The 54,399-nt window shown below is 74.5% G+C and carries 60 protein-coding genes (2 of these 60 cut by a window edge); 25 read left to right on the top strand and 35 right to left on the bottom strand.

The genetic code is table 11. The features are described from left to right. Positions 1–133: the 5' end (the start) of a hypothetical protein gene (locus tag NLX85_RS26570; RefSeq protein WP_254339579.1), read on the bottom strand. The gene continues 767 nt to the left of window position 1, outside the view; only the first 133 of its 900 coding nucleotides appear in the window; the start codon lies at positions 131–133; the stop codon falls past the left edge of the window. A gap of 187 nt (positions 134–320) precedes the next feature. Here NLX85_RS26570 and NLX85_RS26575 point away from each other — a divergent pair, with 187 nt between their 5' ends. The 3 genes from NLX85_RS26575 (at position 321) to NLX85_RS26585 (ending at position 2,833) form a co-directional block, all read left to right on the top strand. Beyond that, positions 321–842 carry a pyridoxamine 5'-phosphate oxidase family protein gene (locus NLX85_RS26575; protein ID WP_254339580.1) on the top strand — a complete coding sequence of 174 codons (522 nt, stop codon included), beginning with the start codon at positions 321–323 and terminating at the stop codon, positions 840–842. A gap of 101 nt (positions 843–943) precedes the next feature. Beyond that, positions 944–2,290, top strand: a complete 1,347-nt coding sequence (locus NLX85_RS26580; RefSeq protein ID WP_254339582.1) for a nicotinate phosphoribosyltransferase — start codon at positions 944–946, stop codon at positions 2,288–2,290. A gap of 33 nt (positions 2,291–2,323) precedes the next feature. Next, complete coding sequence (locus NLX85_RS26585) at positions 2,324–2,833, top strand: DinB family protein (protein ID WP_254339590.1); 510 nt, start codon at positions 2,324–2,326, stop codon at positions 2,831–2,833. Between the two features lie 3 nt (positions 2,834–2,836). Here NLX85_RS26585 and NLX85_RS26590 read toward each other — a convergent pair whose 3' ends face one another. After that, on the bottom strand, positions 2,837–4,438 hold the full coding sequence (locus NLX85_RS26590; protein WP_256567608.1) for an AMP-binding protein: 1,602 nt from the start codon (positions 4,436–4,438) through the stop codon (positions 2,837–2,839). Between the two features lie 2 nt (positions 4,439–4,440). Further along, complete coding sequence (locus NLX85_RS26595; RefSeq protein ID WP_254339594.1) at positions 4,441–6,132, bottom strand: AMP-binding protein; 1,692 nt, start codon at positions 6,130–6,132, stop codon at positions 4,441–4,443. Positions 6,133–6,208: 76 nt separating this feature from the next. On the opposite strand from NLX85_RS26595, the gene NLX85_RS26600 reads away from it, so the two are divergent. Continuing rightward, positions 6,209–7,123: a LuxR C-terminal-related transcriptional regulator gene (locus NLX85_RS26600; RefSeq protein WP_254339596.1), complete on the top strand. Its 915-nt coding sequence runs from the start codon at positions 6,209–6,211 to the stop codon at positions 7,121–7,123. A gap of 16 nt (positions 7,124–7,139) precedes the next feature. On the opposite strand, the gene NLX85_RS26605 is transcribed toward NLX85_RS26600, so the two are convergent. After that, the gene (locus NLX85_RS26605) at positions 7,140–7,772 is read right to left on the bottom strand and encodes a TetR/AcrR family transcriptional regulator (RefSeq protein WP_254339598.1); all 633 of its coding nucleotides are present in this window, start codon (positions 7,770–7,772) and stop codon (positions 7,140–7,142) included. A 75-nt stretch (positions 7,773–7,847) separates the two neighbouring features. Between NLX85_RS26605 and NLX85_RS26610 the strand changes: the two genes are divergently transcribed. From NLX85_RS26610 to NLX85_RS33560, 6 genes are all read left to right on the top strand, one after another. After that, on the top strand, positions 7,848–8,123 hold the full coding sequence (locus NLX85_RS26610) for a hypothetical protein (protein ID WP_254339600.1): 276 nt from the start codon (positions 7,848–7,850) through the stop codon (positions 8,121–8,123). Next, entirely contained in the window at positions 8,113–9,123 is a 1,011-nt protein-coding gene (locus NLX85_RS26615; RefSeq protein ID WP_254339602.1) for an ATP-binding cassette domain-containing protein, read from the top strand. Before NLX85_RS26610 ends, NLX85_RS26615 begins: the two co-directional genes overlap by 11 nt. Then, positions 9,120–9,965, top strand: coding sequence for an ABC transporter permease (locus NLX85_RS26620; RefSeq protein WP_254339604.1), 846 nt, complete (start codon positions 9,120–9,122; stop codon positions 9,963–9,965). The genes NLX85_RS26615 and NLX85_RS26620 overlap by 4 nt, the downstream gene beginning before the upstream one ends. A gap of 51 nt (positions 9,966–10,016) precedes the next feature. Further along, on the top strand, positions 10,017–10,463 hold the full coding sequence (locus tag NLX85_RS26625; RefSeq protein ID WP_254339605.1) for a hypothetical protein: 447 nt from the start codon (positions 10,017–10,019) through the stop codon (positions 10,461–10,463). Beyond that, entirely contained in the window at positions 10,448–10,909 is a 462-nt protein-coding gene (locus tag NLX85_RS26630; RefSeq protein WP_254339607.1) for an SAM-dependent methyltransferase, read from the top strand. The genes NLX85_RS26625 and NLX85_RS26630 overlap by 16 nt, the downstream gene beginning before the upstream one ends. A 157-nt stretch (positions 10,910–11,066) precedes the next feature. Beyond that, positions 11,067–11,891 (top strand): metalloregulator ArsR/SmtB family transcription factor, encoded by an 825-nt coding sequence (locus NLX85_RS33560; RefSeq protein ID WP_254339609.1) that lies wholly within the window; start codon positions 11,067–11,069, stop codon positions 11,889–11,891. 75 nt (positions 11,892–11,966) lie between these two features. Here the strand turns inward: NLX85_RS33560 and NLX85_RS26640 are convergent, their stop codons facing one another. Continuing rightward, positions 11,967–12,401, bottom strand: a complete 435-nt coding sequence (locus NLX85_RS26640; protein WP_254339616.1) for a DUF6069 family protein — start codon at positions 12,399–12,401, stop codon at positions 11,967–11,969. Between the two features lie 169 nt (positions 12,402–12,570). On the opposite strand from NLX85_RS26640, the gene NLX85_RS26645 reads away from it, so the two are divergent. Both NLX85_RS26645 and NLX85_RS26650 read left to right on the top strand, forming a co-directional pair. Continuing rightward, a complete protein-coding gene (locus NLX85_RS26645; protein ID WP_254339618.1) occupies positions 12,571–13,674 on the top strand; it encodes a sensor histidine kinase in 1,104 nt (367 codons plus the stop codon). Then, positions 13,671–14,336 (top strand): response regulator transcription factor, encoded by a 666-nt coding sequence (locus NLX85_RS26650; RefSeq protein WP_254339620.1) that lies wholly within the window; start codon positions 13,671–13,673, stop codon positions 14,334–14,336. The genes NLX85_RS26645 and NLX85_RS26650 overlap by 4 nt, the downstream gene beginning before the upstream one ends. Here NLX85_RS26650 and NLX85_RS26655 read toward each other — a convergent pair. After that, complete coding sequence (locus NLX85_RS26655; protein WP_254339622.1) at positions 14,297–14,518, bottom strand: DUF6767 domain-containing protein; 222 nt, start codon at positions 14,516–14,518, stop codon at positions 14,297–14,299. The two genes, NLX85_RS26650 and NLX85_RS26655, sit on opposite strands and share 40 nt — an antisense overlap. A gap of 365 nt (positions 14,519–14,883) precedes the next feature. Between NLX85_RS26655 and NLX85_RS26660 the strand changes: the two genes are divergently transcribed. The 3 genes from NLX85_RS26660 to NLX85_RS26670 all read left to right on the top strand — a co-directional run bounded on the left by NLX85_RS26660 (position 14,884) and on the right by NLX85_RS26670 (position 17,295). Beyond that, positions 14,884–15,372 carry a hypothetical protein gene (locus tag NLX85_RS26660; protein WP_091306622.1) on the top strand — a complete coding sequence of 163 codons (489 nt, stop codon included), beginning with the start codon at positions 14,884–14,886 and terminating at the stop codon, positions 15,370–15,372. 85 nt (positions 15,373–15,457) lie between these two features. Continuing rightward, the gene (locus NLX85_RS26665; RefSeq protein WP_254340297.1) at positions 15,458–16,108 is read left to right on the top strand and encodes a class F sortase; all 651 of its coding nucleotides are present in this window, start codon (positions 15,458–15,460) and stop codon (positions 16,106–16,108) included. A gap of 74 nt (positions 16,109–16,182) precedes the next feature. Continuing rightward, positions 16,183–17,295, top strand: coding sequence for a magnesium and cobalt transport protein CorA (locus NLX85_RS26670; protein WP_254339624.1), 1,113 nt, complete (start codon positions 16,183–16,185; stop codon positions 17,293–17,295). 4 nt (positions 17,296–17,299) lie between these two features. Here NLX85_RS26670 and NLX85_RS26675 read toward each other — a convergent pair whose 3' ends face one another. Further along, positions 17,300–18,298 carry a phosphotransferase family protein gene (locus NLX85_RS26675; RefSeq protein ID WP_254339626.1) on the bottom strand — a complete coding sequence of 333 codons (999 nt, stop codon included), beginning with the start codon at positions 18,296–18,298 and terminating at the stop codon, positions 17,300–17,302. A gap of 78 nt (positions 18,299–18,376) precedes the next feature. On the opposite strand from NLX85_RS26675, the gene NLX85_RS26680 reads away from it, so the two are divergent. Both NLX85_RS26680 and NLX85_RS26685 read left to right on the top strand, forming a co-directional pair. Next, positions 18,377–19,153 carry an SGNH/GDSL hydrolase family protein gene (locus NLX85_RS26680; RefSeq protein ID WP_254339628.1) on the top strand — a complete coding sequence of 259 codons (777 nt, stop codon included), beginning with the start codon at positions 18,377–18,379 and terminating at the stop codon, positions 19,151–19,153. A gap of 144 nt (positions 19,154–19,297) precedes the next feature. Further along, positions 19,298–20,773, top strand: coding sequence for a PhoX family phosphatase (locus tag NLX85_RS26685; protein ID WP_254339630.1), 1,476 nt, complete (start codon positions 19,298–19,300; stop codon positions 20,771–20,773). Between the two features lie 51 nt (positions 20,774–20,824). Here the strand turns inward: NLX85_RS26685 and NLX85_RS26690 are convergent, their stop codons facing one another. After that, entirely contained in the window at positions 20,825–21,445 is a 621-nt protein-coding gene (locus NLX85_RS26690; protein WP_254339631.1) for a DsbA family protein, read from the bottom strand. A 220-nt stretch (positions 21,446–21,665) separates the two neighbouring features. Between NLX85_RS26690 and NLX85_RS26695 the strand changes: the two genes are divergently transcribed. Both NLX85_RS26695 and NLX85_RS26700 read left to right on the top strand, forming a co-directional pair. Next, on the top strand, positions 21,666–22,250 hold the full coding sequence (locus NLX85_RS26695; RefSeq protein WP_254339639.1) for a histone H1: 585 nt from the start codon (positions 21,666–21,668) through the stop codon (positions 22,248–22,250). 21 nt (positions 22,251–22,271) lie between these two features. After that, positions 22,272–22,691 (top strand): YchJ family protein, encoded by a 420-nt coding sequence (locus NLX85_RS26700; protein ID WP_254339647.1) that lies wholly within the window; start codon positions 22,272–22,274, stop codon positions 22,689–22,691. Positions 22,692–22,734: 43 nt separating this feature from the next. On the opposite strand, the gene NLX85_RS26705 is transcribed toward NLX85_RS26700, so the two are convergent. The 8 genes from NLX85_RS26705 to NLX85_RS26740 form a co-directional block, all read right to left on the bottom strand. After that, entirely contained in the window at positions 22,735–23,280 is a 546-nt protein-coding gene (locus NLX85_RS26705; RefSeq protein ID WP_254339648.1) for a gluconokinase, read from the bottom strand. After that, positions 23,270–24,499, bottom strand: coding sequence for a D-mannonate dehydratase ManD (gene manD, locus NLX85_RS26710; protein ID WP_254339649.1), 1,230 nt, complete (start codon positions 24,497–24,499; stop codon positions 23,270–23,272). Before manD ends, NLX85_RS26705 begins: the two co-directional genes overlap by 11 nt. A gap of 23 nt (positions 24,500–24,522) precedes the next feature. Beyond that, positions 24,523–25,476, bottom strand: coding sequence for a sugar kinase (locus tag NLX85_RS26715; RefSeq protein ID WP_254339650.1), 954 nt, complete (start codon positions 25,474–25,476; stop codon positions 24,523–24,525). A 67-nt stretch (positions 25,477–25,543) separates the two neighbouring features. After that, positions 25,544–26,167: a bifunctional 4-hydroxy-2-oxoglutarate aldolase/2-dehydro-3-deoxy-phosphogluconate aldolase gene (locus NLX85_RS26720; RefSeq protein ID WP_254339651.1), complete on the bottom strand. Its 624-nt coding sequence runs from the start codon at positions 26,165–26,167 to the stop codon at positions 25,544–25,546. 2 nt (positions 26,168–26,169) lie between these two features. Beyond that, complete coding sequence (gene dgoD / locus NLX85_RS26725) at positions 26,170–27,318, bottom strand: galactonate dehydratase (RefSeq protein ID WP_254339653.1); 1,149 nt, start codon at positions 27,316–27,318, stop codon at positions 26,170–26,172. A 5-nt stretch (positions 27,319–27,323) separates the two neighbouring features. Further along, positions 27,324–28,139: a carbohydrate ABC transporter permease gene (locus NLX85_RS26730; RefSeq protein WP_254339655.1), complete on the bottom strand. Its 816-nt coding sequence runs from the start codon at positions 28,137–28,139 to the stop codon at positions 27,324–27,326. After that, on the bottom strand, positions 28,136–29,083 hold the full coding sequence (locus NLX85_RS26735) for a carbohydrate ABC transporter permease (protein WP_254339657.1): 948 nt from the start codon (positions 29,081–29,083) through the stop codon (positions 28,136–28,138). The genes NLX85_RS26730 and NLX85_RS26735 overlap by 4 nt, the downstream gene beginning before the upstream one ends. A 74-nt stretch (positions 29,084–29,157) precedes the next feature. Continuing rightward, entirely contained in the window at positions 29,158–30,411 is a 1,254-nt protein-coding gene (locus NLX85_RS26740; RefSeq protein WP_254339659.1) for an extracellular solute-binding protein, read from the bottom strand. 173 nt (positions 30,412–30,584) lie between these two features. Between NLX85_RS26740 and NLX85_RS26745 the strand changes: the two genes are divergently transcribed. The 3 genes from NLX85_RS26745 (at position 30,585) to NLX85_RS26755 (ending at position 32,621) form a co-directional block, all read left to right on the top strand. Next, positions 30,585–31,310 (top strand): FadR/GntR family transcriptional regulator, encoded by a 726-nt coding sequence (locus NLX85_RS26745; RefSeq protein ID WP_254339661.1) that lies wholly within the window; start codon positions 30,585–30,587, stop codon positions 31,308–31,310. Between the two features lie 223 nt (positions 31,311–31,533). Beyond that, positions 31,534–32,235 carry a hypothetical protein gene (locus NLX85_RS26750; RefSeq protein WP_254339663.1) on the top strand — a complete coding sequence of 234 codons (702 nt, stop codon included), beginning with the start codon at positions 31,534–31,536 and terminating at the stop codon, positions 32,233–32,235. Then, positions 32,232–32,621, top strand: a complete 390-nt coding sequence (locus tag NLX85_RS26755; protein WP_254339665.1) for a VOC family protein — start codon at positions 32,232–32,234, stop codon at positions 32,619–32,621. The genes NLX85_RS26750 and NLX85_RS26755 overlap by 4 nt, the downstream gene beginning before the upstream one ends. 44 nt (positions 32,622–32,665) lie before the next feature. Here the strand turns inward: NLX85_RS26755 and NLX85_RS26760 are convergent, their stop codons facing one another. Further along, positions 32,666–33,460 carry a maleylpyruvate isomerase family mycothiol-dependent enzyme gene (locus NLX85_RS26760; protein WP_254339666.1) on the bottom strand — a complete coding sequence of 265 codons (795 nt, stop codon included), beginning with the start codon at positions 33,458–33,460 and terminating at the stop codon, positions 32,666–32,668. Positions 33,461–33,536: 76 nt separating this feature from the next. Next, on the bottom strand, positions 33,537–33,926 hold the full coding sequence (locus NLX85_RS26765) for a DUF2267 domain-containing protein (RefSeq protein ID WP_254339668.1): 390 nt from the start codon (positions 33,924–33,926) through the stop codon (positions 33,537–33,539). 123 nt (positions 33,927–34,049) lie between these two features. On the opposite strand from NLX85_RS26765, the gene ligD reads away from it, so the two are divergent. Further along, positions 34,050–35,015, top strand: a complete 966-nt coding sequence (gene ligD / locus NLX85_RS26770) for a non-homologous end-joining DNA ligase (RefSeq protein WP_374628464.1) — start codon at positions 34,050–34,052, stop codon at positions 35,013–35,015. 42 nt (positions 35,016–35,057) lie between these two features. On the opposite strand, the gene NLX85_RS26775 is transcribed toward ligD, so the two are convergent. The 17 genes from NLX85_RS26775 to NLX85_RS26855 form a co-directional block, all read right to left on the bottom strand. Further along, entirely contained in the window at positions 35,058–36,917 is a 1,860-nt protein-coding gene (locus NLX85_RS26775) for a transketolase (protein ID WP_254340303.1), read from the bottom strand. 60 nt (positions 36,918–36,977) lie between these two features. Further along, positions 36,978–38,333 carry an MFS transporter gene (locus tag NLX85_RS26780; RefSeq protein WP_254339670.1) on the bottom strand — a complete coding sequence of 452 codons (1,356 nt, stop codon included), beginning with the start codon at positions 38,331–38,333 and terminating at the stop codon, positions 36,978–36,980. Positions 38,334–38,531: 198 nt separating this feature from the next. Continuing rightward, the gene (locus tag NLX85_RS26785) at positions 38,532–39,497 is read right to left on the bottom strand and encodes a hypothetical protein (protein WP_254339672.1); all 966 of its coding nucleotides are present in this window, start codon (positions 39,495–39,497) and stop codon (positions 38,532–38,534) included. A 73-nt stretch (positions 39,498–39,570) separates the two neighbouring features. After that, the gene (locus NLX85_RS26790; RefSeq protein WP_254339673.1) at positions 39,571–40,611 is read right to left on the bottom strand and encodes a hypothetical protein; all 1,041 of its coding nucleotides are present in this window, start codon (positions 40,609–40,611) and stop codon (positions 39,571–39,573) included. A 53-nt stretch (positions 40,612–40,664) separates the two neighbouring features. Beyond that, on the bottom strand, positions 40,665–42,308 hold the full coding sequence (locus tag NLX85_RS26795) for a serine/threonine-protein kinase (RefSeq protein ID WP_254339675.1): 1,644 nt from the start codon (positions 42,306–42,308) through the stop codon (positions 40,665–40,667). Then, positions 42,305–42,511: a hypothetical protein gene (locus NLX85_RS26800; RefSeq protein ID WP_254339677.1), complete on the bottom strand. Its 207-nt coding sequence runs from the start codon at positions 42,509–42,511 to the stop codon at positions 42,305–42,307. Before NLX85_RS26800 ends, NLX85_RS26795 begins: the two co-directional genes overlap by 4 nt. 36 nt (positions 42,512–42,547) lie before the next feature. Next, positions 42,548–43,048, bottom strand: a complete 501-nt coding sequence (locus NLX85_RS26805; RefSeq protein ID WP_254339679.1) for a hypothetical protein — start codon at positions 43,046–43,048, stop codon at positions 42,548–42,550. 17 nt (positions 43,049–43,065) lie between these two features. Then, positions 43,066–43,866 carry a hypothetical protein gene (locus NLX85_RS26810; RefSeq protein ID WP_254339682.1) on the bottom strand — a complete coding sequence of 267 codons (801 nt, stop codon included), beginning with the start codon at positions 43,864–43,866 and terminating at the stop codon, positions 43,066–43,068. Beyond that, the gene (locus tag NLX85_RS26815) at positions 43,863–45,095 is read right to left on the bottom strand and encodes an MCE family protein (RefSeq protein WP_254339684.1); all 1,233 of its coding nucleotides are present in this window, start codon (positions 45,093–45,095) and stop codon (positions 43,863–43,865) included. The genes NLX85_RS26810 and NLX85_RS26815 overlap by 4 nt, the downstream gene beginning before the upstream one ends. Next, the gene (locus NLX85_RS26820) at positions 45,092–46,534 is read right to left on the bottom strand and encodes an MCE family protein (RefSeq protein WP_254339686.1); all 1,443 of its coding nucleotides are present in this window, start codon (positions 46,532–46,534) and stop codon (positions 45,092–45,094) included. Before NLX85_RS26820 ends, NLX85_RS26815 begins: the two co-directional genes overlap by 4 nt. Further along, entirely contained in the window at positions 46,531–47,775 is a 1,245-nt protein-coding gene (locus NLX85_RS26825; protein WP_254339689.1) for an MCE family protein, read from the bottom strand. Before NLX85_RS26825 ends, NLX85_RS26820 begins: the two co-directional genes overlap by 4 nt. Then, on the bottom strand, positions 47,775–48,761 hold the full coding sequence (locus tag NLX85_RS26830) for an MCE family protein (RefSeq protein ID WP_254339691.1): 987 nt from the start codon (positions 48,759–48,761) through the stop codon (positions 47,775–47,777). Before NLX85_RS26830 ends, NLX85_RS26825 begins: the two co-directional genes overlap by 1 nt. Then, positions 48,758–49,792: an MCE family protein gene (locus NLX85_RS26835; RefSeq protein WP_254339693.1), complete on the bottom strand. Its 1,035-nt coding sequence runs from the start codon at positions 49,790–49,792 to the stop codon at positions 48,758–48,760. Before NLX85_RS26835 ends, NLX85_RS26830 begins: the two co-directional genes overlap by 4 nt. Next, the gene (locus NLX85_RS26840; protein WP_254339695.1) at positions 49,789–51,078 is read right to left on the bottom strand and encodes an MCE family protein; all 1,290 of its coding nucleotides are present in this window, start codon (positions 51,076–51,078) and stop codon (positions 49,789–49,791) included. The genes NLX85_RS26835 and NLX85_RS26840 overlap by 4 nt, the downstream gene beginning before the upstream one ends. Before the next feature lie 5 nt (positions 51,079–51,083). Continuing rightward, the gene (locus NLX85_RS26845; RefSeq protein ID WP_254339697.1) at positions 51,084–51,887 is read right to left on the bottom strand and encodes an ABC transporter permease; all 804 of its coding nucleotides are present in this window, start codon (positions 51,885–51,887) and stop codon (positions 51,084–51,086) included. A 1-nt stretch (position 51,888) separates the two neighbouring features. Then, positions 51,889–52,659 carry an ABC transporter permease gene (locus tag NLX85_RS26850; protein ID WP_148425646.1) on the bottom strand — a complete coding sequence of 257 codons (771 nt, stop codon included), beginning with the start codon at positions 52,657–52,659 and terminating at the stop codon, positions 51,889–51,891. Next, positions 52,656–53,627: an ABC transporter ATP-binding protein gene (locus NLX85_RS26855; RefSeq protein WP_305885069.1), complete on the bottom strand. Its 972-nt coding sequence runs from the start codon at positions 53,625–53,627 to the stop codon at positions 52,656–52,658. The genes NLX85_RS26850 and NLX85_RS26855 overlap by 4 nt, the downstream gene beginning before the upstream one ends. Positions 53,628–53,793: 166 nt before the next feature. Here NLX85_RS26855 and shbA point away from each other — a divergent pair, with 166 nt between their 5' ends. Both shbA and NLX85_RS26865 read left to right on the top strand, forming a co-directional pair. Continuing rightward, complete coding sequence (gene shbA / locus NLX85_RS26860; RefSeq protein ID WP_254339699.1) at positions 53,794–54,372, top strand: RNA polymerase sigma factor ShbA; 579 nt, start codon at positions 53,794–53,796, stop codon at positions 54,370–54,372. Further along, positions 54,369–54,399: the beginning of an anti-sigma-D factor RsdA gene (locus NLX85_RS26865; protein ID WP_254339701.1), read on the top strand. 809 nt of this gene lie beyond the right edge of the window; the window shows 31 of its 840 coding nt (coding positions 1–31); the start codon lies at positions 54,369–54,371; the stop codon falls past the right edge of the window. Before shbA ends, NLX85_RS26865 begins: the two co-directional genes overlap by 4 nt.

Below are 54,399 nucleotides of genomic sequence, written 5' to 3' on the forward strand. Positions count from 1 at the left end.
CCCGGACGTAGTGGACGCCGTGATGCCAGGGATGTTGTCGCGCCAGCAGGACGACCCGGTCGGCCTGGCGGATCAGGAAGCGCCGGCCACCCGCCACCTCCACCCGCAGACCGGGACGCGCCGGCGTCTCCACCTCCAGGGCCAGTCCGTCCCAACCGCCTCCTGGCGCGGTCGGCAGCGGCGACCGGGCCGGCCGGCAGGTCGTCCGGCTACCGGCGGCCGTTCGGGTTCCGGTGCCGTGGGGGGACATGGGGTCAGGATGACCGCTCGGCGGCCAGACCCGCGACCCCTTATCGGCCGGCCGGATGGGATCATCGCGCATGCCCGTCACCAACCCCTGGCTCGCCGGACCCGCGCCCACCGCCCGCCTCGACCGCGACCGGCTGGAGGAGCGCATCCTCAACCTGCTCTCCACGCAGAACATGTGCGTGCTGGCCACCACCGGCCCGGGCGGCCCGCTCGCCACCCCGGTGCGCTACTTCCACCTGGACTTCACCCTGATGTTCACCGCGGTCGCCGACTCACCGAAGATGCGCAACCTCGCCGCCGACCCCCGCGTCTCGATCGGGATCTTCGCGCCGCTGGTCGGCCAGGCCAGCAGCCGCGGCGCCCAGGTCTTCGGCCGGGCCCGGGTGCTGCGGCCCGACGAGCCGGAGTTCGCGCGGCACTGGCCGGCGTACCGGTGGCAGTCCGACCACGTGGAGCGGTCCCGGTCGCTGGACGAGCCGCCGACCGGGCCGCTCGTGGTGGTTCCCGCGGAGCGGATCGTCTACACCGAACACTGGCTGCGCCGCGAGGGGTACGCGCCGCGCCAGTTCTGGCGGGCCGCCGGCCCCCGCTGAGCCGCGGGACGCCGGCCCGGCGCCGCCCGGGGCGGATCTCCCGTTTCCCGTACGCCTCGCACCCGGACGGATCACAGTGGTGACGTGGCGGAGGTGAGGGCATGACGGGACTGCGTACCGACCTGTACGAGCTGCGGATGGCGGCCAGCTACCTGCGCCGGGACATGACGGAGCACGCCACGTTCAGCCTCTTCGTCCGGCGGCTGCCGCCGCGGCGCGGCTTCCTGGTCGCCGCCGGGCTGGCCGAGGCGCTGGCGTTCCTGGAGAGCTTCGCCTTCGACGCCGCCGAGCTGGGCTACCTGCGCGACGTCGTCGGGTTCGACGAGCCGGCCCTGACGGCGCTGGCCGGGCTGCGGTTCACCGGGGACGTGTGGGCCGTGCCGGAGGGTCGCGTGGTGTTCGCCGACGAGCCGCTGCTGGAGGTCACCGCGCCGATCGCGGAGGCGCAACTGGTGGAGACGGGCGTGCTGAACCTGATCACCTTCCACACCACGGTGGCCACCAAGGCGGCCCGCTGCCGGCTCGCCGCGGGCGGCGCGCAGCTGATCGACTTCGCGTTCCGCCGCACCCACGGCATCGAGGCCGGCGCGGGGGTGGCGCGGGCGTCGGCCATCGCCGGCTTCGCGGCGACAAGCGACGTCGAGGCCGCCATGCGGTACGGGATCTCCCCGTCCGGGACGATGGCCCACTCGTACGTGGAGGCGTTCCCCGACGAACGGGCGGCGTTCCGCGCGTTCGCCGCCGACTTCCCCACGAACCCGATCTTCCTGGTCGACACCTACGACACGCCGGCGGGAGTCCGGGCCGCCGTCGACGTCGTCACCGAACTGGGGTTGACCGGCCCGGTCGGCGTACGGCTCGACTCCGGCGACCTCGGGGCGCTGGCCCGGCAGGCCCGGGCGATCCTGGACGACGCCGGGCTGCCGCAGGCCAGGATCATCGCCAGCGGCAGCCTCGACGAGGACGTCATCGCGGGGCTCGTGGCACAGGGCGCACCGATCGACGGGTACGGCGTGGGCACGAAGATGGGCGTCTCGTACGACGCGCCGTCCCTGGACAGCGCCTACAAGCTGGTCGCCTACGGCGACCGGCCGGTGCTGAAGCTGTCCCCGGGCAAGGCCACGCTGCCCGCCGCCAAGCAGGTCTTCCGTGATCCGACCGGCGCGGCGGGGGACGTGGTGGGGTTGCGCGACGAGCCGCCACCGGGTGGCCGGGAGCCGCTGCTGGTGCCGGTCATGCGCGGTGGCCGCCGCCTCGACCCCGCCGACCCGGCCGAGGCGGTTCGCGCCGCCCGTGGCCGCTTCGACGCCGACCTCGCCTGGCTACCCGAGGCGGCCACCCGGCTGGCCGATCCGGCGCCGCCGGCCGCGGCGGTCAGTCCGGCGCTGGCGGCGCTGCACGAGCGGGTGGCCGCGCGACCCGGGGGCGGCCCGACGGGTCACCGATGAGGCTTGTCGGCGCCGGCGGGCATACTGCCCGGCATGCGCGTGCCGTTCCCCGAGCCCGGCCCGTCGTCGGACGTGCCGGCGCTGTTCCTCACCTACCTCGACTACTACCGGGACACGGTCGCCGACCGCGTCGCCGGGCTGACCGACGCGCAGGCCCGCACCGCCCGGGTGCCGTCCGGCTGGACGCCGGTCGAGCTGGTCAAGCACCTGGCCTTCATGGAGCGGCGCTGGCTGGTCTGGGGGTTCCTCGGCGAGCCGGTGCCGGACCCGTGGGGCGACGAGGTCGCCGACCGCTGGCACGTCGCCGCGGACGAGACCGTCGCCGACCTGGTGGCCGCGCTGCGCCGGGGCGGGCGGCGGACCCGGGAGATCGTCGAGGCGACCCCGCAGGCCACGCCCGCCGCGCTGGGCGGCCGGTTCATCGACCCGGCCCGGCGGCCCACCCTCGCCGCGATCCTCTTCCACGTCCTCCAGGAGTACGCCCGGCACGCCGGCCACCTCGACATCGTCCGCGAGCTGGCCGACGGCCGCACCGGGGAGTGACGGTCAGGCGGGACCGGCGTGGCGCAGCTCGACCTTGCGCACCTTGCCGCTGACCGTCATGGGGAACGCGTCCATCACCCGGACGTGCCGCGGGATCTTGTAGTGCGCCAGCCGGTCCCGGCAGAACTCGGCGACCTCCTCGACGGTGAGCGTGTCGTGCCCGTCGCGCAGGATCACGCAGGCCAGGATCTCCTCGCCGTAGCGCTCGTCGGGGACGCCGACCACCTGCACGTCGGAGATCTTCGGGTGCCGGTAGAGGAACTCCTCGATCTCGCGCGGGTAGACGTTCTCCCCACCCCGGATGATCATGTCCTTGATCCGGCCGACGATGGTCAGGTAGCCGTCCTCGCGCATCACCGCCAGGTCGCCGGTGTGCATCCAGCGCGCCGGGTCGATGGCCTCGGCGGTCTTCTCCGGCTCGTCCCAGTAGCCGAGCATCACCGAGTACCCCCGGGTGCACAGCTCCCCCGGCTCGCCCCGGGGCACCGTCACCCCGGTCGCCGGGTCGACCACCTTCACCTCGACGTGCGGCAGCACCCGCCCCACCGTGGCGGTCCGCCGGTCCAGGTCGTCGTCGTGCCGCGTCTGGGTGGACACCGGCGAGGTCTCCGTCATGCCGTAGCAGATCGCCACCTCGGCCATGTGCATCCCGTCGATGACCCGCTTCATCACCTCCACCGGGCACGGCGAGCCGGCCATGATCCCGGTGCGCAGGCTGGACAGGTCGTGGTCGGCGAAGTCGGGCAGGGCCAGCTCGGCGATGAACATGGTCGGCACCCCGTACAGCGAGGTGGCCCGCTCGGCGGCGACCGCGCGCAGCGTCGCGGCCGGGTCGAACGTCGGCGCCGGGATGATCATGCAGGCGCCGTGGCTGGTGGCCGCCAGGTTGCCCATCACCATGCCGAAGCAGTGGTAGAACGGCACCGGCAGGCAGATCCGGTCCCGCTCGGTGTAGCGGACCAGCTCGCCCACGAAGTAGCCGTTGTTGAGGATGTTGTGGTGCGACAGCGTCGCGCCCTTCGGGAACCCCGTGGTGCCCGAGGTGTACTGGATGTTGATCGGGTCGTCGCAGCTCAGCTCCGCCGCCCGGGCGGCCAGCCGCTCCACCGGCACCGACTCCCCGCCGGCCAGCAGCTCGTCCCAGCTCGACTCGCCGAGCCACACCACCCTGCCCAGCGCCGGGCAGGCGTCGCGGACCTCGGCCACCATGCCCCGGTAGTCGCTGCTCCGGTAGCCGGGCGAGGAGACCAGCAGGCTCACCCCGGACTGGTTCAGCACGTACTCCAGCTCGTGCCGCCGGTAGGCCGGGTTGATGTTCACCATGATCGCGCCGATCGTGGCGGTGGCGTACTGCACGAGGACCCACTCGGCGCAGTTCGGCGCCCAGATGCCGACCCGGTCACCCTTGGCCACCCCCGCCGCCAGCAGGCCGCGCGCCAGGTCACCCACCGCGCTGCCGAATTCGGCGTACGTCCACCGCCGGCCGCTCGGGCAGTCGACCAGGGCCTCCCGGTCCGGGTACGCCTCGACCGCGCGGGCCAGGTTCGCGCCGATGGTGTCGCCGAGCAGGGGCGCCTCGGAGGTCCCGCTGGCGTAGGAGGGCAGGCTCACCGGAAGTCCTCCTCGCGGTACTCGCCGGCCGGCCGCGCCTCGGCGGCGGCGTGCTTGTCCCGCTCGGCGGCGCGCAGCTCGGTCCGGCGGATCTTGCCGGAGATGGTCTTCGGCAGGTCGGCGAACTCCAACCGGCGCACCCGCAGGTACGGGGCCAACCGGTCCCGCGAGTGCGCGAACAGCGCCGCCGCGGTCTCCGGCCCCGGCGCCCAGCCCGGCGCGAGCACCACGTACGCCTTCGGCACGGCCAGCCGCACCGGGTCCGGTGACGGCACCACCGCCGCCTCCGCCACCGCCTCGTGCTCCAGCAGCACGCTCTCCAGCTCGAACGGCGACACCCGGTAGTCCGACGCCTTGAACACGTCGTCGGTGCGGCCCACGTAGGTGAGGTAGCCGTCGGCGTCCCGGGAGGCGATGTCCCCGGTGTGGTACCAGCCGTCCCGCATCGCCGTGGCGGTCAACTCCTCGTCGCCGTGGTAGCCGACCATGAGCGCGGTGGGCCGGTGCGCCAGGTCCAGGCAGACCTCGCCGTCGTCGCCGACCTCCCCGGTGACCGGGTCGACGAGGCGCACCACGTAGCCGGGCAGCGGACGCCCCATCGAGCCGGGCTTCACGGGCGCGCCGGGCGGGTTGCCGATCTGCGCGGTGGTCTCCGTCTGCCCGTACCCGTCCCGGACGGTCACCCCCCAGGCCGCCTCGACCTGCTCGATCACCTCGGGGTTCAGCGGCTCCCCCGCCCCGACCACGCTGCGCGGCGGGCGGGCGAGCTGGGTCAGGTCGGCCTGGATCAGCATCCGCCACACCGTCGGCGGCGCGCAGAAGCTGGTCACCCCGCACCGGTCCATGGCGGCCATCAGACCGGCCGGGTCGAAGCGCGAGTAGTTGTAGACGAACACCTGGGCGCCGGCGTTCCACGGCGCGAACACGTTGCTCCACGCGTGCTTCGCCCAGCCGGGCGAGGAGATGTTGAGGTGCACGTCGCCGGGGCGCAGCCCGATCCAGTACATGGTGGACAGGTGCCCCACCGGGTACGAGGCGTGGGTGTGCTCGACCAGCTTCGGCCGGGCCGTGGTGCCGGAGGTGAAGTAGAGCAGCAGCGGGTCGTCGGCGCGGGTCGGCCCGTCCGGGCTGAACGCCTCGGCCGCGCCGTACGCGCCGGCGTAGTCGTGCCAGCCGTCCACCGGGGCGCCGACCGAGATCCGGGTGTAGTCGCCGGCCACCTCGGCGAACTTGCCGGTGTGCTCCGCGCCGACCACCACGTGCCGGGCCGCGCCGCGCGCCAGCCGGTCGGCCAGGTCCGCGGGGCCGAGCAGCGGCGTGGCCGGGATGATCACCGCGCGGAGCTTGATCGCGGCGAGGATGGTCTCCCAGAGTTCGAGCTGGTTGCCGAGCATGAGGATGAGCCGGTCCCCGGCCCGTACGCCGCGGGCGCGCAGCCAGTTCGCCACCTGGTTCGAGCGGCGGGACAGCTCGGCGTACGACCAGCTCCCCTCGCCCCCGTCCGCCTCGACGATCCGCAGCGCGGTGTCGTCGTTGCCCTCGGCGAGCACGTCGAACCAGTCCAGCGCCCAGTTGAACTCGTCCAGCCGGGGCCAGCGGAACTTCTCGTACGCGGTCTCGTGGTCCGTCCGGTGCGCGAGCAGGAAGTCGCGCGCCTCGCGGAAGGCCTGGGTGCCGGCGGTGGCCATGGGGGTGTCCTTCCTGTGCCGGGGCGCGCGGCCGGGAGGGGACGGCGCCGCGCGCAGTACGCTGATCCTCGATCGGGTGACGCAGATCTCACCACCCCCGGACGGGGGTGGCCGGCGGGGAGGTGGCGAGGTGGAGATGCTCTACCCGCGCGACGACGCCGACGAGGTCCGGCGCGGCCTGCTGACCCTGCGCCGCGGCACCGGCCTGCCGGTCGCCTTCGGCGGGCTGGTCGCGCCGGGCGGCCCGCCCCGGATGACCATCACGGAGCTGGCCGGCACCAGCACGACCGCGCTGCGTGGCCTGGCCATCCACGCCGGCGCCGGCCTCGGCGGCAAGGCGCTGGCCCTCGGGCTGCCGCTGCGGGTCGACGACTACCCCATGGCCCGCTCGATCAGTCACGAGTACGACGCCCCGGTCTCCGCCGAAGGGCTTCGCTCGGTGGTCGCCGTGCCGGTGGTGGTGCGCCGCGAGGTCCGCGCGGTCCTCTACGGCGCGGTACGCCAGCGCCTGCCCCTCGGCGACCGCCTGGTCGCCGCCGCCGTCGACGCCGGCCGGGACCTGGAACGCCGCATCGCGGACCGGGACGCCGCCCGGACGGCGCTGGCCGCCCTGCCGACCGTGCCGTCCCGCCCGGATCCGACCGGGCCGGAGTGGGAGCAGGTCCGGCAGGCGCACGCCGAGCTGCGCGGCCTGCTGACCCGGATCGCCGACCCCGAGCTGCGCGACCGCCTCGACGCCGTGGCCGACCGGCTCGCCGGCGCGGCACGCCGGCCCGGGTCGGCGACGACAGCGGCGGCGGTCCTGTCGCCCCGGGAGACCGACGTGCTGGCCTGCGTGGCCCTGGGCTGCACGAACGCGGACGTGGCCGGGCAGCTCGGGCTGCGCCCCGAGACGGTGAAGAGCTACCTGCGCTCGGCCATGCGCAAGCTCGGCGCGCACACCCGGCTGGAGGTCGTGGTGGCCGCGCGTCGCGCCGGTCTCCTCCCCTAGGTTCGAGACCTTGGGTCTAGCCGGAGCAGACCTGGGGACGCAGGGTGTCGTAGGTCCACTGTTCCCATCGCTCGGGTGACCAGCCGCGGTCGCGCACGAACAGCAGGAACAGTTCGGTGCTCAGGAGGGCGTACAGGAGATCGGCGACGTTCCCGGCCGAGACTCCCGCACGCGCTCCCGGCTTGGCGACCAGGGCTTCCGCGGCGACGGTGTGCACCTCGAACCTGGGGTTCTCGCCGTGTGGCCAGAGCTGCGCGACCTCGGCATCCGTCGCGGCGGCCGTGGCGACCATCTTCGTGATCTCCGCGACCCGCTCCAGGACCTGCCGGGTGCCCCGGACGTGTGCCCTCAGCTGGTCGTCGGCGGTCGCCGCCGCCAGGGCGTCACGGAACCAGGGTCGGCTCATCGTGGCGACCGGCTCGTCGTCGCCGGCGATGGTCACGTCGACGAGTTCCTTCAGCAGCGACCGCTTGTTGCCGAAGACGAAGTAGACCGTCTGCACGGCCACGCCCGCACGTGCGGCCACCTCCTGCATGTTCGTCGCGCCGTATCCCTGTTCGACGAACAGATCGCGGGCTGCCTCCAGGATGCCCCGCCGGGTCTCCGCGGCCTTCTGGGTCCGCTTGTTCACTCGCTTGACATCGGTCACCGCTATAGCGTACCTCTAGAGGCGATCACTAGTGAGCACTTCTAGCGAGAGGTTCCAGGCATGTCCGTTGTCACCATGACCCGGTTCAGAATCGATCCCGCCGACGCGCCGGAGTTGCGGCTCAGGCACGCCGCCCTGGTCGCCGCCGTCAGATCGGCGGTGCCCGGACTCGCCGAGGCACGGCTCGGGAAGCTCGACGACGAGACCTGGATCGGGATCTGGCGGTGGGAGTCCGCCGAAGGGCTCCGGAGGGCCCGCGAGATCGCGCCGACCCGGCCCGAGTCGACCGCCGCGTTCTCGCTGGCCAGGGACGTCACCGTCGAGCAGATGGAGATCGTCGATGAGCGGTGACCTGTCCCCGCCGACCGTCGGTGAAGCGACCGAACCCGCCATCGAGACCACCGGCCTGGTCAAGACCTTCGGCGCCGCCCGCGCCGTGGACGGGGTCGACCTCGTCGTGCCCACCGGCGGCGTGTTCGGCTTCCTCGGCCCGAACGGGGCGGGCAAGACCACGACCATCCGGATCCTGGCCACCCTGCTGCAACCGGACGGCGGGGCCGCACGGGTGCTCGGCCACGACATCGTCCGGGAGGCCGACCGCGTACGCGAACGCATCAGCCTGACCGGTCAGTTCGCCTCGATCGACGAGGAGCTGACGGGATCCGAGACCCTCGTGATCCTCGCCCGGCTGCTCGGCTTCGGCAGGGCGCGGGCCGCGGCCCGCGCTGACGAACTGCTGGACGCCTTCGGCCTGACCGAGGCGGGCGGCCGCACCGTCAAGACGTACTCGGGAGGCATGCGGCGGCGGCTCGACATCGCCGCGAGCACGATCGTCACCCCGGATCTGCTCTTCCTCGACGAACCGACCACGGGCCTGGATCCGCGCAGCCGAAACCAGGTGTGGGACACCGTGCGGGCCCTCACCGGCGAGGGCACCACAGTGCTGCTCACCACGCAGTACCTCGACGAGGCCGACCAGCTCGCCGACCGGCTGGCCGTCATGGACCACGGCCGGATCATCGCCGAGGGCACACCCGCCCAGCTCAAGGCCTCGGTGGGGGCGGGAACCATCCAGGTCCGCGTATCCGACCCGGCCCGCCGGCTCGATGCCGAAAAGCTTCTGGCCGACGCCCTCGGCACGACCGTCCACACCGGAACCGACGACGATGCGCTCTCCGCGCGTGTCGACGACCCCGGCCGCGCCTCGCTCGCCCTGGCCGGCCTGGCCCGCGCCGGCATCGACGTCACCACGTTCGCACTCGGCCACCCCAGCCTCGACGAGGTCTTCCTCGCCCTCACCGGGCAACCCGCGCAGGCCGGCACCGACACTCACCGGGAGCAGGCACCATGACCACGACATCGACCACCCACCATTCGCCGGGCTCACCGGACCCGGCCCTCCGCGACGCCCTGTCGACCCGTCCAGCACCGCCCCGGGCGAGCGCCCTGTCCGCGTCGGTGACGTTCGCCCGCCGGGCCCTGCTGAAGATCAAGCACGTTCCGGAACAGCTCGCGGACGCGATCATGATCCCGGTCCTGTTCACGGTCATGTTCACCTACCTGTTCGGCGGGGCCATGGTCGGCTCGACCCGCGAGTACCTCCAGTTCCTCCTCCCCGGCACCATGGTCTTCGCCGTGCTGCTCATCACCGTGTACGCGGGCGTCAACCTGAAGTCCGACATCACCAGTGGCGTCATCGACCGCTTCCGCTCGATGCCGATCTGGCGCCCGGCCCTCATCGTGGGCGGCCTGATCAGCGACGCCGCCCGCAACCTGCTCGCCGCGGGACTCGTCGTCGCCCTGGGACTGGCCATGGGTTTCCGCCCCGGCGGCGGCGTCACCGGGGTGCTGTCGGCGATCGCCCTCGTCCTCGCGTTCGCCTTCGGCCTGTCCTGGGTCTGGGCGACGCTCGGGCTCCTCCTGCGCACACCGAGCGCCATCAGCGCGGTGAGCTTCCTCGTCCAGTTCCCCCTCACCTTCGCCAGCAACGTCTTCGTCGACCCGCGGACCATGCCCGGCTGGCTGCGGGCGTTCGTCGAGGTCAATCCGGTCAGCCTGCTCGTGGACGCGGTACGCGGCCTCATGCACGGCACGGCACAGCCGGGTCAGGTCGGCGGGGTACTCATCGCCGCCGGCCTGCTCGTGGCGGTCTTCGGGCCGCTGACCATGCGCCTCTACCGCACCCGGACCTGACACACCTCCCCCGCCACCAGTGAGGAGTTCCACATGATCAGGCGGCTTCACGTGATCGCGGCCGCGACAAGCTTCGTGACGGTCCTGGCGTGCTGGCTCTCGACCGTCCTCGCGGTGCTGCTCGGGTCGCACCGACAGATCGCCGACACCAGGCAGGCCGTCGTCTGGGGCCTCTTCGTCCTCGTCCCCGCACTGGGGATCGCCGGGCTGACCGGATCCGCGGCGGCCGGCGGCGCCACCGACCCCCGGATCATCGCCAAGCGGCACCGCATGCTCTTCATCGCGGGCGTCGGGCTGTTGATCCTGGTCCCCGCCGCGCTCCTCCTCGACCGGCTCGCGTCACGCGGTGAGTTCGGCACGCTCTTCCACACGGTGCAGGCGGTCGACTCCGCCGCCGGCGCGATCAGCCTCGCGCTGATGTCACTCAACGTCCGAGACGGTCGGCGGTTGGCGTCGACAACCTCGCCCCCGGAGGACGCACCATGCACTTCGCCATGAACCCCGTCGGCACTGTGCGCAACGACCGCACGGACAGCGCACTGACCGACCACTGGGGAGCGGTGATCAGCACCATCGTCGTCGACGAACGGTTCGGTGACGAATGCCTGCTCGGCCTGGCCGACTTCTCTCACGTCGACGTCTTCTTCGTGTTCGACCGGACGACGGAGCGCCCGGACGGCCGGCCACGGCGACCACGCGGCCGGGCCGACCTGCCGGAGGTAGGGGTGTTCGCGACCCGCGCACCGCGGCGTCCCAACCGCCTCGGCATGACGACCTGCCGGATCACCTCGGTGAAGGGCCGGGAACTCGTGGTGCGCGGACTCGACGCGATCTCGGGCACGCCGGTCATCGACCTCAAACCCGCCATGGTCGAGTTCCAGCCCACCGGTCTTCGGCAGCCGCAGTGGGCCGATCGGCTCATGGCCGACTACTTCCTGCCGTGATCTCGCGCCAGCGCTGGATGCGGACCGGCACACCCTCCAAGGCATCCTAGGAGGCTGACCTCCCGGCCGTGCGGACGGCGGCTGGACAGGCAGCCTCGCGGCTGCCTATTATCGGCACAGGCAGCCGCGAGGCTGCCTGTGCCGATGAGGAGGACGGGTGGACGAGGTGTTCCGGGCGTTGGCCGACGCCAGCCGCCGCCGACTCCTCGACCGCCTGAACGTCCGCAACGGACAGAGCCTGCGCGAGCTGAGCGCCGGGCTCGACATGACCCGACAGTCGGTGAGCAAGCACCTCGCGGTGCTGGAGGCGGCCGGCCTCGTCACCACCACACGGCGCGGGCGGGAGAAGCTGCACCACCTCAACGCCGCCCCGATCAACGCCGTGGCCGACCGGTGGATCGGCCGGTACGACCGGGCCCGGGCGCAGGCCCTCGCCGACCTGCAGGCAGCATTGGAGGGACAGCCCATGGAGGGCCCGACGTTCGTCTACACCACCTACATCCGCACCACCCCGGAACGGCTCTGGACCGCGCTCACCGCGCCCGAGTTCACCCGCCGCTACTGGGGCGGCGTCACCCTGGTCTCCGACTGGCGGCCCGGCTCGCCCCTGCTCTGGCAGGACTCCCCCTACAGCGAGCCGAAGGACCTCGGGCAGCGGGTGCTGGAGGCCGAGCCCCACCGGCGGCTGGCGTACACCTGGCACGGCTTCCAGCCGGAGCACGCCGCGCACTTCGGCTGGTCCGACGAGGAGCTGGCCGCGCGGCTCGGCGAGCGCCGCTCGAAGGTCACGTTCGACCTCACCCCGCACGGCGAGACGGTGCGGCTGACCGTGACCCACGACGACTTCTCCCCGGACAGCGAGATGCACCGGGCGATCAGCGGGCAGCTCGACGGCAGCGGCGGCTGGCCGGAGCTGCTGGCCAGCCTCAAGAGCCTGCTGGAGACGGGCCAGCCGCTGCCGGAGCCGGTCCCCGCCGGCTGAGTCCGCGGCCCGCGCCGTCGCGGGAGACCGGGTCGGGGCCGCCCACCCCCGTGGCGGCGGCCCCGACCCGGCACCTCAACGGCGGGCGGTGCGCCGCAGCAGCGGGACGAGCACAGCGGCGGCCGCCAGGTGCAGGGCGACCAGGGTGAGGGTCGCCGCCGCGCCCACTCCCCCGGTCAGCGGGCCGAGCAGCGACAGCAGCAGCACCAGCCCGGCCGCGCCGGTCCAGACGGCCCGGGCCCGCGCGGTGAACCGCTCCAGCAGGGCCAGCAGCACCCAGCCCGCCAGCCCGGCGAGCAGGGTGCTGACCGCGACCGCGGCGGGGGTCACGGACTGCTCGGTCCCGGCGCCGCCGCGGACGGCCAGGTCCACCCCGGCGGCCGGGACGGCGGCGGCCCAGACCGCCAGGGTGCCGGCGGTGGCGGCGAGCACCGCCAGGGCGCGGTCGCGGCGGCGGGCCGGCCGGGCGGCGGTGCGGGCGGGGACGGTCGGCGTGGTCGTGGTGTCCATCGGTAGGTACCTCCCTGGGATCGGTCACCAGGGACGCTAGGTCCGCGCCGGGGGTCCGCGGATCGCGCCGCGGACGGGTTTCCCGCTCCGTCCCGGGGACCAGGTCCGGCCCGGATATCCGTCTGGCGACCGATGAGCCCGGGCGGGTCGGCGGCCTAGCATCCGGGGCGTGAACTGCCGGTCCCGCTCCCGAATCCTGCTGCTGCTCGACGGCGGCATCGCCGCGGTGCTGTTCGCCGTCGCCCTCACCGTCCTGCTCGCCCCGGGCACCCCTCCGGCCTCGGCCGGCGGGACCGCCGCCGCGGTCGGCCTCGCCGCCGCGCAGGCCAGCTGTCTGCTGTGGATCCGCCGGCGACCGGGGTACGCGCTGGCGGTGGCCGCGCTCGCCGGCGTCGGGCTGGAGGCGCTCTGTCCCCCGCTCGGCTGGCTCGGCCTGGTCACCGTGCCGCTGGCGTACGTGGCCCGGCTCCGCCCGCCCCGCTTCTCGCTCGTCGCGTTGGGGCTGCTGCTCCTCCCGACGCCGTGGGAGCTGGTCACCGGGGGCTGGCGGGACCTGCTGTTCGCGGTGACCGCGCTGGGTCTCGGCTGGGCCCTCGGGGAGCTGCAACGCGGGCACGCCCAGCGCCGCCAGGACCGGCAGCGGCAGGTGCTCGCCCGCGAGCGGGAGCGGATCTCCCGCGAGCTGCACGACGTGGTGGCCCACCACGTGGCGGTCATCGCCGTGCAGGCCGCCGCCGCCGAGGACGTCTTCGACGCGCACCCGGAGCGAGCCCGGGCCGCGCTCGGCGCGATCACCGCGGCGGCCCGCTCGGCGCTCACCGAACTGCGGGCGATGCTGCACGCGCTGGCCACCGACGACGGCACGGACCCGGACGGGCCGCAGCCCGGGCTGGCGCAGCTCGACGCCCTCGCCGACGCCGTCCGGGCGGTCGGGATCGAGGTGACGATGGACCGGGACTCCGGCGCCGAGGACCTTCCCGGCGGGGTGCAGCTGTCGGCGTACCGGATCGTCCAGGAGTCGCTGACCAACGCGTTGCGGCACAGCCACGCCACCCGGGCCGAGGTCAGCGTCCACTACGGCGACGGGGTGCTGCGCCTCGCGGTGGTCGACGACGGCACGGCGGCGCCGCGCCGGCCGGGCGCGGGTGCGGGGCGGGGCATCGTCGGGATGCGCGAGCGGGCCCGACTGCTGGGCGGCACCCTGGAGGCCGGCCCGCTGCCGGCCGGCGGGTTCCGCGTGGAGGCGCGGCTGCCGGTGGGGGTGAGACCATGAGCGTCCGCGTGGTGATCGCCGACGACCAGGACCTGATCCGGGCCGGCCTCGCCATGATCATCGACGCCCGGCCGGACCTGACCGTGGTGGGTGAGGCCGCCGACGGGGTCGAGGCCGTGGCCGTGGCGAACCGGACCCGTCCGGACGTGGTGCTCATGGACGTGCGGATGCCCCGGCAGGACGGCATCGCCGCCACCCGGGAGCTGGTGTCCGGCGGCAACCCGGCCCTTGTGGTCATGCTCACCACCTTCGACCTCGACGAGCACGTGTACGCGGCGCTGCGCGCCGGGGCCAGCGCCTTCCTGCTCAAGGACACCCGCCCGGCCGACCTGGCCGAGGCGGTGCGGGTGGTGGCCCGCGGCGAGGCGCTGCTCGCGCCGACGGTGACCCGCCGGCTGCTCGACCGGTTCGCCGACCGGCTGCCCGGCGGGGCCGCCGACCGGGGGCGACTGGCCGCGCTCACCGCCCGCGAGGTCGAGGTGCTGACGCTCGCCGCGCGGGCACTGTCCAATGCGGAGATCGCCGAGCGGCTGTTCCTGAGCACCGCCACCGTGAAGACGCACGTCTCCGCCGTGCTCACCAAACTCGGCCTGCGCGACCGGATCCAGGCGGTGGTCTTCGCCTACGACGTCGGGCTGGTGCGCCCCGAGCCGCCCCGCTGACCCACCTGCCGGTCGAGCCGGGTGCGGTGCACGCCCTCGCGCAGCTCGTCGTCCCCCATCACGAGCCACACCAGGCCGCAGTCCTGCGGGCCGGTGACGTCGACCTGGCAGAGGGTGCACGGTTCGCCGGGGCGGATCGGGCAGCTCGCCGCCGGCCGGGGCGCACGCGTCGCGGTGCTCACGCCTCCAGCGTGCCGCGCCCGCCGGGGTGCCCGTCAGGGCTGTTGGTCCCCTCCCGGGACCCTCGAGCCGACCCGGACGGGACGGCCTCCGCCGGGCCGAACCGGACAGACAGGCCGGGGACCGTCCGGACGGGACGTCCCGCGCGCGGCGGGATGTCGCGTCCAGCCCCGCCGTCCGGGCTGGGCGGGCATGTCCGTCGCACCCGGGAGCGACCGGGAACACGTGACGGCAACGAAGATTTCTCAATTACGCCTAGTGACCGTCGCAACCCTCCTAGTGTTGGCCACACCGGTGCTAGTCACGGAGTTGGCCACCCGAACGACGTCCCACGCAGACAGCGGACGAAAAGTGAGGGAAGACGCGGATGAAGGCAAAGACAGTTCTCGGATCGGCGGCGGTCGGCGTGGGCCTCGGCACACTGCTGCTCCCGGCCGCCGCCCTCGCGGACACCACCGTCTCGCCGGCCACCACCCCGGTCGGCGGGACCGTCGTGCTCACCACGACGTCGTGCAACCCGAAGGCGGGTGACGCGCTCTTCCGCGTCACCGGTCCCAACCGGGACCAGAACGTCAGATCCACCACCGCCGCGGCGGGCGGCGGCCTGAGTGCCGAACTCTTCACCGCCGGGTTCACCCTCGGCACGTACACGGTCACCGCCACCTGCGGCGACGGCACCAACGGCGGCACGGCCAGCTTCACGGTCACCCCGATCGGCGGCGCGCAGGCCGGCGCCGGCGGCCGGGACGGCGACACCGGCGTGCTGGTCGCGGGCGGCGCGCTGGCCGCCGCGGCGGTCGCCGGCGGGACCTACGTGCTGGTGCGCCGCCGCCGGCGCGCGACCGCCGTCGCCTGACGGCCCGCCACACCATCCCTGAGCGGGTGCCCGCGCCGGTCGGACCGGCGCGGGCACCGCGTCCACGACGGACGGAGGTGGAACCCTGTCGTCGCAGCGCCACCCCGCGGGCGGGCCGTCGCGAGCCCGCACGGCCGCACTCGTCGCCGCGCTCACCCTGGCCGGCGCCACCGGCGCCGGGCTGCTCGCCGCCGGCCTCGGCACCACCGCCCACCCACCGCCCCAGCCGGGCGCCTCGGCCGCGCCGACCGCCGAGCGCTCCGGCTCGCCCGGCCCGGTGCTCCCCCGCTCGGAGCCGGTCCGCGTCACCATCCCCCGCATCCGCGTCGACGCCGACGTCGTCCCTGTCGCCACGGACACCAGCGGCGCGCTGGAGGTGCCGCCGCTGGACCATCCGGAGATCGCCGGCTGGTACCGCCGCGGCCCCACCCCCGGCGAGTCCGGCAACGCCGTGCTGGTGGGACACGTCGACTCGCTGCGCGGCCCGGCGGTCTTCTTCGACCTCGGCCGGCTGCGCCCCGGGGACACCGTCGAGGTCACCCGGGCCGACGGCCGGGTCGCGGTGTTCACCGTGGACGGCGTCGGGGCGTACCCGAAGGAGCGCTTCCCCACCGAGCGGGTGTACGGCGGCGGCGCCGAGGCCCGGCTCCGGCTGATCACCTGCGGCGGCCGGTTCGACCCGCGCAGCGGCAGCTACCCGGACAACATCGTGGTCTTCGCCACCGCCGCCCGCTGACTCGGGGCGGACACCGCCGGAGCGCCGGCAGGCCGTACGGTGGGCCGTCAGTTCCTGGGCGGTGGAGGTGCGCGGTGGACCGGTCGGCGGTACGGACCCGGCGGCGCGGGCGGCTGTTGCCCGGTCTCGTCGCCCGCCTGCTCGGGCGCACCGACGCGGCGACCGGGCCCACGCCGCGCCGGGCAAACCCGGACGCCGTGGTCGACTGCGCGGTCTACGTGGCCGGCCGCCGGGAGCCGGGCCGGCCGCACTACGCCGACGCGTACGACCGGGCCCGCCGCACCCGGCGGGCCTTCGTCTGGCTCGGCCTGCACGAGCCGGGCCCCGCCGTGATGGCCGCGGTCGGGCGGACGTTCGGGCTGGACGAGCTGGCCGTGGCGCAGGCCCTCGCCGACGGGCACCGGCCCACCGTGCAGCGGCACGGCGAGGTGACGCTGCTGGTGCTGCGCACGGCCGGCTACGTGGAGCACACCGAGCTGACCGCCACCTCCGAGGTGATCGACACCGGGGACGTGATGGTGTTCCTCGGCGACCGGTTCGCGCTCACCGTCCGGCACGGCGCGACGGGCGCGCTGACCCCGGTGCGCGAGGGCGTGGAACGCCGGCCGGGCGTGCTGGCCGAGGGGCCGTGGGCGGTGGCGTACGCGGTCTGCGCCCGGATGGTCGATCTCTACCTGGAGGTCGCCGGCCATCTGGAACGGGACCTGGAACGGGTCGAGGAGAGCGTCTTCGCCCGTGACCGGGACGCCGACATCCAGCACATCTACCAGCTCAAGCGGGAGGTGGTGGAGTTCAAGCGGGCGGTGCTGCCGTTGCAGGCGCCGCTGCGCGCGCTGCTGGAGCAACGGGGCGAGGGCCCGCCGCCGGCGCTGCACCGCTGGTTCGCCGACGTGGACAGCCGGCTCACCCGGGCCGTGGACCGGATCGGCGCGTACGACGAGCTGCTCAACTCGATCCTCCAGTCCCGGCTGGCGCAGCTCGCCGTGGAGCAGAACAACGACATGCGCAAGATCGCGGCCTGGGCGGCCATCGCCGCCACGCAGACGGCGGTGGCCGGGGTCTACGGAATGAACTTCGCGCACATGCCGGAGCTGGGCTGGCGGTACGGCTACGCGGGCGCCCTGCTGCTCATGGCGACGGCCGCGGTCACCCTGCACCGGCTGTTCCGGCGCTCCGGCTGGCTGTGAGGGGTCACGGACCGGCCAGGTCGGACAGTTCGGCGTCGAGCAGCTCGGCGAGTCGGTCGACCCGCCCCGGGTCGGACTCGGCCGTGATGCCCCGGCTGGGCATCTCCACGGTCATGAGCAGGTAGAGGTGCAGCCGGTAGAGCCCGAGCCGGCGGCGCGCCCCGGCGTCCAGCGGGAACGGCGCGACCGCCCGGTAGGCCCGGACCAGGGGGTCGTCCGGCTCGTCCTCGGCGCGCCGGAACAGCAGCGGCGACACGAGGTCCAGCAGCGGGTCGCCCCAGAGGTGGCGTTCGCCGTCGACCAGCCCGCTGAGCCGGGGCGTCCCGCCGGGGCCGTCGACCGCCAGGACGTTGCCGGCCCAGCCGTCGAAGTGCAGCAGCGCCGGGCGGCGTACCGCGTCGAGGACGTGGGCGTGCCTGTCGACCAGCTCGCGGATCCGGGCCGCCGGCACGGGCAGCGGCACCGCCCAGTCCGCCGCGTCGGCGAGCAGGTCGTCCAGCATGGCCGTGAACGCGCCCCGCCACGTGGGCGCGCCGGTCCGGTCGCCGTCGTAGCCGTGGCGGTCGCCGGTGACGCCGTGCAGCGTGGCGAGCGCGCGGCCGAGCTCGGCCCGGACCGGGCCCACCTCGGCGCCGGCCCGGGTCAGGTCCCACAGGGTGCGGCCGGGCAGCAGGCCGGTGAGCAGCCAGTCGCCGAGCACCGGGTCGCGGCCGTGGTGCAGCAGCGGCGGCACCGGCACGGCGGGCGCCCGCGCGGCGACCAGCCGCAGGTAGCGGGCCTCCGCCCCGATCATGTCGCGCTCGTAGCGCAGCAGCGGCACCTGCGGCGGCGGCCCCACCTTGAGCACCACGGCCCGCCCGCCGTCGAGGGTGACCCACCAGACGGCGGCGAACCCACCACCGGCCAGCGGCCCGCAGTCGGCCACCACGGGGGTGGGGCCGAGCGACGCGGCCAGGTAACGCTGGACCTGGTCGGGATCGAGGCGGCGTTGCGTCGGGCTCATGTTCCGCACCACGCTAGCGGCCGAGCCGTGCGGGCGCTGTCCCGGAACGGCCGGGCCGGGTTCCGTAGGCTGGCCCGCATGATGTGGCGGCGGTACGTGGCGATCGGCGACAGCACCACGGAGGGGCTGGACGACCCGGACGAGGCGGGCGGCTACCGGGGCTGGGCCGACCGGTTCGCCCTCGCGGTGGCCCGCGCCCAGGGCGGCCTGGAGTACGCCAACCTCGCCATCCGCGGCCGCACCACCGCGCGGATCCGCGCCGAGCAGCTGCCGGTGGCGCTGGAGCTGGCCCCCGACCTGGCGACCGTGGTGGCCGGCATGAACGACGTGCTGCGGCCGTCCTTCGACGCCGACCGGGTGGTCGAGGACGTACGCGCCATGCAGCGGGCGCTGGTCGGCCAGGGCGCCACCGTGCTCACCTTCACCCTGCCCGACCCGGCGCCGGTCATGCCGCTGGCCCGCCCACTGCGGGGCCGGGTGCTGGCGCTGAACGAGGCGGTCCGCGCGGCCACCGCCGAGACCGGGGCCACCCTGCTCGACCTGGGCGCGCATCCGGTGGCCTCCGACCCGCGCCTGTGGAGCGACGACCGGCTGCACGCCAACTCGGCCGGCCACGAGCGGATCGCCGCGGCGCTCGCCCACACCGCCGGCCTGCCCGGGTACGACGACTCGTGGTCGCACCCCCTGCCGCCGGCCGCCCGGCGCCCCCGCCACGAGGCGGTCCGCGCCGAGCTGGCCTGGACCCGGCGGCACCTGCTGCCCTGGCTCGGCCGGCACCTGCGCGGGCGTTCCTCCGGCGACGACCGGGTGGCGAAGCGGCCGGTGCCACTGCCGGTGGACCTGCCGGCGGCCTGAACAGTCCGACCACGCCGGCCTGAGGTACCGAACCCGGCTGCGACCCTGCTCAGAGGTTGCCATGCGGTGAACAGGTGACGAGGATCACTCGAAGGATCGGTCCCCGGCCTCGATGGACGGAGACCTGGCGACAAAGGAGTCCCGATGCCTGATCTCCACCGGCGCACCCTGCTGCGCGGCGCCGCCGTCGCGGCCGGCGGCGCCGTCCTCGGCGGCCCGTTCATCGGGTTCGTGGCGCGTGGCGAGGCCGGCGCGGTCGGCCGGCGTCCGGCGCCCGACCCGACCCTGGGGCCCGTGCCGGACCTGCGCGACGGCACGGTCCGCCTGCACCTGCCCGACGGCTTCCAGTACCGCTCGTTCCACGACACCGAGTTCCCCGTGACGCTGGACGACGGCACGCGGCTGCCCGGCCGGCACGACGGGATGGGCGCCTTCCGCGGGCCGGACGGCACCGTCCGGCTGGTACGCAACCACGAGGTGAACAACCCCGGCCCCGCCTTCGGCGACGCCGCCGCGGCGTACGACCCGATGGCCCAGGGCGGCACCACCACGGTCGAGGTCACCCGCCACGGCGAGGTCCGGCGCTCGTGGACCAGCCTGAACGGCACCATGATGAACTGCTCGGGCGGTCGGATGCCCTGGGGCAGCTGGATCACCTGCGAGGAGACGGTCAACGGGCCGGACGTCGGCCCGGACTTCACCGGGACCTCCAACGTGCCGCTCACCCAGCCGCACGGCTTCGTCTACGAGGTGCCCGCGGACGGGCAGTCGGACCGGGCGCCGATCACCGCCGCCGGCCGCTTCGCGCACGAGTCGGTGGCCTACGACCCGCGCGGCGGGCACCTGTACCTGACCGAGGACAACTTCGGCTACCCGTCCGGCTTCTACCGGTACACGCCGCCGGTGGACCCGATGCGGTCCGGCCGGCTGGCCGACGGTGGCCGGCTGCAGATGCTCGCGGTGCGCGGTCGCCGCAACCTGAACCTGGCCGCGGCGCAGCGGCGGCACGCGACGTACCCCGTGCAGTGGGTGGACATCGACGACCCGGCGCCGCGGTTCCCGTACACCCCGGGCCAGGCCGCGCCGACGACGAACGACCAGGCGCTGACGTACGTCTCGCGGCAGGGCTGGGACCGGGGCGCCGCCTACTTCTCCCGCCTGGAGGGGTCGGCGTACGACGACGGCGTCGTCTACTTCACGGCCACCCAGGGCGGCGGCCCGGCCGAGACGTCGACCGGCCCCGTCGCCGACGGATTCGGCAACGGGCACGGCCAGGTGTGGGGCTACGACTGCCGGGCGCAGGTGCTGCGGTTGGTGTACGAGTCGCCCGGGCCCGATGTGCTGGACTTCCCGGACAACGTGACCACCAGCCCGCGCGGCACGCTTGTGGTCTGCGAGGACAACGTGAACGACAACTACGTGCGCGGGCTCACCCCGCGCGGCGACTTGTTCGACATCGCGTTGAACCGGTTGGTCAGCAGCACCGGAGCGGACCGGTCCAACGACGAGTTCGCCGGCTCCACCTTCAGCCCGGACGGGCACACCCTGTTCGTCAACATCCAGGCGAGCCGGGGGATGACGTTCGCGATCTGGGGTGACTGGTCCCGGATCGGGGTCTGAGACGCCGGCCGCGGCGGGTGGGGCGGCCCACCCGCCGCGGCCCGGTCGGGCTCAGGTGTGCTCGACCGGCCGGCGGGTACGCGCCCGCTTCAGTTCGAAGAACCCGTCGGTGCCGGCGACCAGCAGCACCCCGTCCCAGAGCCGGCCGGCGTCCTCGCCGCGCGGGATCGGCGCGACGACCGGCCCGAAGAAGGCATGCATCCGCCCGTCGGCGCCGGTGACGTGGATGGTCGGCGTCCCAAGGTCCTCGCCGACCGGCGCCAAGCCGGCCCGGTGGCTGGTCAGCAGGGCCTCGTCGTGGTCGGTGGTGTCGGCGGCGTCGGCCAGGTCGACGGAGAGGCCGACCTCGCTCAGCGCCGCCGTGTACAGCTCCCGGCCGATGGGGGCGCGCTCGTGGTGGATCCGCTCGCCGAGCGCGGTGTAGAGGTCGCCCAGCACCTCCGGGCCGTACTTCTGTGCGGCGGCCACGCAGACCCGGACCGGGCCGAGGCCGGGCTTCAGCCATTCCCGGTACCACTCCTCCAGGTCCTCGCGGCCCTCGTTGAGCAGCGACAGGCTCATCACGTGGAAACGGATCGGCACGTCGCGGACCCGCGCCACCTCCAGCAGCCAGCGGGAGGCGTTCCAGGCCCACGGGCAGCGCGGGTCGAACCACATGTCGGCGGTCGTCATGGTCGTCCAGGTCCTCTCGTCCGGCGATGTCGATCCGACGCTAGAGGGGCGATCGGCCCATCGGCAGGGCCGATCCGCGTGCGTTCTGCTGGGCCAATCCACCGACGGGTTTGACCACCGGCGCGCCGGGAAGACACGCGCGCCGCGCGGGCCGGCCGGCCCGACGTCGCCGGACGGCGCCCACACCCGTCCGGGCCGCGGCGGACCGCGAGGAGGCACGATGGCCCAGGCGGCCACCAGACCGAGCAGCGCCAGGAAAGCCACCGGGGCCCGCAAGGCCCCGATGCCGAACAAGGCGGCGGCGAAGAAGGCCGCGACCGCCACCAGGCGGGCGACCGGGGCGACCGCCGCCAAGACCCCCGGCGGGAAGCCGACCCCGACCACCGCGCGGGTGGCGCGGAAGAAGACCACCTCCGCCACCACCGCCACGCCCACCCGGAAGCCCACCGCCAAGGCGGTCGCCGCGAAGAAGACCACCACGGCGGCGAAGAAGGCCCCCGCCACCAAGGCCGCCGCCAAGAAGGCGCCCGCCAGGAAGGCCGTGGCGAAGAAGGCGCCCGCCAAGAAGACCGTGGCCAAGAAGGCGCCCGGCACCAGGAGAACGGTGAAGAAGGCGCCGGCCACGCGGACCACGGCGAAGAGGTCGCCGGCCGCCAAGGGCACGGCCCACGCGACCACCGTCAAGAAGGCCGCCGACCGCGCCGCCGAGGCCCGCCGGGTCGCCGGGACGCGGACGCCGGCGAGGAAGGCCACCACCATGGAGTCGTTCGGCAACCGGCGAACGGCCCGGACGAGCGCCCGGTGAGCCGTCGGCGAGAATGACCGGATGGCGAAACGCGGTGCCCGCCGGAGCGCGGCCGACCCGACCGACGGGCCCTGTCCGTGCGGCTCCGGCCTGCCGTACGCGGACTGCTGCGGGCCCATCCACCGGGGCGTCGCGGCGGCGGCCACCGCCGAGGCGCTGATGCGCTCGCGGTACAGCGCCTTCGCCGTGGGTGACGCCGACCACCTGCTGCGCAGCTGGCACTCCACCACCCGGCCGCCCCGGCTGGGGCTGGACCCGGGCACCCGGTGGACCCGGCTGGAGGTGCTGGAGACGGACCGGGGCGGGTTGTTCGACACCGAGGGCACCGTCGCGTTCCGCGCGCACTACCGCGAGGCCGGCCGGCCCGGCACGGTGGCCGAGCACAGCCGGTTCGTCCGGGAGGACGGCCGCTGGGTCTACCTGGACGCCCTACCCGGGTGACCGCCGGCCGGCGGTGATCCGCCCACCGGCCGGCGGACGCCCGTCAGGGTCCGGCGACCGCGGCCCGCGTCGGCAGGCCGAGCAGGTCCACCGCCCTCCGGACCAGTTCCTCCGGCGGCGCCGCCACCTCCAGCACCACGCCGGACTCGTCCGGCCCCAGGTGCTCCAGGATCGCCCGCTGGGAGTCGAACAGGCTGGCCGGCATGTAGTGGCCGACCCGCCGGTCCAACCGGTCGCGGATCAGCTGGGCGGCCCCGTCGAGGTGCAGGAACTCCACGTTCGCCGGCCCCTGCCGCAGCACGTCCCGGTACGCGCGCTTCAGCGCCGAGCAGGTCAGCACGGTGGACACCCCCTCGGCGTGCCGGTCGGCCATCCAGCCGGCCAGGGCGCGCAGCCAGGGCCACCGGTCCGCGTCGGTCAGCGGGACGCCGGCCCGCATCTGGGCCACGTGCGCCTCGGTGTGGAACTCGTCGGCCTCGGCGAACCGCAGTCCGGTCAGCTCGCTGATCCCCCGGGCCACCGTCGTCTTGCCCGCCCCGGACACGCCCATCACCACGATGTGCCGGGTGGGCGGCCGCTCACCAGTCATGGACGGTGCCGTCCTTGAGCCGGTTGAACGGCAGGTACGCCGGCTGGTACGGGAACCGGGCCGCCGCCTCGTCGTCGAGTTCCACGCCGAGGCCGGGCTGCTCGCCCGGGTGCAGGTAGCCGTCGGTGAAGGTGAACGACTGCCGGAACACCTCGTTGGTGAGCGGGCCGTGCTGCATGTACTCCTGGATGCCGAAGTTGTGGATGGCCAGGTCCAGGTGGAGCGCGGCGGCCATGCCGACCGGCGAGATGTCGGTCGGGCCGTGGATGCCGGACTTGATCTGGTACTGGGCCGCGTAGTCCAGAAGCTTGCGCATGGCGGTGATGCCGCCGGTGTGGGTGACGGCGGACCGGACGTAGTCGATGAGCTGTTCCCGGATCAGCGTCTGGTAGTCCCACACCGTGTTGAAGACCTCGCCGATGGCCAGCGGCGTGGTCGTGTGCTGGCGGACCAGCCGCAGCGCCTCCTGGTTCTCCGCCGGGGTGCAGTCCTCCAGCCAGAACAGGTCGTACGGTTCGAGCGCCTTGCCCAGCTTCGCGGCCTGGATGGGGGTCATCCGGTGGTGGCCGTCGTGCAGCAGCGGCAGCTCGGGGCCGAACTCGTTGCGGACCGCCTCGAACACCGCGGGCAGGTGGCGCAGGTAGGCGCGGGTGTCCCAGTCCTCCTCGGCGGGCAGCGGGATGCGCTGGGCGGGCTCGTAGTCGTAGCGCTTGCCGTCGACGCTGGGCTGGGCGGCGACGCCGTACACGGCGTTGATGCCGGGCACCGCGGTCTGGACCCGGATCGACCGGAAGCCCAGCTCCAGGTGCGCGCGGATGGAGTCGAACAGCTCGGGCAGGTCCCGGCCGGAGGCGTGCCCGTACGCCATGATCCCGGTGCGGGACGCGCCGCCGAGGAGCTGGTAGAGCGGCATCCCGGCGGCCTTGGCCTTGATGTCCCAGAGGGCGACGTCGACGGCGGCGATGGCGGCCATGGTGACCGGCCCGCGCCGCCAGTAGGCCGACCGGTACAGGAACTGCCAGGTGTCCTCGATGCGGTGCGGGTCGCGCCCGATGAGCAGGGGGACGACGTGGTCGGCCAGATAGGACGCGACGGCCAGCTCACGGCCGTTGAGGGTGCCGTCGCCCAGCCCGGTGACGCCCTCGTCGGTGGTGATCCGGAGGGTGACGAAGTTGCGGTCGGGGCTGGAGACGATCACGTCCGCTGCGACGATCTTCACGCGGGTGCCTTTCTCGGGGTGGGTCAGCGAAGGGTGTCGCCGGGTTGCCGGGAGTCCAGGAGGGACAGCTCGTCCCGGCGCGGCAGCGTCTCCCAGTCGCCGTGTCCGGCGACGGCGAAGGCGCCGAGGGTGACCGCGCGGCGCAGCCGCCCGGCCAGGTCGAGCCCGTCGAGGTGACCGGAGAGGTAGCCGGCCGTGAAGGCATCCCCCGCGCCGACGGTGTCGACCGCCGTCACGGGCAGCGCCGCCGCGTGCCGGCTGCCGTCCCGGGTGTACGCGCGGGCGCCGTCGCCGCCGAGCTTCACCAGCACGGTCGACACGCCCCGGTCCAGCAGCCCGGCGGCCAGCGTCTCCTCGTCGGCGCCCGGCGCGCCGACCAGGTCCAGCTCGTCGGCCGAGGCGACCACCACCGAGGCGTGCCCGGCGAGCGGGGTGAGCACGGCCCGCGCGTCGTCCCGGGACCACAGCTTGGCGCGGTGGTTGACGTCGAGGCAGACCAGCGTCCCGGCCCGGACGGCCGTCTCGGCGGCCCAGGCGGTGGCCTCCCGGGCGCGGTCCGAGAGGGCCGGGGTGATCCCGGTCAGGTGCAGCACCCGGGCGCCGGCCGCCAGGGCGGGCCGCAGGTCGTCGACGCCGAGCGCCGACCCGGCCGAGCCGGCCCGCTGGTAGAGCACCCGGGTCAGGTCGGCGGTGCGCCGCTCCAGGAACATGAGCCCGGCGGGGCGCTCCCGGTCGCGGACCACGTGCGTCACGTCGACGCCCTCGGCACGCAACTGGCGCAGCAGGAATCCGCCCAGCTCGTCGGCGCTGACCCGGCCGGCGAAGGCCGCCCGGTGGCCGAGCCGGGCCAGCCCGATGGCCACGTTGGCCTCGGCCCCGGCCAGGTGCGGGGTGAGCGGGCCACCGGTCGTCAGCGGCCCGGTCGACCGCAGCGAGACCAGCGCCTCGCCGAAGGTGAGCAGGTCCACGCCGGTCATGCGGCGGCGGCGAGGTCGGCCGTGCCCCGGCGGGCGGGGTGGGTCCGGGCGCGGAGGTCGGCGGCGCTCATGCGACGGCGGCCAGGTAGGCGCGGGCCCGGGCGCGGAGGGCGTCGAGGTCGCCGCCGGAGGCGGCGTCGCCGACCAGCGGGCCGCCGACGCCGACGGCGATCGCCCCGGCCGCGAGGTAGCCGGGCAGCTCGGCCAGCCCCACCCCGCCGACCGCGACGAACGGGATGTCCGGGAACGGGTCGCGCAGCGCCTTCAGGTACGCCGGGCCGCCCAGCGAGGCCGGGAAGAGCTTCACGGCGGCGGCTCCCGCCCGGACGGCGGCGTACGCCTCCGTCGGAGTGAGCGCGCCGGCGGCCACCGGCAGCCCGCGGCGGGCCGCCTCGCCGATGGAGTCGACGACGGCCGGGGTGACGACGAACTGCGCGCCGGCCGCGGCCACGTCGGCGACGGCGGCGGGGGTGAGCACGGTGCCCGCGCCGACCAGCGAGCCGGGCGGGGCGGCGGCCCGGATCGCGGCGATGGCGTCCAGCGCGCCGGGCGTCGTCAGGGCCACCTCGACCACGCGGACACCCTCGGCGAGCAGGGCGGTGCCGGTGGCGATGGCGGCGGCCGGGTCGGTGCCGCGGATGACCGCCAGCAGGCGGGTGGCGGCGAGTTCGGCGGTGAGGTCGAGGGTCATGGTCACCATTCCGCGTAGGAGCCGTCCCGGTGCCGCCACATGGGGCTGCGCCAGGCGTGGCCGCGCTGGTCGGCGGCGCGCACCGCCGCCTCGTCGATCTCGATGCCCAGCCCGGGCGCCGTGAGCCGCTCGACGTAGCCGTCCACGAAGGTCAGGGGCGTCTTGTCCAGGCAGTAGTCGAGCACCTCGGCGCCGAGGTTGTAGTGGATGCCGATGCTCTGTTCCTGGATCAGGTAGTTCGGCGTGGCGAAGCCGACCTGGAGGCAGGCCGCCAGGGCGATCGGGCCGAGCGGGCAGTGCGGGGCCAGCTGGACGTCGTACACCTCGGCCAGCGCGGCGATCTTGCGGACCTCGGTGATGCCGCCGGCGTGCGAGAGGTCCGGCTGGGCGACCGCGATGCCGGCCTGGAGCACGGGCAGGAACTCCTGCCGGCTGTAGAGCCGCTCCCCCGTGGACACCGGGGTCGTGGTGGAGCGGACGAACTCGCCGATCAGGTGCGAGTTCTCCGGCACCACCGGCTCCTCCAGGAAGAACGGCCGGTAGGGCTCCAGCAGCGGGGCGACCCGGCGGGCGCTGGCCAGGCTGAACCGGCCGTGGAAGTCGACCGCGACGTCCCGGTGGTCACCGAGCACCTCGCGGGCGGCGGCCACCCGCTGGACGACGCCGTCGAGTTCGGCCACCGAGGCCACCGCGCTCATCCGGCCGGAGGCGTTCATCTTGACCGCGGTCAGGCCGGTTTCGAGGGCGGCGCTGATCTGGTCGCGCACCTCGCCGGGCTCGTCGCCGCCGACCCAGCCGTACACCCGGATCCGGTCCCGGACCGGGCCGCCGAGCAACTGGTGCACGGGCGCGCCCCAGTGCTTGCCGGCGATGTCCCAGAGCGCCTGGTCGAGACCGGCCACGGCGCTGGCCAGGATCGGCCCGCCCCGGTAGAACGACCCCTTGGTGAGCACCTGCCAGTGGTCCTCGATGCGCAGGGCGTCCCGGCCGACCAGCAGTTCGGCGAGCTGGTCGACGGCGGCGCGGACGGTCTCGGAGCGGCCCTCGCAGGTGGCCTCGCCCCAGCCGACGATCCCGGACTCGGTCTCCACCCGGACGAAGAGCCAGCGGGGCGCGACCAGGAAGGTCTCGATGCGCGCGATGGTGGTCACGGTGCTCAGCCCTTCGTCGCGCCGGCGGTCAGGCCGGAGACCACGTACTTCTGCACGAACAGGGCGATCACCATGATCGGCAGGGTGACCACGGTGGCCGCCGCCATGAGGCCGCCCCAGTCGATGCTGGCGTACCCGACGAAGTCGAAGATCGCCACCGGGAGGGTCTTGGTGTCCGCGCCGGAGAGGACCAGGGCGAACATGAAGTTGTTCCAGGAGAAGATGAAGGACAGGATGCCGGCCGTGGCGATGCCGGGCACGGACAGCGGCAGGGTGATCCGGCGGAACGCGCCGATGTGGGTGAGCCCGTCGACGAGCGCCGCCTCCTCCAGTTCCTCCGGCAGGCCGTCGAAGAAGCCCATCATGATGTAGACGATCAACGGCAGCGAGACGAACATGTGGCTGAGGATCAGCACGGTGAAGCCGCCGACCAGCTGCAGGTTCGAGAAGACGTAGTACCAGGGCACCAGCAGCGAGACGCCGGGGATGACCCGGGCCATCAGCACGACGAGGGCCGACTTCTTCATGTTGAACCGGCTCATCGAGTACGCGGCCGGCACCCCGAGCAGCAGCGACAGCACGGTGGCGGCGAACGCCACCCACAGGCTGTTGCCGATGAACTGGACGTAGTGCGACTGCTTGAGCACCGTCGCGTAGTTGTCCAGGGTGGGCGAGAAGACCAGCGCCTTGCCGGTGTCGTAGATGTCGACGTTGGTCTTGAACGACGCGGCGATCATCCAGAGCAGCGGCGTGACCAGCGACAGCACCACGACGACGAGCGCCACCACCCGGAACACCCGGTACGCGGGACCGGCCTTCATCGCTTGGCCTCCTTGCGCCGGGCGGTCAGGGCCCACATCGACCCGATGATGATCAGGAAGAAGAGGATGAGGACGGTGGACGAGACGCCGTACTCGTTGTAGTCGAAGCTCAGCCCGTAGGCGTACACGTTGAGGGTCTCCACCTCGTGGAAGGAGCCGCCGCCGCGGCCCTTGGTGGCGTAGAGGATGTCGAAGGTCTTCAGGGCGTCGATGCCGCGCAGCAGGATCGCGACGATCACCGTGGGCATGAGCAGCGGCAGGGTGACGTGCCGGAACCGCTGCCAGCTGCTGGCGCCGTCGATCCGCGCCGCCTCCTGGGGTTCCTCGGACAGCGAGCTCAGTCCCGCGAGCAGGATCAGCACCACCATGGGCGTCCACTGCCACACGTCGATGAAGATCGTGGTGGGCAGGGCGGAGTGCTGGCCGGCGAGCCACGGCTGCGGGCCGATGCCGACCCAGCCGAGCACCTGGTTGGCCAGGCCGATGTTCGGGTCGAAGATGAGCCGCCACATCATGCCGACCGCGACCGGGGTGGCGACCAGCGGCATGAGGATGGCGACCCGGACCCACTTCTGGCCCTTGAAGGGCCGCCACAGCAGCAACGCGATGGCCATGCCGAGGACCACCTCGAACAGCAGCGCGACGACCGTGAAGCCGGCGGTCCGGCCGACCGCCGGCCAGAACCGGTCGGTGTCGGACAGCACGTCGAGGTAGTTCTGGAAGCCCACGAACTCGCTCTCGGCGCGGACGGACCCCTCGGCGTCGGTGAGGCTGAGCCAGGCGGTCCAGCCCAGCGGGATCACGATCAGGGCGGCGACGAAGGCCATCGCGGGCGCGGCGAAGAGCCACTTGCGGTGGTCGTTGGCCCAGCGCACCCAGCCGGGCGTGTCGGGCATGACGCCGGCGCCGCCGGGCGCGCGGCGGGGGGTGGTGACGGTTGCCATGGGATCTCCGGGGTGGGCGGACCGACAGGGGTACGCGGGTGGCGGGGCGGGCCGCCCCACCACCCGCGCGCGTCTTACTTGGCCTCGTCGTCCAGGAACTTCTGGAAGGCCTCGTTGGCGGTGTCGGCCGCGGCCGCCGGGTCCTTGCCGGTGATCGCGTCGACGATCGGCTGACCGACCAGCTCGCGGGCCTGGCCGACCTTCACGACCACGGGCCGGTCGTGGGCGACGCCGCCCTGCGTGCTGGCGTTGATGGCCTCGACCAGGTCCTTCGGGTAGCTCGCGGTGCCCTCCGGGTTGGCCCAGACCGAGGTGCGCGCGCTCGGCACGCCGGCCTTCTGCTGGGCGAGGGTCTGCGCCTTGCCGGTCGCCCACTCGACGAACTTCCAGGCGTTGCTCTTGTTCTTCGAGGCGTCGTTGACGCCCAGCGCCCACGACGGGATGTTGTACGGCTTGGAGCCGGCCGGGCCGGCCGGGAACGGCGCGAAGCCGACGGTGTCGGACACCTTGGACTTGGCCGGGTCGGTGGCGTTCTTGTAGAGCGAGTTGGCCTCGGTGTAGAAGGCGGCCTTGCCCTGGGTGAAGATGGCCATCGCCTCGGGCCAGCTCATGTCGGTGCTGACGTTGGCCGGGCCGGAGTCCTTGATGAGCCCGCCGTAGAAGGCGTACGCCTGCTTGGCGGCGTCGCTGTTGACGGTCGCCTTGCCGCTGCCGTCGACGAAGTCACCGCCGAAGCTGTAGAGGAAGCTGGAGAACTGGGTGACCGCCGGCGACTTGCCGGTCCGGGCCACGAAGCCCGCGGTGCCCGGGACGCTGGCCTTGACCTTCGCGGCGGCGGTCTTCAGCTCGTCGAGGGTCTTCGGCGGGGCGCTCAGGCCGGCCTTGGCCAGCAGGTCCTTGCGGTAGTACAGGACCTCCTGCTCGGTGATGATCGGGACACCGACCGGCTTGCCCTCGTACGTGGTGGCCTCGACCGGGCCGGACTGGAAGTCGGAGTAGTCCCAGTCCTTGTTGGACTTGACGTGGTCGGAGAGGTCGGCCAGGTACTTGTTCTTGGCGAAGAGCTTCCCCTCCTGGAGGGGCCGGTACATCATCACGTCGAGGTCGGACGAGCCGGCGTTGAGCTTGACGTTGTACTGGTCGGAGAGCTGGTCCTCGCCGAGCTGGGTGATCTCGACCTTGAGCCCGGTCTGCTTCTCGAACTCGGGCAGGGCCGCCTTGATGTTCTCGGTCCAGACGTGGTTCGCCAGGGTCACGCGAACCGTCTTGGACGCGCCGCTGTCGTCGCCACCGCCGCCGCAGGCGGCCAGGCCCATGGCTGCGACCACGGCCAGAGACGTACCGAATATCGATCGACGTCGCACGTCATCTCTCCTTTTCTCGTGGTCGCCGCCCCGGGGGAAGAGCGCCACAACGCTGTAACGTCCGCTTAACCACGGGATGCTAGGCCGAAAAAGCTGATTTATTCAAGGGTCGATTGCTAACTGATATGCTCCGACCCGTGGATCACTCCTCCTCCGGGGGCGAGACCGGGCTGCACGCCCGCGTACTCGACGAACTCGGCACGGCCGTCTGTGGCGGCGAACTGGCCGCCGGCTCCGTGCTCAACATCGACGAGCTGGTCGACCGCCACGCGGTCTCCCGGTCGGTGATCCGCGAGGTCCTCCGGGTGCTCGCGTCCATGGGTCTCATCGAGACGCGCCGCCGGGTCGGTGTGCTGATCCGACCCGCCGAGGCGTGGAACGTCTTCGATCCGCAGGTGATCCGCTGGCGGCTCGCCTCCGCCGGCCGGATGGCGCAGCTCCGCTCGATCACCGAGCTGCGGACCGCGGTCGAGCCGCACGCCGCCTGGCTGGCCGCCGGACGGATCTCCCCCGACGACGCCAGCGACCTGGTCGGGGTCGCGGCGAAGATGTGGGCCGCCGGGCAGGCCGGGGACGAGGACCGGTTCCTGCGCCTGGACATCGAGTTCCACCGGCGGGTCCTGGCCGCCTCCGGCAACGAGATGTTCGGCAAGCTCCGGGAACTCGTCGCCGAGGTGCTCACCGGCCGGCACCACTACCACCTCATGCCGCACCACCCCGACCAGCAGGCGTTGCAGCTGCACGCCGACGTGGCCTCGGCGCTCCAGCGCCGCGACGGCGAAGCGGCCCGCCGCGCCATGGTGCAGATCATGGAGCAGGCGTTCGACGAGATGAAGTCGATGTGGGAGCAGACCACCGGCTGAGCCGGCGTTCCCACCGGGGACCGGATCGGGGCGTAGACTGGGCCTGGCGCAGTCCTGCGCCCCACCTCCATCCCGGTGCTCACGCCACCGGTCCCACGGAGGCAAAGGGGGCCCCGAGCCCTCGGGACGCGGTGCCGACAGGCACACCGACACGCCACATGCCCTGGGCGGGGTCGACGGAAGCGTGAGTCCTGCGACCACGCCCGTGGACAGGGAGCATGTGATGACGAGTCACAGGTCGTTCAAGGTCCGGGTACGAACCCGGATGGCGCGCACCGGCGAGAGCTACACGACCGCCCGCCGGCAGCTGCTGGCCCGGTCCGGAGCCGCCGTCGCGGCCCCGGAGCCCTCCTCCCCGGCCCGGACGCAGATGGACCGGGTCTCCGCCGCGTTGCTGCGCGAGCGCACCGGCCACGACTGGGACGAGTGGTTCGGCCGGCTCGACGCCTGGGGCGCGATCGACCGGACCCATACCGAGACGGCGCGCTGGCTGGTCACCGCGCACGAGGTGCCGGGCTGGTGGGCGCAGACCATCACCGTCGGGTACGAGCAGGCGCGCGGACTGCGCACCCCCGGCCAACGGCGCGGTGGCGGCTTCGAGGCCACCGGCACCCGCACGGTGGCGGTGCCGGTGGCGGTGCTGTTCGAGGCGTTCGCCGACGAGGCGGTACGCCGGCGCTGGTTGCCCGACGTGGCCGTCCGGGTCCGCACGGCCACCGCACCGAAGAGCTTCCGGGCGGACTGGGCCGGCGGGCCGAGCCGGATCGCCGTCGGCTTCACCCCGGTGAGCGGGACGAAGGCCCGGGTGGCCGTGCAGCACGAGAAGCTCACCGACGCCGCGGAGGCCGAGCGGCTCAAGGCGTACTGGCGGGACCGCCTCGCCGCCCTGAAGCAACTGCTGGAGCAGCCGGAGGTGACCCGATGAGCGGCGCGACGTTCGTCAACCTGCCGGTGGCCGATCTCGACCGGGCGGTGGAGTTCTTCACCGCCCTGGGCTTCACGGCCCGGCCCCGGCAGCCCGACGGGGACAGCGCGCAACTCGCCCTCGGCGAGACCACCCACCTGATCCTGCACACCCCGGCGGCCTTCGCCGCGTTCGCCGGTGCCGGGGTGTGCGACACCGCCACCAGCCGGGAGGTGATCGTCGGCCTCACCGTCGACCGGCGGGAGCGGGTGGACGAGCTTGTCGACGTGGCGGTCCTCGCGGGTGGCACGTCGCTCGGCCCCGGTCAGGACCTCGGGTTCATGTACATGCGCGGGTTCCGGGACCTCGACGGCCACCAGTGGTCGTTCCTGCACCTGCCCGACTGAGCCGGTGGTGGGGCCGGCGGCCGCCCGGCCGCCGGCCCCCACCGTCAGCCGAACGCGACCGCCGCCAGCCAGCGGTCCAGCAGCTTCGCGTCGCCGAGCACCTCGACCACCGCGGTGTCGACCGGGCGTCGCCGGTAGACCATCAGCAGCAGCTCGGCCACCGGGCCGCGAACCGCCACGGTGGCCTTCTCGTGCGCCCGCCGCCAGGCGAGCGTGTCCCCGGTGAGGTCCACGAGCCACTCCGCGCCCAGCTCGGCTGGCACGTCGGTGGCGTGGAGGTGCAGGGTGCGGTCGGGGCCGAGCAGGTCGCGCCGGTGCGGGAAGATGTCCAGCATCTGCGGCAGGGAGCCCAGCTCCAGCCACTCGTCCAGCGCGTCGACCGCCACCGCCGGGTCGACGGCGAAGTCCACGCCCAGGGCGAGGGCGGCGTCCGCCCGGTGCAGCAGTGTCTCGTGGGCGAACCGGCGCGCCCAGAACACCCCGGCGGCCGGCACCGGCATCGGCGTCCAGGTCGCCACGTCGGGGCCGGCCTCGCCGAGCGCGCCCGCCAGCGCGGCGGCGCTCTCCGCCAGCCAGGGGCCGACCACCGCCGGCTCCTCGCGGGCGTACGGGGACAGGTCGCGGAAGTGGGTGTCCGACGGCGGCCGCTCGGCCCGGGTGCGGACCACCTCGGCCGCCCAGCGCTGGCCGCCGCCGAGGTGGCGGGCCAGCTGGCCGACGTTCCACCCCGGGCAGGAGGCGACGGGCGTGGTCAGGTCGGCGCCGTCGAGGTGGGTGCGGAGCAGGTCGCTCTGGGCGACGATCTCGGCGCGGTGGCGGTCGAAGCTCAGGGCGGTCATCAGCCCAACCTAGTGGCCGCCCGGCCACCGCGGCGGGAGCCGTCGGCGGGTGTCTCGTCCGGGCCGGCGCCGCCGGTCAGGGGGTGCGGGGCACGGGCTGGGCCAGCGCGCCGATCTCCCGTGGCAGCTCCGACATGGCCTGCTCGAACTCGACGTGCCCGACCACCCGGTGCAGGGTCTGCAGCACCGCCCGCGCGCCCTTCTCGGCGATGTCCGGCGCCGTGCCGGCGCGGTCGGCGATGCGGCGCAGGAACTCGTCGTACCCGAACGCCTCCGGCTCCTCCGTGCGGGCCCGGGCCAGCAGCGGGCGCAGCTCGTCCGCCAGGTGGTCGGCCAGGTCGGCCGCCTCGCCGCCGCTGATTCGCTCGCCGAGGGTGCGCAGGGTGGCCTCGGTCAGGGATCGCGCCGTCTTCGCCGGGAGGCCCGCCCGGTCGGCCACCTTCGCCACGAACTCCAGCTCCGCCATTGCTCGGTCCTTCCGTCCCGGAGACCGCGTGGCTACCCGCAGGCGACCACCACAAACGACCGCCGGTCGGGCGAAAGCCGGGAAAACGGCGTCACCCCGTGCCACGGCGGCCAGGATCGGGACGTGGCTGCCAGGATGCCGACGCTCGTGCCGCCGATGCTCGCCGGGGCCGGCGCGCTGCCCACCGAGCCCGGCTGGGGGTACGAGTTCAAGTGGGACGGCGTGCGCGCGGTGGCGTACGTCGACGGCGGCCTGCGGCTGCTCAGCCGCAACGACCGCGACGTCACCCGGGCGTACCCGGAGCTGGGCGAGCTGGCCGACCTGCTGGCCGGGCGGCGGGCGGTGCTCGACGGCGAGATCGTGGCGCTCGACGGCGACGGCCGGCCCAGCTTCTCGGCGCTCCAGCGGCGGATGCACGTCCGCGCGCCGGCCGCCGCGCTGGTCGCCTCCACCCCGGTCCGGTACTACCTGTTCGACCTGCTGCACCTCGACGGGCGGGACACCACGGCACTGCCGTACACGGAACGCCGCGCCGCGCTGGAGGAGTTGGGGCTCATCGGCGGGAGTGTCGAGACACCGCCCTACTGGACCGGCCAGGCCGGCCGGGACCTGGCCACCGCGGCGGCCGAACTCGGCCTGGAGGGCGTGGTCGCCAAGCGGCTCGGATCGGCGTACGAGCCGGGCCGCCGGGGCTCGGCGTGGGTGAAGGTGCCGCTGAACGAGACCGTCGAGGTGATCGTGGGCGGCTGGAAGCCGGGCGCCGGCCGCCGCGCGGGCGCCATCGGGTCCCTGCTGCTCGGCATGTACGACGAACACGACCGGCTGCAGTACATCGGGCACGTCGGCACCGGCTTCACCCAGACCGTGCTGCGCGACCTGGCCGCCCGCCTGGAGCCGCTGGCCCGGCCGAACCCGCCGTTCGCCGATCCGGTCCCCCGCGACCAGGCCCGCCACGCCGTCTGGGTCGACCCCGTGCTGGTCGGCGACGTCACCTTCCGATCCTGGACGCCGGACCGCCGGCTGCGCCACCCGTCCTGGAAGGGGCTGCGCAGCGACCGGGACCCGGCGGAGATCCGGTTGCGGAGGTGACCCGGACCCCGGCCGGCCGCACGTGGCCGCACCGGCGGGCCGTCAGGCCAGGGCGCGGGCCGCGCTGACGATCGCGTGGGCGCCGATGCCCGCCCGGTCCATCTGCTGGGCCGGGGTACCGGAGCCGGGCAGCCCGCGTACCGCCAGGTGGCTCACCCGCACCGGCTCGGCCAGGTCGGCCAGCGACTCCAGCACGGCGGAGCCCAGCCCGCCCTGCGGGTAGTGGTCCTCGACCACCACCAACCGGCCGCCGGTGTCCCGGACGGCGTCGAGCAGCCGCTGCCGGTCGACCGGCTTGACCGAGTAGAGGTCGACGACCCGTGCGTCGATCCCCTCGCGGGCCAGCTCGTCGGCGGCCGCGAGGCAGTTGTGCACGGTCACCCCGGCGCCCATGAGCGCGACGTCGCTCCCCTCGCGGACCACCTTGCTGCCGCCGATCGGGAAGTCGTCCCCGTTGTCGTACAGCACCGGGTACTTGCCGCGGGTGGTGCGCAGGTAGCTGACGCCCTCGCAGTCGACCATGGCGGCGACCAGGGCCGCGCAGGAGACGGCGTCGCTCGGGTAGAGCACGGTCGACCCGTGCACGGCGCGCAGGGCGGCGAGGTCCTCCAGACCCATCTGGGAGGGGCCGTCCGGGCCGATCTCCACCCCCGCGTGCGAGCCGGCGAGGGCGATGTCGGCCCGGGAGATGCCGGCCATCCGGATGAAGTCGTAGGCGCGGGAGAGGAACGCGGCGAAGGTGGCCGCGAAGGGCCGGTAGCCGCGGACCCGCAGCCCCACCGCGGCGGCGACCAGTTGCTGCTCGGCGATGAACATCTCGAAGAACCGGTCCGGGTACGCCTCGCCGAACTTGTCGGCCCGGGTGGAGTCGCTGACCTCGCCGTCGAGGGCCACCACGTCCGGCCGGGCGGCGCCCAGCGCGCGCAGCGCGTCCCCGTACGCGTTGCGGGTGGCCACCTTCGCCCCCTTCTCGTACCGGGGCAGTTCCGGAGCCTTGCCGGCGGCGGGCGCGGGCGCCGGCGGCGCGGCGGCGGGCCGGGGGCCGGCGACCCGGATCTGCCGCACGCCGCCGAGGGCCTGGACGGCCCGCTCGGCCCGGTCCGGTTCGAGGGCCTTGCCGTGCCAGTCCGGCCGGTTCTCGATCTCCGGCACGCCCTTGCCCTTGACCGTCCGGGCGAGCACGACGGTGGGGCCGGTCGCCTGCCGGGCCCGCACGAACACCTCGTCGATGGCCGCCAGGTCGTGCCCGTCGACGACGAGCGGGTGACAGCCGAACGCCTCGACCCGCCGGCGGTAGGTGTCCAGATCCCACTCCAGCTCGGTCGGCCCCCGCTGGCCGAACCGGTTCACGTCCACGATCGCGGTGAGGTTGCGCAGCCCGTAGTGGCCGGCCTTGTCGAGGGCCTCCCAGATGGAGCCCTCGGCCGTCTCGCTGTCGCCGCAGAGCACCCAGACGTGGTACGGCAGCTTGTCCAGGTACTGCCCGGCCAGGGCGATGCCGACGCCGACCGGCAGCCCCTGCCCGAGCGAGCCGGTGGCGGTGTCCACCCAGGGCAGGACGGGGGTGGGGTGGCCCTGGAGGCGGGAGTTCGACTGGCGGTAGGTCTCCAGCAGCTCCTGCTCGCTGATCGCGCCGGTCGCCCGGAAGACCGCGTACAGCAGCGGCGACGCGTGCCCCTTGGAGAGGATCAGGTGGTCGTTGGCGCGGTTGCCCGGGTACGACCAGTCGTAGCGCAGGTGGCGGGAGACCAGCACCGCGAGCAGGTCGGCGGCGGACAGGCTGGACGTGGGATGGCCGGAGCCGGCCTGGGTGCTGCACCGGATCGAGTCGACCCGGAGCTGGGCGGCGAGTTCCGCCAGCCCGGTCAGTTCCTCCTCGCGCAGGGTGCGCTCTGCTTCCATCGTCACGCCGCGTCGCCTCCGTCCGGGCCGGGCCCAGGGCCGCTTCCGCCCATACGGTAATCATGAAACACCGGAATTGTCGGGCAACGACCTATTCGATGGAACCCGACGGGCGGGACGGCGGGTGGCCAGCCGGGCCGCCAGCAGCAGGTACGGCAGCACGGCCACCGCGAAGGCGACCGCGTTGCCGGCCGCGCCCGCCACGAGGCCGTACCCGGCGTAGACCGCGATGATGGCCAGGTCGGTGGCCATCCCCGCCACCGAGGTGACGGTCGCCCGGTCCGGCCCGCTGATCCGGGCCTGGAGCCGGACGTCGGCCAGCACGGTGGCGAGCTGGAACGCGGCGAACGAGACGCCGACCAGGACGAACCCGGCCGGGTGGCGGAGCAGGGCCCCCACGGCCAGGGCCAGCGCCGCGCCGGCCAGCAGGGCGGCGAAGCCGCGGTCGGTCAACCGCTCCCCCGCCGGGACCAGCAGCCCACCCAGCGTCGTGCCGGCCCAGACCAGCAGGAGCAGCAACGGCACGCCGGCCGCCGGAACCCCGGTGTCCCGGGCCAGCAGCGGCGTGTACTCGTCGAGGCCGCCCCAGACCGCGGCGACCGCCGGCACCAGCAGCAACGCCGCCCGCACCGACCGGTCGGCGCGGGCCTCGGCCAGCCCGCCGCGCAGGCTGGTCCACCAGCCCGGCTCGTCGGCATCGGGCTGGGCGGCGCGGGGCCGGGTCTCGCCGACCGGGCCGGGCTGGATCGCGCCGGCCGCGGCAGGTTGGATCGCTCCGGGCCGGGGCGCGCCGAGCGGGACCGCGTCGGCCCGGTCGTGGCCGGCCGGCTCCGGCGCGCGGTGCTCGGGGAACCGGGTGGCGACCGCCGCGGCGGCCAGGCACGCCGCCACGCTGGCCGCGCCGACCGCCGGATAGCCGCCGAGGGCCAGCACCGGGGCGGCCAGCCCCATGGCGGCGACCACCCCGAGCAGCTCGGCGGTCTTCGACCGGCCGGTCAGCCGGGCGTACCGGCCGGCGGCGCCGAGCCGGTCGAGTTCCGTCCAGACCAGCGCCTCCAGGGCGCCGGAGCGCAGCGCGCCGCCCGCGCCCCAGAGCAGGAAGCCGGCGGCGAACGCCGGGTAGGACGGGACGAGCACCCAGAGCGCGAAGCCGGCGGCGGCGAGCAGCGGGGCCAGGCAGAGCAGCAGCCGCCGGGAGACGGCGTCGGCCCAGGCGCCCGAGGGCACCTCCAGCAGGATGCCGGCGGCCGACCACAGCACGAAGAGCGAGGAGATCTGCCCGACCGACAGCCCGGTGTCGGCGAAGAGCAGCGCGTACACCGGATAGAGCAGGACCAGGTCGGTGAGGAACGCGTAGGCGTAGAGGGTGGCGGCGAGCCGGCGCTCGGCGGGCACGCGCGCGGAGACGATGAGCATGGGGCCTTCCCACGGGGACGTGACGGACACCGGAACGTGCGGTGTCCGCGGTGGCCCGCGGGCTCGACCCTCAGCAGGGCATCAATGTCGCCAGTGCATGCGGCGATGGTAGCCGCCCGTCCGGCGCCCGCGCCGCCCCGCGCGCACGGAACCGGGGTGGGACCCCGCAGGGCCCCACCCCGGTCGGTGGTCGGTCGGTCAGCGGCGGGACCGGTCCACGTCCGCCTGCGGGATGACCATGGTGGCCTCGCTGTCCGCGGCCTGCTCGGCCGTGGGCTGCCGCGGCATGGTGGGCTGGGTGCGGTCCGGGTCGCCGTACGGCGGCACCGGCTGGGTCGGCTCCGCGGCGCCGTACGGGGCGACCGGCTGGGTCCGGTCCGCCTCGGTCTCGCCGGCCAGCGGCCGGGTCAGCTCGGCCTCGGCGTACGGGCTGGTCGGCCCGGCGAACCGCGCCTCGACGTCCCGCCGCCCGGCCTGGTACGCCCGGGCGTGGGTGGCGATGGTGCGCGACTCCTCCTCGGCGCGGGCCAGCCAGTTCTCCCAGCGGCTCTGCATCGGGCGGACCAGGCCGCCGCCGACCCCGACGACGAGGATGCCGCCGACGGTGGCGAGCACGGCGATCAGCACCGGGGTGGTCACCGTGGTGGCGACGCCGATCTGGTTGAGCGCGGCGATGATGCCGAGGCCGAGGATGAACACCGAGGCGATGTTGGCGAGCACCCGGCCGTAGGAGAGGCCGCCGAGGGCGCTGGAGATGATGTCCTTGACCGCCTTGGCGATGGCCGCGGCGACCACCACGATGACGATGGCCACGAACGCCCGGGGCAGCCAGGCCACCACGCCGTGGATCAGGTCCGAGATCGGGTTCGGGCCCCAGATGCCGAAGGCGAGCTGGAGGGTGACCAGCAGCACCGCGTAGTAGGCCAGCTTCGCGACGATGTCGCTGGCGTCGTACTTCGAGCGGGCGAGGGCGGTCTTGATGCCGCCGCGCTCGACGGCCCGGTCGAAGTGGACCCGCTCCAGGACCTTGTCCACGATCTTCAGCACGGCCTTGGCGATCAGCCAACCGGCCACCAGGATGGCGATGAAGGCCACCGCCTTGGGCAGGAACAGCATCACCGAGCGGAACGCGTCACCCACCGCGTCCCCGAAGTTGTCTTTCATCGAAGGGCCTCCACGCAGATGGTCAGGGGTCGTCCGCCTGGAGCTACCCTGACCAGCCGTTCGGGAAACGCGGTCAGCCCCCGGGGCAGCGGTACCTGACCTGCGTGCCGGCCTGCACCGGCGACGGCTCGATGATGTTGACGGTGGCTGTCCCGGTGGTCGCGCCGACCCCGCTGAACGTCCACTTGAGGGTGAGGGTGGCGGTTCGCTGGCCGCGGCCCACCCGCTCGGTGAGCAGGCTGCCCGGCGGCGCGTCCGAGCGGAACCACTGGTAACGGATCACGCCGCCGCGCCCGTTGGTGCGCACGGTGGCCACCACGTCCACGGTGACGCCGCACGCCACGCCGGGAGGCCGGGGCACCGCCACGGTGACCCCCTCGACCTCCAGCGGGCGCAGCTGCTGCCAGAGGTAGAGCCCGACCACCACCAGCAGCGCCGCGGTGAGCAGGGTGGACAGCACCGAGACGACCCGGCGCCAGACCGGGCGGGGACGCCGCGCCGGGGGCCCCGAGGGCCAGGCCGGGGCGGGTGGCGGGGTGGCCGGCACGCCGGGCCCGAAGCGCAGCTCCCCGCCGGGCGCCGGCGCCGTGCCGCCGCTCACCGCCCGCGCGTCCGCCGTCGCCTCGCGGTACGCGCCCTCGGTCGGCCCGCCCGGGTGTGGCGCGGTGCGGTGCCCGGCCGGCCCGGCGGCGCGCGGAGCGCCGACGGTCGGTGTGTCGAACCGCGCGGCCGGCCCGGGCGCCGCGCCGAAGTGCACGGTCGGCTCGCCGCCCGGCAGCCCGATCCGTGCCGTCGGCTCCGGCGACGCGCCGAAGTGCACGGTCGGCCCGGCGGCGCCCGGCCCGCCCACGGTCGGTGCCTCGAACCGTGCGGTCGGCTCCGACGCGCCGAGGTGCGCCGTCCGGTCGTCGCCGGGCCATGGGGACGGCGCGCCGAGGTGCACGGTCGCGTCGGGGTTCAGGGGCGGGGCGGGCCGCGCCGGCGGGCCGAGGTGGAAGGTGGCGTCGGCGTGGTGCGCCGGGTCGCCGCCGCGACCCAGGTCGACGGTCGCACCGGGGTCGGTGGGCAGCGCCCGGGTGGGCAGCGCCTCGGTCGGCTCCTCGGGCCGGGTCACGCCGGCCGTCCCCGGGACACGGTGCAGGTCTGGGCAGCGGGCACGGTCGACTCCTAGCCGGGGGTGCAGTAGTTGTAGAGCGTCACGTACACCGGCGACGCCGAGGTGGTGGCGTTGCCGGCGGCGTCGACGGCGGTGACCTGGATGGGAATCCGGGTGCTCTGCTTCGGCGCGGACAACGGGCCGAGCGTGCCCCGGAACACGCCGCGTCCGGCGGCGGCCATCGACCCCGTGCCGGTGGCGCCCTCCAGGGTGTAGCGGAAGGTGACCTTGAGAGCGGTCGGGCCGCTGCGGTCGTCGGTGACCGTCGCGGTGACCGTGGCGGTCTTGTAGCCGTACGGGCAGCCGTTCGGTTCGAGCTGCCCGGGGTCGGCGGCGACACCACCGACGGTGGGGGCGGTGACGTCCGGTGGCGGGGGCGGCGAGGTGCTTGTCGACGGGGTCGGGGCGGGGGCGCTGGTGCGTACCGGCGAGCGGGTGGGCGTCGCGGAGCGGGAGCCGCTCGGGGTCGCGCTCGGGGTGGCCGACGGGGTGGCCGGCGCGGACGGGGTGGCCGTCACGGTCGGCGCCGGCGTGCCGGTCGGGGTGGCGGGGTCCGGACCGGTGGTGGTGGGGTCGGCGACGGCGGGGCCGGTCGGGCCGCCGGCGGTCACCGGGTCGTCGTGCGCGGCGTAGCTGTAGCCGGCGCCGCCGGCAAGCAGGGCGGCGGCGAGGGTCCCGGCGGCCAGCGCGGTCCGGGCGCGGCCGCGGCGGAACCGGCCGCCGCGGCCCGCCGTCGCGCCGAGCGTGGTGCTGGCGAGACTGGTGGCGCCGCCCGCGCCGTCGGGGAACGGCCAGAGCGCGGCGAGCAGGGCGGCCCTGCGGGCCAGCTCGCGCACGCCGCGCTCCTCCCACTCCCCGCCGTAGCCGGCGCCGGCCACCCGGTCGAGGACCTCCAGGAACACCTGGGCGGGCTGCGGCCGCTCGTCGGGGCGCTTGGCCATGCCGTGCCGGAGCAGCTCGTGCACCGGCGCGGGGGCCGGGTCGGTCGGGATGGGCGCGGAGGCGTGCTGCTCGCGCAGGCTGAACAGGTCCGGTCCCGGGTACGGGGGCCGGCCGGTGAGGCACTCGAAGAAGGTGGCGGTGGCCGCGTAGATGTCGCAGGCCGGGCTGGCCGGCGCGCCGGTCCACTGCTCGGGGGCCATGTAGCGCGGCGTGCCGGAGACGGTGGTGTCGGAGCCCTGCCCGACCGGCATGGCGATGCCGAAGTCGGCGAGCTTGCTCAGCCCTTCGCCGGTGACCAGCACGTTCTCCGGCTTGTAGTCGCGGTGCACCACGCCGTGGGCGTGCGCGGCGGCGAGCCCGGCGAGCGACCCCTTCAGCACGCAGAGCGCCGCCTCGGGGGTGGTCGGGCCGTGCGCGCGCAGCATCTGGCGCAGCGACACCCCGTTGACCAGCTCCATCACGATGGCCGCGCCGTGCGGCGACTCGACGTACTCGTAGAGGCGGCTGACGTGCCGGTCGTCGATCTCGCCGAGGAGCCGGGCCTCCTCCCGGAAGGCGGTCCGGAAGGAGGAGTCCGCGCCGATGTCGCGTACCAGGTACTTGATGGCGACCGGGGTGCCGGTGACGTCGTGGGTGGCGAGCACGACGCTGCCCGACGCACCGGCGCCGAGCCGACGGACCGGCGTGTAGCCGGACAGCTGCCAGCCGCTCATGCGACGAACTCCACGGCGTTCCAGGGGCGGGTGTCGGCCTCCGCCTCGCTGGTCATTCTGGTCGCGCCGGAGCCGCCGTCCATCGGCGCAACGGGTGCTTCCGCGCGCCGGACGGCGACCCCGGACCCGGGGTGCCGGCCGGGTCCGGGGTCGGTCGCGGACGGGCCGGCCAGGTCGGCGGGCGGCTGGTCGGTTTCGGACACACCGCCACAGCTAGCAGACGCCGGCAAGCCCGCCGGTCAGATGGCGGTGGCCTGGACGACCTTCCACTCGCCGTGCACCGGCACCAGGGTGAGCACCACCCGGTTCTGGTCCACCTTCTCCCCCGCCGTGGTCACGTTGCGCCGGTACTGGTTGAGGTAGAGCAGCAGCTCCACCCGGTCCGGCTCGGCGCTGACCACGCCGGTGGCGGAGACCTCGGCGAGCACCACGGCCTGCTGTTTCGTGGCCGTCGCCTTGAGCGCGGTGGTGGTCTGCGCGTACTCGTCGGCGAAGCCGCCGGTGGCGAAGGTGCGGCCGTTGGCGACGCTGTCGTCGAACGTGCGGTAGTCGTACGAGAAGAGGGCCTTGGCGGCGGCCGGGGCGGTGGCCAGGGCCTGCCGGACGGCCTGGTCGCGCTGGCCGGCGCGGCGGTCGGCGGTCCACCCGGCCACCGCCACGGCGGCGGCCAGCAGCAGCGCGACGACCAGCAGCGGCACGGGCCGCAGCGGGGGTCGACGCCTGACGGTCGGTACGCGCATCGGTCTCCTCCTGTCGGTCATCCGACGAACTGGAGCCTGGTCACGAGCCAGTCCCCCGAGTCCCGGTCCCGGACCAGGTCCAGCTGGATCCGGTAGTGCGACGGCCGCCCGTCGGGCGCCTTGACGTTGCGGACGGTGGCGTCGACCGCGACCAGCACCACGGCGCGCCGCCGGTCGCCGGAGACGATCCCGGCGCGCAGCACAGTGCCCTGCGACTGGACCTTGTTCTCCACCACGGCGGCGCGGACCTGGGCCTGGCCGCGGGTGAACTCGTCCTTGAAGTCGCCGGTGGCGCCGGCGGTGATCCGGCTCAGGTCCCGGTCGACGCTGGCCGCGCTGACCGAGACGAAGTTGACCGCGGCCTGCCGGGCGGCGGCGACGGCCGCCCGGCGGGCCTGGTCGGTGGCCCGATCGACGTACCAACGGTGGCCCTGCACGCCGGCGCCGGCCAGGGCGGCGGCGAGCAGCACCACGAGCAACGCGGTGAGCGCCCTCGCGCGGCGGCGCGGGCCGGCGGCGTCCGGCTCTCCGGCGGCGTCCGGCTCGTCCGGCTCGGCCGGCTCCGCATGGGGATCCGGCAGGTCCTCGACCTCGGCGGGATCGCCCACGACGGTCAGGTCGCCGGCCTCGGCGGGGTCCTCGACGGGTTCCCGGTCGAGCCGTTCCAGCACCCGTTCGATCGGCTCGGCGGGTGCGGGCACCCGGGTGACCAGGCGGCGGCGCGGCGGGGTCGGGCCGCCGGCCTTCGCGCCCTTGATGACCTTCAACGTGGTGTTCCTACGGCTGGGCACCGCCACCTCCTCGGGTACGCCGGTCACGGGGTCACCCCGGCGAGCAAGAGCTGTTTCCAGGACTGGGCGCCGGCGGTGCGGTACTGGCCGCCGGTGCCGCCGAACTGCAGGGGGCGGCCGTCGGCGCCGAGCACCAGGCCGGTCGCCGGGTCGTACCCGCTGTCGCCGCCCCGGTCGGGCGGGGGCGCGGGGTCGGCGCCGCCCGGCCGGGGGGCGTTCCCGGCGCCGCGCACGCTCGCCCCGGCGGAGCGCTCGCCGGCGTCGCACCGGGTGCCGCCGCCGGAGTAGACACAGGACGGCGGGTTGCCGGCGTTCACCACGAGACCGAGGTGCGCGGTGCCGTCGCCGGGGGTGACCGTGAACCCGCCGGCCACCGCGATCGGGTACACCACCAGCAGCTGCTCGATGCCGGGCAGCCGCCGCGCGGCGATCCCGTTGACGGTGACCAGGTTGCCGAGCAGCACCCCCACGTCGGGTTCCAGGCCGCGCAGCAGCGCCCGCAGCTCGACGCCGGCCGGCGGTCCGCCGGCCAGCAGCCGGCGCAGGTCCGGGTCCGCGGCGCGCAGCGTGGCGGCGAGCTGCGCCAGCCCGGCCGACCAGCGGCGCAGCGCCTCGGCGGACTCGGCCTGGGTGGTCAGTACGGTCCGCGCGTCGCGGATCAGCGCGAGGGTCTCGGGCAGCCGCCGGTCCGCCTCGGCCAGCAGGGCGTCCCCGGCGTCGAGGAGGCGGGCCAGGGCCCGCTCGTTGCCCTCGAACGCGGTGCCCAGCTCGGTGATGAGCACGGTCAGGTCGTCCGGGTCGACCGAGCGGACCAGCGCGTCCAGGTTGGTCAGCAGCGTCTCCGGGGCCAGCGGGAGGCCGGTCCGGGCGGTCGGGATCACGGCCCCGTCGGCCAGGTAGGGCCCGCCGTCGCGGTCGGGGCGCAGGTCGAGGTACTGCTCCCCGACGGCGGACCGCTGGGCGACCACGGCGCGCAGCGCGTCGGGCACCCGGACGCCCCGGTCGATGCGCAGGTCGGCGCGGACCCCGTCGCCGTGCAGGGCGACCGCGGTGACCCGGCCGACGGGCACGCCGCGGTAGGTCACCGGGGCGTTGGCGAACAGCCCGCCGGCGCGGGCCAGGTCGACGTGGACGACGTAGCCGGCGTGGAACAGCCGGTCGCCGAGGCCGACGTAGCGGATGCCGACGTAGCCGACGCCGAGGATGCTCACCAGCACGAAGGCGATCACCTGGAGCTTCACGGTGCGTCCGATCACGGGATCAGGCCTCCCCCGAGCACGTCGGTCAGGTCGCCGATCTGGCCGGTGACGGCGCCGGTCACCGGGAGCACGCAGTCGGCGGTGAGCACGGTGCCGTCGGGCAGTTCGGTGCCGGCGGGGAGCGCGGTGCCCGGCGGCACCAGGCCCTTGGGCAGCAGCAGCCCGCCGAGCGGCACGGTGGAGCCGGGTTTGAGCAGCTTGCAGCCCTCCGGCAGCCCGCACTCCTTCGGCGGGGTGAAGATGGCCGGGAAGTCCTTGAGGTCCGGCAGGCACCGGACCAGCGGAAGGTCAGGGAGGATGCCGCCGCCGGGCCTGGCGCCGGGCCGCGCCGGGCCGCCGGTCGCGGGCGGTCGGGGCGCCGCCGGAGTCGCCGGCCGGGTGGTCCGCGGCGCCGGGGCGGGCGCGGCCGCCACGAGGTTGGCCAGGATGCTGGCGGCGTCCAGGTCGGCCGTGATGGACAGGTTCACGAAGTCGCCGACGATCGCGCCTGTGACGTTCGGCGGGAACGGGTACGACAGCATGAAGTCCAGCGACTTCGGCAGGTCGTCGCCGGCCCGGGCGAGCTGTTCGAGGATCGGTTGCAGGGACGTCACCGCGGCCACCGTGTCGGCCCGGCTGCGCTCCACCACCCGGGTGCCCACGGTGCCGAGCCGGCCGAGCGCGGTGAGCGCCGTGGTGAGCTGGGCCCGCTGCCGGGCCAGCACGGTCAGGCCCGGGGCCAGGGCGTCCAGCGCGTCGCCGACGACCTGCCGCTGCCGGGCCAACCGGCCGCTGAGCCGGTCGAGCGCGTCGATGGCGTGGACGATGTCGGCCTTCTGCCGGTCGAGCCCGCCGAGGAAGGTGTCGAGCTGGGTGAGGGTGTCCCGCAGCGCCGGCTCGCGGCCGGCCAGGGCCCGGTTCAGCTCGGCGTTGATGGTCCGCAGCTGGGCCAGGCCACCGCCGTTGAGCAGCAGGCCCAGGGCGGCCAGGACCTCCTCCACCTCGGCGCCGCGGCTGGTGCGGGACAGCGGGATGAGGTCGCCGTCGGCGAGGTCGCCGCGGGCCGGCTCGGCCGGGGGCGGGGCCACCGCCACGTACTTCTCGCCGAGCAGGCTGCTCTGGCGGACGGCGGCCGTGGCGTTGGCCGGCAGCCGGACCGCCCGGTCGATGCGCAGCCGGACCCGGGCGTGCCAGCCGTCCAGGGAGATCTTCTCGACGCTGCCCACGGTGACGTCGTCGACCTTCACGGCGGCCCGGGGCACCAGGTCCAACACGTCGGTGAACTCCGCGGTCACCGTGTAGCCGGGGCCGGCCGGCCGGCCGCCGGGCAGCGGCAGGTCGGCGACCTCGGGCAGGCCGCAGCCGGCGGGCAGCAGGGCCACGGCCAGCGCGCCGGCAAGCAGCCGGAGCGGCCGGGCGCGGGTGCCGGCGGGCGCGCCGGACGGCCGGGCGGTCACGCCGGGCCCCGCAGGATGCCACCGAGCGTGGGGTCGCTCGGGATGGTGGAGCCGCCCGGCGCCTGGTCGGCGGTCGGCGCACCGGGGGAGCTGATGGATCCCGGTGAGGACCCGCTTCCCGCCGGGGCGCCGGGCGGCAGCTTGAGCAGCTTGCGCAGCTGGTCGGTGAGGGGCAGCCCGCGCTGCCGCAGGGTCTGCGCGAGCTTGGTGCAGATCGCCGGCACCTCCGCGGCGGGAAGCTGGGCGACCATGAGGGAACAGGCGAAGGTGGCCGGGTCGTACGGGCCGAGCGGGTTGTCCCGGGTGTCCAGGGTGCCCGAGCGGGGGTTGTAGGCGAGGTTGAGGTTGCCGATCGCCAGCGGGGCCACGTCGAGGATCTGGATGACCGCCTGCTGCTGGCGGACCAGGACCCTGGTGATGTCGGCCAGCGCGGTCACGTTCGAGGTCAGCGCCGTGCGGTTCTGCCGGACGAAGGTGGTCACGTCGCCGAGCGCGGCGGCCAGGTTGCGCAGCGCGCGGGCCAGCTCCTCCTTCTCGCCGGCGAGCTGCTCGGCGACGTCGGCGAGCTGCTGCTGGAAGCGGCGTACCTCCTGGTCGCTGCGGGCCAGCGTGGTGGTGAAGCGTTGCAGGTTGACCACCGTGCCGAACAGGTCGCCGCGCCCGCTCGACAGGGTGGTCAGCGCGCGGGAGACCCCGTCGAGCGTGTCGTGCAGGTCGGCGCCGTTGCCGTCCAGGTTGGCCCGGCCGGTGGCGACCAGGTCGGACAGGGCGCCGTCGGCGTTGGCGCCGCGCGGTCCGAGCGCCCGGTTGAACTCGTCGAGCGCGGCGTAGATGTCGTCGATCTCCATGGGCGCGGCGGTGCGGTCGACCGGGATCCGCGCGCCGTCGTCGAGCGCGGCCCCCCCGGTGTACGCCGGGGTGAGCTGCACGTACCGGTCGCTGACCACGCTGGGCGGGACGATCAGCGCCTGTGCGCCGGCCGGCACCCGCAGCTGCGGGTCGTAGCGCATCTCCACCCGGACGACCCGCCCCTGCGGCACGACCTTCTCGACCTCGCCGACGCGCACGCCGAGGATCCGCACGTCGGAGCCGGCGTAGACGCCGACCGCACGGGTGAAGTAGGCGATGACCCGCCGGTCGGGCGGTTCCTGGCGCCACACGGCCGCCCCGGCGGCGACGGCGATGACGAGCACGGTGGCCGCGGCGAGCGGACGCCGCCAGCGCTGGATCCGACCGGGCATCAGCGACCTCCGGTGGCGGCGGGCAGGTAGGGCTGGAGCAGTCCGTCCACGTACGAGTCGAACCAGCGGCCGTTGCCGACCACGTTGGCGAACGCGGTGACGAACGGGCCCATCCGGCGGATCGTCTGCTCCAGGTCGTCGCGGTTGCGTTGCAGGACGGCCACCACGTCGCGCAACTTGCGCAGCGCCGGCTGGAGTTGGGTGCGGTTGTCGGCGACCAGCCCGGAGAGCTGGGTGGCGAGCTGGTCGGTGCCGACCAGGAGCTGGTGGATGGCGTCCCGCCGCCGGGTGACCTCGGTGAGCAGCTTCTCCCCGTCGGTGACCAGCTTGCGGAACTCCTCGTCCCGCTCGGCGAGCACGCCGGTGACGCCCCGGGCCCGGGACAGCAGGGTGCGCAGCTCCGCGTCGCGGGAGGACACCGTGCGGGACAGCCGGGACAGCCCGGTCAGCGAGGTGCTCACGCTGGGCGGGGTGTCGGCGAACGTCTCCGACAGGGTCGTGAACGCGCGGGCGAGCTGGTCGGTGTCGACCTTGTCGAGGGTGTCGGCGAGGCCGGTGACGGCCTGCACCACGTCGAACGGGGCGGCGGTGCGGTCCAGCGGGATCTGCCCGCGCTCGGGCAGCTTCCCCGCGCCGGCCGGGGCGAGTGCCAGGTACTTCTGCCCGAGCACCGTCTTGATCCGGATGGTCGCGCCGGTCTCCCGGCCGAGGCGTACGCCGTCGTCGTCGACCCGGAACCGGACCCGCACGTACGGCTGCGGCGCGCGGGCGAGTTCCACGGCGGTGACCTGCCCGACGCGCACCCCGGCCACCCGCACCTCGTTGCCGGTGGCCAGGCCGCTGGCGTCGTGGAACGCGGCGGCGTACGCGCGGCCGGTGAGCGCGGCGATCCGGTCGAGCTGGAACGCGCCGAGCAGGACGGCGACCAGCACGGTGAGCCCGACCGCGCCGACGATCACCGGGTTGCGTTCGCGGAACGGTCTCACCGGGCACCTCCCGTGGCGCAGCGGGCGGCGGTGGCGTCGACGCCGGGCACGGTGAGCGGCGCATGGCCGTCGACGGCGAGCCGGCCGTCGAAGTCGCAGAGGTAGAAGTTGAACCAGGAGCCGTAGGAGGCGACCCGGGTCAGCGACTCGTAGCGCTGCGGCAGCCGGCCCAGGGTGGTGTCGATGACGGCGGAGTTGCGGTTCAGCGTGCCGGCCAGCTCGTCGAGGGCGCGGACGTCGGCGGCGAGCGGCGGCCGGGTCTGGCGCAGCAGCCCGGCGGTGGTGTCGGTCAGCTCGCCGAGGCTGACCAGCGCCTCGCCGATGGCGGTGCGGTCGGCGGAGAGCCCGGAGACGAACTGCTGGAGCTGGCTGATGCTCTGGTCGAGTTCCCGGTCGTGCGCGGACAGGGTGCCCAGCACCTCGTTGAGGTTGGTGACCACCCGGCCGATCACCGCGTCCCGGTCGGCCAGGGTGCTGGTCAGCGAGGCGGTGCGCCGCAGCAGGCTGGCGACCGTGCCGCCCTCGCCCTGGAGCACCTGGACGATCTCGTACGCCAGCTTGTTGACCTCGGCGGGGTCGAGGGCGGTGAACAGCGGCCGGAAGCCGTTGAACAGCACGGTCAGGTCCAGCGCCGGCCTGGTCTGGGTGAGCGGGATGAGGCCGTCGGGACGCAGCGGGCGGGGGTCGCCGGGGCCCTCGGTCAGCGCCAGGTAGCGCTGGCCGACCAGGTTGCGGTAGCGGACGGCGGCGCGCACGCCGACGGCCAGCGGCACGTCCCGGTCGACGGTGAAGGCCACCTCGGCGGTGGTGTCGTCAACCACCCGGATGTCGGCCACCTTGCCCACCCGCACCCCGGCGATCCGCACGTCGTCGCCGGCGAGCAGGCCGGTCACGTCGGTGAACCGGGCCCGGTAGGTGGCGCCGTCGGGCGGGAACGCGCCGAGGGTCTGCGCGAGCAGCGCGGTGGCCAGCAGCGTGACGGCCGCGAACACCACAAGCTTGACCAGCGCGGGGGTCGTCTTCCCGGTCATCGTGCGGTCACCACCGCTCCGCGCAGCAGCGGGCCCCACAGCAGCACCGCGAAGTCGGGCACCTCGGCGGGCGGCGTCCCGGTGAGCCCGCCGACCAGCGGTGCCACCAGGGCCCGCTCCTCGGCGGTGCCGGCCCGGCCCATCGCCGGGGACGCCGGCGCCGCCGGGGCGCCGCCGGCCGGCACGCCGACGGGCAGGGGCGCCGGGGTACGGGCGCCGCGGTAGTCGTAGCCGTCGGCGACCGGCACCTCCGGTGCGGGCACCCGCGGGTGCGGCATGCCCCGGCAGTCCGGGCCGTCGTGTGCGCCGTAGACGGGCTCGTCGCGGCCCCGCTCGTACGGGCCGCCGTCGCGGGTCACCTCCAGGGTGATGTGCATCCGGCCACCGGCGAAGACCTCCTCGACCCGCGGTTGCAGGGCGACCAGCCCGTGCACCAGGCACGGGTACTCGGGCGCGTAGGCGGCCAGCAGTTCCAGCACGGGGCGGCTCACCTGGCCGAGCCGGATGAGCTGGTCGCCGTGCCGGTCCAGGAAGCCGCGCGCCGTGTCGGCCGTGTCGGTGGTGTCGGCGAGGAACGCGGCGATCTGGTCGCGCTGGTCGCCGATGGTGCCGGCGGTGACGGTCACGTCGCGCAGCAGGGCCAGCAGGTCGGGCAGCGCCGCGTCGTAGCTGTCCAGCACGGCGGCGAGCTGGCGGAGGTCCGCGGCGATCGTCGGCAGCTGCGGGTTGAGCTGCCGCAGGTACGCGCCGAGCCGGGCGAGGTTGGCGCCGAGCCGCTCGCCGCGCCCCTCCAGGGCGGTGGCGATGGCGCCGAGGGTGGTGGCGAGCTGGTCGGGGTGGATGGACTGGAGCAGCGGCAGCGCCTCGTCGAGCACCCGTTCCAGCTCGACGGCGGTGCGGCTGCGGTCCTGGGTGATCTCGGCGCCGTCGCGGATCGGCCCGGCGGCGCTGCCGGGGGGCGGGACGAGTTCGACGTACCGCTCGCCGAACAGGGTCTTGGGCAGCAGCCGGGCGGTCACGTCGGCGGGGATCCGGGCGGTGGCGGCGGGGTCGAGGGCCAGCCCGATCACCGCGCCGCGGCCGTCGCTGCGCACCGAGCGCACGTCGCCGACCACCACTCCGCGTACCTTCACGTCGGCGCCTTCGAGCAGGTGCAGGCCAGCGCGGTCGGCGCGGAGGGTGACCCGGTCGACCGGGGTGAACGCCCCGCGGTACTGGAGCACGGCGGCGGTCAGCGCCGCGGTGAGCAGGGCGATGAAGACGAGGCCGAGGACACGGTGTCGCATGGTCGTCACCCCGCGATCCGGACGGTGGTGGTGGCGCCCCAGATGGCCAGGGACAGGAAGAAGTCCACGACGTTGACCGCGACGATCGCGGTCCGCACGGCGCGCCCCACGGCGATGCCGACCGCGGCCGGCCCGCCCTGGGCGTGGTAGCCGTACCAGCAGTGCACCAGCACCACGATCACGCTGAACACCAGCACCTTGCCGAAGGACCAGAGCACGTCCGCGGGCGGCAGGAACAGGTGGAAGTAGTAGTCGTAGGTGCCGGCGGACTGCCCGTAGTAGCCGACCGCGATGGTGCGGGTCGCCAGGTAGCTGGCGAGCAGGCCGAGGACGTACAGCGGGATGACCGCGATGAAGCCGGCGATCATCCGGGTGGTGACCAGGAACGGCAGCGAGGGCACCCCCATCACCTCCAGCGCGTCGACCTCCTCGGAGATCCGCATGGCGCCGAGCTGGGCGGTGAACCCGCAGCCGACGGTGGCCGACAGCGCCAGCGCGGCGACCAGCGGCGAGATCTCCCGCGTGTTGAAGTACGCCGAGACGAAGCCGGTGAACGCGCTGCTGCCGAGCTGGTCGAGCGCCTGGTAGCCCTGGAGCCCGACCTCGGTGCCGGTGAAGAAGGTGAGGAAGCAGATCACCCCGACGGTGCCGCCGAACACGGCGAGCGCCCCGGTGCCGAAGCTCACCTCGGCCAGCAGCCGGATGACCTCGCGCCGGTAGCGGCGCAGGGTGCGCGGCGCCCAGGCCAGGGCGCGCAGGTGGAAGGCGAGCTGGCCGCCCAGGTCGTCGAGATACCGCAGGACCGCCATGTCAGCTCCCCTTCTGCGGGACGACCTGGAAGTACACGGCCGTGACCACGAAGTTCAGCGCGAACAGCAGCATGAAGGTGATGACCACGCTGCGGTTGACCGCGTCGCCGACGCCCTTCGGGCCGCCCTTCGCGGTCATCCCCTGGTGGCTCGCGACGAGGGCGGCGGCGGCCCCGAACAGCAGCGCCTTCACCTCGCCGACGAGCAGGTCGGGCAGCTGGCCGAGGGCCTGGAAGCTGGCCAGGTACGCCCCGGGCGTGCCGCCCTGGAGCACCACGTTGAACGCGTAGCCGCCGGTCACGCCGACCACGCTGACCAGGCCGTTGAGCAGCACCGCGACCAGCATCGAGGCGAGCACCCGGGGCACCACGAGGCGGTGGATCGGGTCGATGCCGAGCACCTGCATGGCGTCCAGCTCCTCGCGGATCTTCCGCGCGCCGAGGTCGGCGCAGATGGCCGAGCCGCCGGCGCCGGCGATGATCAGCGCGGTGACGATCGGGCCGGCCTCGCGGACCACGGCGAGCACGGAGGCCGCGCCGGTGAACGACTGCGCGCCGAGCTGGCGGACCAGCGAGCCGAGCTGGAGCGCGATGACCGCGCCGAACGGGATGGAGACCAGCGCGGCGGGCAGGATGGACACCGAGCTGATGAACCACGCCTGCTGGACGAACTCGCGGACCTGCACCGGCCGGCGACCCAGCCCGCGCAGGGTGTCCAGGCAGAACGCGAAGAACTCGCCGGTGTGCCGGACGGCGGCGACCGGAGCGCTCACACCGCCACCTCCTCGCTCGGCTCGGCGTTCCAACGGCCCTCGAACGAGCCGGGCGGCGGGGTGACGCCGTGCTCGCGGCACCACTGGCCGGGCGGGCGTTCGGCGCGGCGCGGCCGCCCGTCCGACGGGGGCAGTTGCAGCGGGATGGGCGGCAGCGGCGGGAGTTCCACGCCGGCCTGCGCCTCGGCCGCCAGTTCCTCGGCGTCCTTCTCCTCGGCCATCCCGATGGGACCGATCCGCTGCGCGTTGAGGAACTGCCGGACCACCGGTTCGGTGCTGGACAGCAGCATCTCCCGCGGCCCGAACATGGCCAGGTGCCCGTGGTAGATCAGGCCGATGTTGTCCGGCACGGTCCGGGCCGTGTTGATGTCGTGGGTGACGATCAGGAAGGTCGCCCCGGTGCGCTGGTTGAGGTCGACGATGAGCTGGTTGAGGTACGCGGTGCGCACCGGGTCCAGCCCGGAGTCCGGCTCGTCGAAGAGGATGATCTGCGGGTCGAGGACGAGCGCGCGGGCCAGCCCGGCCCGCTTGCGCATCCCGCCGGAGATCTCGCCGGGCAGCTTGTGCTCGGCCCCGACCAGGCCGACCATCTCCAGCTTCTCGGTGACCACGGCCCGGATCTCCGACTCGGAGCGGCGGGTGTGCTCGCGCAGCGGGAACGCCACGTTGTCGTAGATGGTCATCGAGCCGAACAGCGCGCCGTCCTGGAACAGCACGCCGAACAGCTTGCGCACCTCGTACAGCTCGCGTTCGGAGAGCTTCGGCAGGTCCCGGCCCTCGATGACGACGGAGCCCCGGTCGGGCCGGAGCAGCCCGACAAGCGTCTTGAGGAACACCGACTTGCCGGTGCCGGAGGGTCCCAACAGGACGGAGATCTCCCCGGCGGGCAGGGTCAGGGTGAGGTCCGACCAGACCGGGTGCCCGCCGAAGGACTTGGTCAGTCCGCGTACCGCGACCTCGACGCCCATCGTTTCCCCTCCCTTCGTGTCTCACCTGGAACATCGGGCGGGGACGGCGGGGCGCAACAACTACTTTTGGTCACCGGCCGGGGACGGGCGGCGAGCTATGCAAAACCCCGGAGGTGTCGATAACGTGCCGGAAACCGGCCGGCGATGAGGATGTTCCGCGAACGCCATGACGACTGTGATCGAGTCCGAGCTCGTCCGCCGGGCCGCCGCGGGCGACCCGGCGGCGGTCGAGGCGTTGCTGGTCGGTGTGCGTCCGGGGCTGGTCCGCTACTGCCGGGCCCGGCTGGGCCGGGTGGGCGGGGCCTACACCACGGCCGACGACGTCGCCCAGGAGGTGTGCGTGGCCGTGCTGCGCGCCCTCCCCCGCTACCGGGAGCAGGGCGTCCCGTTCACCGCGTTCGTCTACGGCATCGCCGCGCACAAGGTGGCCGACGCCCAGCGCTCCGCCGTCCGGGACGCCGCGGTCACCCCCACCGAGACTCCGGTGGAGCGGCCCGACGCCGCGCCGGGGCCCGAGCAGCAGGCGGTGGCGAGCGACCTGGCCCGGCGGCTGTCGGCCCTGCTCGACCGGCTTCCCGACGTGCAGCGGGAGATCGTCCTGCTGCGGGTCGCGGTGGGGCTGTCCGCCGAGGAGGTCGGGGACGTGGTCGGCATGTCGGCGGCCGCGGTCCGCATGGCCCAGTCCCGTGCCCTGGCCCGGCTCCGTACCCTGGCCGGGGGCTCACTGGACGAGGTGGCGGCATGACCGGGCGGATGCCGGGCGACGGCGACG

It is taken from the genome of Micromonospora sp. A3M-1-15 (genome assembly GCF_024213425.1).
In the GTDB taxonomy this organism is placed as follows: domain Bacteria; phylum Actinomycetota; class Actinomycetes; order Mycobacteriales; family Micromonosporaceae; genus Micromonospora; species Micromonospora chersina.

What these genes read in the sequence shown, in the direction of transcription:
- NLX85_RS26575 (WP_254339580.1), top strand. Translation starts at nt 321, where the DNA reads ATGCCCGTCACCAACCCCTGGCTCGCCGGACCCGCGCCCACCGCCCGC.
- NLX85_RS26580 (WP_254339582.1), top strand. Translation starts at nt 944, where the DNA reads ATGACGGGACTGCGTACCGACCTGTACGAGCTGCGGATGGCGGCCAGC.
- NLX85_RS26585 (WP_254339590.1), top strand. Translation starts at nt 2,324, where the DNA reads ATGCGCGTGCCGTTCCCCGAGCCCGGCCCGTCGTCGGACGTGCCGGCG.
- NLX85_RS26595 (WP_254339594.1), bottom strand. Translation starts at nt 6,132, where the DNA reads ATGGCCACCGCCGGCACCCAGGCCTTCCGCGAGGCGCGCGACTTCCTG.
- NLX85_RS26610 (WP_254339600.1), top strand. Translation starts at nt 7,848, where the DNA reads ATGACCCGGTTCAGAATCGATCCCGCCGACGCGCCGGAGTTGCGGCTC.
- NLX85_RS26615 (WP_254339602.1), top strand. Translation starts at nt 8,113, where the DNA reads ATGAGCGGTGACCTGTCCCCGCCGACCGTCGGTGAAGCGACCGAACCC.
- NLX85_RS26620 (WP_254339604.1), top strand. Translation starts at nt 9,120, where the DNA reads ATGACCACGACATCGACCACCCACCATTCGCCGGGCTCACCGGACCCG.
- NLX85_RS26630 (WP_254339607.1), top strand. Translation starts at nt 10,448, where the DNA reads ATGCACTTCGCCATGAACCCCGTCGGCACTGTGCGCAACGACCGCACG.
- NLX85_RS26640 (WP_254339616.1), bottom strand. Translation starts at nt 12,401, where the DNA reads ATGGACACCACGACCACGCCGACCGTCCCCGCCCGCACCGCCGCCCGG.
- NLX85_RS26650 (WP_254339620.1), top strand. Translation starts at nt 13,671, where the DNA reads ATGAGCGTCCGCGTGGTGATCGCCGACGACCAGGACCTGATCCGGGCC.
- NLX85_RS26660 (WP_091306622.1), top strand. Translation starts at nt 14,884, where the DNA reads ATGAAGGCAAAGACAGTTCTCGGATCGGCGGCGGTCGGCGTGGGCCTC.
- NLX85_RS26675 (WP_254339626.1), bottom strand. Translation starts at nt 18,298, where the DNA reads ATGAGCCCGACGCAACGCCGCCTCGATCCCGACCAGGTCCAGCGTTAC.
- NLX85_RS26680 (WP_254339628.1), top strand. Translation starts at nt 18,377, where the DNA reads ATGATGTGGCGGCGGTACGTGGCGATCGGCGACAGCACCACGGAGGGG.
- NLX85_RS26685 (WP_254339630.1), top strand. Translation starts at nt 19,298, where the DNA reads ATGCCTGATCTCCACCGGCGCACCCTGCTGCGCGGCGCCGCCGTCGCG.
- NLX85_RS26690 (WP_254339631.1), bottom strand. Translation starts at nt 21,445, where the DNA reads ATGACGACCGCCGACATGTGGTTCGACCCGCGCTGCCCGTGGGCCTGG.
- NLX85_RS26695 (WP_254339639.1), top strand. Translation starts at nt 21,666, where the DNA reads ATGGCCCAGGCGGCCACCAGACCGAGCAGCGCCAGGAAAGCCACCGGG.
- NLX85_RS26700 (WP_254339647.1), top strand. Translation starts at nt 22,272, where the DNA reads ATGGCGAAACGCGGTGCCCGCCGGAGCGCGGCCGACCCGACCGACGGG.
- NLX85_RS26705 (WP_254339648.1), bottom strand. Translation starts at nt 23,280, where the DNA reads ATGACTGGTGAGCGGCCGCCCACCCGGCACATCGTGGTGATGGGCGTG.
- NLX85_RS26715 (WP_254339650.1), bottom strand. Translation starts at nt 25,476, where the DNA reads ATGACCGGCGTGGACCTGCTCACCTTCGGCGAGGCGCTGGTCTCGCTG.
- NLX85_RS26720 (WP_254339651.1), bottom strand. Translation starts at nt 26,167, where the DNA reads ATGACCCTCGACCTCACCGCCGAACTCGCCGCCACCCGCCTGCTGGCG.
- NLX85_RS26730 (WP_254339655.1), bottom strand. Translation starts at nt 28,139, where the DNA reads ATGAAGGCCGGTCCCGCGTACCGGGTGTTCCGGGTGGTGGCGCTCGTC.
- NLX85_RS26735 (WP_254339657.1), bottom strand. Translation starts at nt 29,083, where the DNA reads ATGGCAACCGTCACCACCCCCCGCCGCGCGCCCGGCGGCGCCGGCGTC.
- NLX85_RS26750 (WP_254339663.1), top strand. Translation starts at nt 31,534, where the DNA reads ATGACGAGTCACAGGTCGTTCAAGGTCCGGGTACGAACCCGGATGGCG.
- NLX85_RS26755 (WP_254339665.1), top strand. Translation starts at nt 32,232, where the DNA reads ATGAGCGGCGCGACGTTCGTCAACCTGCCGGTGGCCGATCTCGACCGG.
- NLX85_RS26760 (WP_254339666.1), bottom strand. Translation starts at nt 33,460, where the DNA reads ATGACCGCCCTGAGCTTCGACCGCCACCGCGCCGAGATCGTCGCCCAG.
- NLX85_RS26765 (WP_254339668.1), bottom strand. Translation starts at nt 33,926, where the DNA reads ATGGCGGAGCTGGAGTTCGTGGCGAAGGTGGCCGACCGGGCGGGCCTC.
- NLX85_RS26775 (WP_254340303.1), bottom strand. Translation starts at nt 36,917, where the DNA reads ATGGAAGCAGAGCGCACCCTGCGCGAGGAGGAACTGACCGGGCTGGCG.
- NLX85_RS26780 (WP_254339670.1), bottom strand. Translation starts at nt 38,333, where the DNA reads ATGCTCATCGTCTCCGCGCGCGTGCCCGCCGAGCGCCGGCTCGCCGCC.
- NLX85_RS26785 (WP_254339672.1), bottom strand. Translation starts at nt 39,497, where the DNA reads ATGAAAGACAACTTCGGGGACGCGGTGGGTGACGCGTTCCGCTCGGTG.
- NLX85_RS26795 (WP_254339675.1), bottom strand. Translation starts at nt 42,308, where the DNA reads ATGAGCGGCTGGCAGCTGTCCGGCTACACGCCGGTCCGTCGGCTCGGC.
- NLX85_RS26805 (WP_254339679.1), bottom strand. Translation starts at nt 43,048, where the DNA reads ATGCGCGTACCGACCGTCAGGCGTCGACCCCCGCTGCGGCCCGTGCCG.
- NLX85_RS26825 (WP_254339689.1), bottom strand. Translation starts at nt 47,775, where the DNA reads ATGCCCGGTCGGATCCAGCGCTGGCGGCGTCCGCTCGCCGCGGCCACC.
- NLX85_RS26835 (WP_254339693.1), bottom strand. Translation starts at nt 49,792, where the DNA reads ATGACCGGGAAGACGACCCCCGCGCTGGTCAAGCTTGTGGTGTTCGCG.
- NLX85_RS26840 (WP_254339695.1), bottom strand. Translation starts at nt 51,078, where the DNA reads ATGCGACACCGTGTCCTCGGCCTCGTCTTCATCGCCCTGCTCACCGCG.
- NLX85_RS26845 (WP_254339697.1), bottom strand. Translation starts at nt 51,887, where the DNA reads ATGGCGGTCCTGCGGTATCTCGACGACCTGGGCGGCCAGCTCGCCTTC.
- NLX85_RS26855 (WP_305885069.1), bottom strand. Translation starts at nt 53,627, where the DNA reads ATGGGCGTCGAGGTCGCGGTACGCGGACTGACCAAGTCCTTCGGCGGG.
- shbA (WP_254339699.1), top strand. Translation starts at nt 53,794, where the DNA reads ATGACGACTGTGATCGAGTCCGAGCTCGTCCGCCGGGCCGCCGCGGGC.